The sequence below is a fragment of the Flavobacterium salilacus subsp. salilacus genome (assembly GCF_004634195.1).
GTDB classification, from domain to species: domain Bacteria; phylum Bacteroidota; class Bacteroidia; order Flavobacteriales; family Flavobacteriaceae; genus Flavobacterium; species Flavobacterium salilacus.
The window spans coordinates 1-49,405 of sequence record NZ_SKBP01000015.1; the positions used below are offsets into that span (position 1 = coordinate 1).

General features: G+C 39.7%; 33 protein-coding genes. 16 read left to right on the forward strand and 17 right to left on the reverse strand.

Annotated elements, in window-relative coordinates; genetic code table 11:
* On the reverse strand, window positions 1-6,653 hold a 6,653-nt coding region (locus E0W68_RS13305; RefSeq protein WP_135219935.1), incomplete at its 3' end, for a choice-of-anchor L domain-containing protein.
* Window positions 6,654-6,899: 246 nt separating this feature from the next.
* Here E0W68_RS13305 and E0W68_RS13310 point away from each other — a divergent pair.
* On the forward strand, window positions 6,900-7,799 hold the full coding sequence (locus tag E0W68_RS13310; RefSeq protein WP_135219936.1) for a NifU family protein: 900 nt from the start codon (window positions 6,900-6,902) through the stop codon (window positions 7,797-7,799).
* Between the two features lie 150 nt (window positions 7,800-7,949).
* Here E0W68_RS13310 and E0W68_RS13315 read toward each other — a convergent pair whose 3' ends face one another.
* From E0W68_RS13315 to E0W68_RS13335, 5 genes are all read right to left on the reverse strand, one after another.
* The gene (locus E0W68_RS13315; protein ID WP_135219937.1) at window positions 7,950-8,849 is read right to left on the reverse strand and encodes a pseudouridine synthase; all 900 of its coding nucleotides are present in this window, start codon (window positions 8,847-8,849) and stop codon (window positions 7,950-7,952) included.
* Window positions 8,850-8,878: 29 nt separating this feature from the next.
* On the reverse strand, window positions 8,879-9,799 hold the full coding sequence (locus E0W68_RS13320; protein ID WP_135219938.1) for a geranylgeranylglycerol-phosphate geranylgeranyltransferase: 921 nt from the start codon (window positions 9,797-9,799) through the stop codon (window positions 8,879-8,881).
* 4 nt (window positions 9,800-9,803) lie between these two features.
* The gene (locus E0W68_RS13325; protein WP_135219939.1) at window positions 9,804-10,229 is read right to left on the reverse strand and encodes a hypothetical protein; all 426 of its coding nucleotides are present in this window, start codon (window positions 10,227-10,229) and stop codon (window positions 9,804-9,806) included.
* A 135-nt stretch (window positions 10,230-10,364) separates the two neighbouring features.
* The gene (locus E0W68_RS13330) at window positions 10,365-11,303 is read right to left on the reverse strand and encodes a mevalonate kinase family protein (protein ID WP_135219940.1); all 939 of its coding nucleotides are present in this window, start codon (window positions 11,301-11,303) and stop codon (window positions 10,365-10,367) included.
* Window positions 11,304-11,352: 49 nt separating this feature from the next.
* Window positions 11,353-12,435 (reverse strand): diphosphomevalonate/mevalonate 3,5-bisphosphate decarboxylase family protein, encoded by a 1,083-nt coding sequence (locus tag E0W68_RS13335; protein WP_135219941.1) that lies wholly within the window; start codon window positions 12,433-12,435, stop codon window positions 11,353-11,355.
* 77 nt (window positions 12,436-12,512) lie between these two features.
* On the opposite strand from E0W68_RS13335, the gene E0W68_RS13340 reads away from it, so the two are divergent.
* Window positions 12,513-12,989, forward strand: a complete 477-nt coding sequence (locus E0W68_RS13340; protein ID WP_135219942.1) for a TspO/MBR family protein — start codon at window positions 12,513-12,515, stop codon at window positions 12,987-12,989.
* A 333-nt stretch (window positions 12,990-13,322) separates the two neighbouring features.
* Here E0W68_RS13340 and E0W68_RS13345 read toward each other — a convergent pair whose 3' ends face one another.
* From E0W68_RS13345 to E0W68_RS13355, 3 genes are all read right to left on the reverse strand, one after another.
* A complete protein-coding gene (locus tag E0W68_RS13345) occupies window positions 13,323-13,901 on the reverse strand; it encodes a hypothetical protein (RefSeq protein WP_135219943.1) in 579 nt (192 codons plus the stop codon).
* 70 nt (window positions 13,902-13,971) lie between these two features.
* Complete coding sequence (locus tag E0W68_RS13350) at window positions 13,972-15,192, reverse strand: BaiN/RdsA family NAD(P)/FAD-dependent oxidoreductase (protein WP_135219944.1); 1,221 nt, start codon at window positions 15,190-15,192, stop codon at window positions 13,972-13,974.
* Window positions 15,189-15,905 carry a glycerophosphodiester phosphodiesterase gene (locus tag E0W68_RS13355; RefSeq protein ID WP_225990366.1) on the reverse strand — a complete coding sequence of 239 codons (717 nt, stop codon included), beginning with the start codon at window positions 15,903-15,905 and terminating at the stop codon, window positions 15,189-15,191. The genes E0W68_RS13350 and E0W68_RS13355 overlap by 4 nt, the downstream gene beginning before the upstream one ends.
* A 532-nt stretch (window positions 15,906-16,437) precedes the next feature.
* Here E0W68_RS13355 and E0W68_RS13360 point away from each other — a divergent pair.
* Both E0W68_RS13360 and E0W68_RS13365 read left to right on the forward strand, forming a co-directional pair.
* The gene (locus E0W68_RS13360; RefSeq protein WP_135219945.1) at window positions 16,438-17,586 is read left to right on the forward strand and encodes a hypothetical protein; all 1,149 of its coding nucleotides are present in this window, start codon (window positions 16,438-16,440) and stop codon (window positions 17,584-17,586) included.
* The gene (locus tag E0W68_RS13365) at window positions 17,586-19,757 is read left to right on the forward strand and encodes a S8 family serine peptidase (RefSeq protein ID WP_135219946.1); all 2,172 of its coding nucleotides are present in this window, start codon (window positions 17,586-17,588) and stop codon (window positions 19,755-19,757) included. Before E0W68_RS13360 ends, E0W68_RS13365 begins: the two co-directional genes overlap by 1 nt.
* A gap of 81 nt (window positions 19,758-19,838) precedes the next feature.
* Here E0W68_RS13365 and E0W68_RS13370 read toward each other — a convergent pair whose 3' ends face one another.
* From E0W68_RS13370 to E0W68_RS13405, 8 genes are all read right to left on the reverse strand, one after another.
* Window positions 19,839-20,990: a T9SS type A sorting domain-containing protein gene (locus E0W68_RS13370; RefSeq protein WP_135219947.1), complete on the reverse strand. Its 1,152-nt coding sequence runs from the start codon at window positions 20,988-20,990 to the stop codon at window positions 19,839-19,841.
* Between the two features lie 82 nt (window positions 20,991-21,072).
* Window positions 21,073-22,509 carry an alpha-amylase family glycosyl hydrolase gene (locus E0W68_RS13375; protein ID WP_135219948.1) on the reverse strand — a complete coding sequence of 479 codons (1,437 nt, stop codon included), beginning with the start codon at window positions 22,507-22,509 and terminating at the stop codon, window positions 21,073-21,075.
* Window positions 22,510-22,533: 24 nt separating this feature from the next.
* Complete coding sequence (locus E0W68_RS13380; RefSeq protein ID WP_135219949.1) at window positions 22,534-24,855, reverse strand: glycoside hydrolase family 31 protein; 2,322 nt, start codon at window positions 24,853-24,855, stop codon at window positions 22,534-22,536.
* A gap of 3 nt (window positions 24,856-24,858) precedes the next feature.
* Window positions 24,859-26,694, reverse strand: coding sequence for a glycoside hydrolase family 13 protein (locus E0W68_RS13385; RefSeq protein ID WP_135219950.1), 1,836 nt, complete (start codon window positions 26,692-26,694; stop codon window positions 24,859-24,861).
* 99 nt (window positions 26,695-26,793) lie between these two features.
* Window positions 26,794-29,103: a glycoside hydrolase family 65 protein gene (locus E0W68_RS13390; RefSeq protein WP_135219951.1), complete on the reverse strand. Its 2,310-nt coding sequence runs from the start codon at window positions 29,101-29,103 to the stop codon at window positions 26,794-26,796.
* A gap of 2 nt (window positions 29,104-29,105) precedes the next feature.
* Window positions 29,106-29,762: a beta-phosphoglucomutase gene (gene pgmB / locus E0W68_RS13395; RefSeq protein ID WP_135219952.1), complete on the reverse strand. Its 657-nt coding sequence runs from the start codon at window positions 29,760-29,762 to the stop codon at window positions 29,106-29,108.
* Window positions 29,763-29,771: 9 nt separating this feature from the next.
* Window positions 29,772-31,130, reverse strand: coding sequence for an MFS transporter (locus tag E0W68_RS13400; RefSeq protein WP_135219953.1), 1,359 nt, complete (start codon window positions 31,128-31,130; stop codon window positions 29,772-29,774).
* A gap of 203 nt (window positions 31,131-31,333) precedes the next feature.
* The gene (locus E0W68_RS13405; protein WP_135219954.1) at window positions 31,334-32,356 is read right to left on the reverse strand and encodes a LacI family DNA-binding transcriptional regulator; all 1,023 of its coding nucleotides are present in this window, start codon (window positions 32,354-32,356) and stop codon (window positions 31,334-31,336) included.
* 226 nt (window positions 32,357-32,582) lie between these two features.
* Here E0W68_RS13405 and E0W68_RS13410 point away from each other — a divergent pair, with 226 nt between their 5' ends.
* The 12 genes from E0W68_RS13410 to E0W68_RS13465 all read left to right on the forward strand — a co-directional run bounded on the left by E0W68_RS13410 (window position 32,583) and on the right by E0W68_RS13465 (window position 48,806).
* Entirely contained in the window at window positions 32,583-35,654 is a 3,072-nt protein-coding gene (locus E0W68_RS13410; protein ID WP_225990365.1) for a SusC/RagA family TonB-linked outer membrane protein, read from the forward strand.
* A gap of 17 nt (window positions 35,655-35,671) precedes the next feature.
* Entirely contained in the window at window positions 35,672-37,222 is a 1,551-nt protein-coding gene (locus tag E0W68_RS13415; RefSeq protein WP_135219955.1) for a RagB/SusD family nutrient uptake outer membrane protein, read from the forward strand.
* Between the two features lie 16 nt (window positions 37,223-37,238).
* Complete coding sequence (locus E0W68_RS13420) at window positions 37,239-38,381, forward strand: SusE domain-containing protein (RefSeq protein ID WP_135219956.1); 1,143 nt, start codon at window positions 37,239-37,241, stop codon at window positions 38,379-38,381.
* Between the two features lie 53 nt (window positions 38,382-38,434).
* Entirely contained in the window at window positions 38,435-41,245 is a 2,811-nt protein-coding gene (locus E0W68_RS13425; RefSeq protein ID WP_135219957.1) for an alpha-amylase family glycosyl hydrolase, read from the forward strand.
* Window positions 41,246-41,336: 91 nt separating this feature from the next.
* Complete coding sequence (locus E0W68_RS13430; protein ID WP_135219958.1) at window positions 41,337-43,763, forward strand: alpha-amylase family glycosyl hydrolase; 2,427 nt, start codon at window positions 41,337-41,339, stop codon at window positions 43,761-43,763.
* Window positions 43,764-43,993: 230 nt separating this feature from the next.
* Window positions 43,994-44,476, forward strand: coding sequence for a hypothetical protein (locus E0W68_RS13435; RefSeq protein ID WP_135219959.1), 483 nt, complete (start codon window positions 43,994-43,996; stop codon window positions 44,474-44,476).
* A 181-nt stretch (window positions 44,477-44,657) separates the two neighbouring features.
* The gene (rplM, locus tag E0W68_RS13440) at window positions 44,658-45,113 is read left to right on the forward strand and encodes a 50S ribosomal protein L13 (RefSeq protein WP_135219960.1); all 456 of its coding nucleotides are present in this window, start codon (window positions 44,658-44,660) and stop codon (window positions 45,111-45,113) included.
* Complete coding sequence (gene rpsI, locus E0W68_RS13445; protein WP_135219961.1) at window positions 45,113-45,499, forward strand: 30S ribosomal protein S9; 387 nt, start codon at window positions 45,113-45,115, stop codon at window positions 45,497-45,499. Before rplM ends, rpsI begins: the two co-directional genes overlap by 1 nt.
* Before the next feature lie 175 nt (window positions 45,500-45,674).
* Entirely contained in the window at window positions 45,675-46,496 is an 822-nt protein-coding gene (gene rpsB / locus E0W68_RS13450; protein WP_135219962.1) for a 30S ribosomal protein S2, read from the forward strand.
* Between the two features lie 102 nt (window positions 46,497-46,598).
* Window positions 46,599-47,423 (forward strand): translation elongation factor Ts, encoded by an 825-nt coding sequence (gene tsf, locus E0W68_RS13455; protein WP_135219963.1) that lies wholly within the window; start codon window positions 46,599-46,601, stop codon window positions 47,421-47,423.
* Between the two features lie 168 nt (window positions 47,424-47,591).
* Window positions 47,592-48,245 carry a queuosine precursor transporter gene (locus E0W68_RS13460; RefSeq protein ID WP_135219967.1) on the forward strand — a complete coding sequence of 218 codons (654 nt, stop codon included), beginning with the start codon at window positions 47,592-47,594 and terminating at the stop codon, window positions 48,243-48,245.
* A gap of 3 nt (window positions 48,246-48,248) precedes the next feature.
* The gene (locus E0W68_RS13465; protein WP_135219964.1) at window positions 48,249-48,806 is read left to right on the forward strand and encodes a DNA-3-methyladenine glycosylase I; all 558 of its coding nucleotides are present in this window, start codon (window positions 48,249-48,251) and stop codon (window positions 48,804-48,806) included.
* Window positions 48,807-49,405: the final 599 nt, after the last annotated feature.

Below are 49,405 nucleotides of genomic sequence, written 5' to 3' on the forward strand. Positions count from 1 at the left end.
TCTTGTTCATCGCCCGGGTTGTTGATGTCGCACAGGGTGTAGGGTGCGGGGTTGTTGACTACGGGCAGCGGGTTGACAATGAGTTCCAGCGGCACGATGTCGTAACAGCCGGTGGCGTTGTTGGTTACGCGTACGTAGATAGTGGCGCTGGGGCTGCTGTAGTTGGCCGGGGTGTTTATCGGGGTGAGTCCCAGTTGGGCACTTGCCATGGTTTGGTAGTAGCTTACGCTGTATTGTGCGGGATTCATGCCATTGAGTACTTCTTCGTCTTTTGTTGTAAGGTCGAAGGTGGCGATGCCGTCGGTATCGTTGGTGCCGTTATCGCACAGGGCGTAGTCCTGGGGTATGGCGGCTACGGGTACGGGGTGTACGATGAGTTGCAGGGTAACGATATCGAAACACTGGGTTTGGGTGGATTGTACGCGGATGTACAGGGTTTGGATGCCGTTACTGCTCAGGGCTTCTACGTTGGTGTAGTTGCCGGTGTTGGGTATGGGGTTGGCCGAGTAGGTGGCGTCGTCCTGGGTTTCGTGGATGGTGACATTGACATTGCCCAGGGTATTGCTGATGTTTTGCAGTACGGGGTCAAGGTTGAAGGTGGCTACGTTGTCGTTGTTGAAGTCGCATTCTTCCAGCGGGGCTTGCTCGGGGGCTATGGGTGCCGGGATGACTTGGAGTTCTACGGGTACGATGGTGTAGCATCCGGTTAGTTCATCGGCTACACGGGCATAGATGGTGCTTGTGGGCGCGGTGAACGGGGTGGTGATATAGTCGTCTGAGCCGGCTTGGGCTGAGGTTGGGTTGTCGTAGTAGCTGATGGTGTATCCGGAGGCGCCAAGGGTGATCTGGGCGTCTATCTCAATGGTGTCGAACTGACCTTCGCCGGGGATTTCTTCACAGGCGTAGAAGGGCTCCAGGGCGGGGTTGGTTTCGGGTAGTGGGTGAACGATGAGATTGAAGCTGCTCACGCTGCGGCATCCGAAGGTGTTGATGGCGGCGGCCCAAATGGTTTGGGGGGTGCCGCTGTTGGTGTAGGTGCCCGGATTGGTGATGGGGTTGGTGTCTGCCTGGGCGTCTTCCTGGGTTGGGTAGTACTGGGCTATTACATCGGGATCGCCTTGGGTGACTTCCTGGTCTTTGGTGGTCAGATCGAATTCTTCTTCTCCCGTATTACCGGTGTAGTCGCATTGCTCGTAGTCCGAAATAGAAGGGACTGCGGGTTCTTGGAATATTGTTACTGTAAAACTGCCTTCATCAGTACAGTTATTTGGTATAGTACCTGATTCGGCATATACATATATTACTTGAGTACTTGTTATAACGCTTCCTTCGGACAACATTGTTCCGGTACCGCCAGAACCTGTATAGTAGTTACCCACAGGTAATAACGGAAGTATGTAATCGTCTGCTGCACAGGCAGATGCGTCCGCGGGAACTTCAACTACAGGTGTCGGGGTTATGGTAATATCAAAAGAGGTAATACCGTAACATTCAGGGTTAAGGGCATTGGTTAAACGCACATATAGTGTTGTTGTTCCTGTAGCAGCAATGTAGGTTTCCGGATTGGTGATTTCGTTTGCATCATCTTCCGCGTTTTCAAGTGTTAAATAATAATCTACTATATAATCATTAGGGTCTGATCCGTCAAGAACAGCACCGTCTAAAGATGTTAAGTCAAATAGTTGATCGCCACTATTATCGGTATCACATAATTGTATATTGCCGGGATTAACAGGCGTTGGAGCGGGATTTACTATAAGCTCTAACGGGATGTATGTAATACAGGTTTGATCCGGAGCGTTATCTTGTATTACCCTGAAATAAACTGTTTGGTTTTGAGTTTCATCTGTATCGTATATAGGATAAGTGAGCGGGTTAACATTTGCTTCCGCATCCGCTTGTGTTGGGTGCATTGTAATTAACAAATCAAGATTTGGCGATGCATTTGTTATTTCGGTTACCTGATCTGTTAGGTCGAAAGTAGCTATATCATCAGGATCTTCTAATTCACAAATAGAAACTGGTTCCAAATCTACCATAGTAGGCATGAACGACACTATAATATCGAATGGTGTTATGGCAAATGCATCAGGATCATTGTTATCCTGAACCCTTACATATAGTGTTTGTGTGTTATTTACAAAATTTATCGGAGTTGTAGTATAGTTTGAAGGATCGGCAATAAACTCGCTTCCGTCTTGTGCTCCTATAAGGGTTTCGTGATAAGTAACTGTATATTCGGCAGGGTCTAATAATGTACTTAGTATGTTACTGTTTTCCGCTACAAGGTTAAATGTTTCCTGTGAGTCGTGCGGTGCTGCTTTACACAAAAATATGTCCTGTGGTTGTGTAAGTACATAAAGCTCGAAAGAGGTTATAGTAACACAGTAACTTGCATCATTGTTTATTGTGGCATATATGGTTTGACCATCTGTACCCGGATATTCATACGGAGGAAATATGGCTATGGCTTCGTCTGTACCTAATCCTTCAGGAGAGTCAAAATATTGCATGTAGTAGAATTCTGAGTTTGGCACTCCACTAAGTACCAGTTCGTCATTTTCTGTAAGGTCAAACAAGACAGGGTCTATACCGTTAGAAAAGAATAATAGGTCTGCCGGTTCATTGTATTCCACTTCAGGTATTACTTCTACTAATATTTCGTCTGTAAGCTGGCAATCAGGATCTGAAACGAAAGATGCCAACACTGTATATCTTCCGGCTTCTGTAACTGTAATAGAAGTTGCATCTACAGGGTTATTCTCATCATCAAGGATGGTTTCTCCTTCGTACTGCCATTGGTATATAAAGTTTGGATTTTCTGAAGCTACACTTAGTTCATATTCATCGCCTTCGCAAAGTGCTGTTCCGCTAACGAGTGTTAAATCTTCAGGTAACTCCGGCTGACCGATATCAAAACTACCTGCTGCAATAAATACGGCAGAGTCAAAAGCAGTATCGTTATAATCGCCTATTGCCAGTTTTATTTTATAGGTATGTCCTGCAACAACATCTGATGATGCTGTCATTACTACTGTTTGTCCCAACATATTAATAGCTGAGTTTGCAGGGTTTGCAGGGTTGTACTGACCAAAGTAAGTAACATTTGCCGAAGGGCAACCGGCATTATATAATGAGTTCCTAATGTTGGTTACTGATACCGGTATAGTAGTACCCGGTATAACGGCAAGGTTAACGTTGGTAACACTACCATCAGTTAAATCGGTCAGCAGGAATGCAAATACATCACTAAATCCACACTGGTATGTACCGTACTCATTAGAAGCAAAAAGGAAATCAAAACTCATGGTGTCCGTAAGCGGCACGAAGTTAAACTGTAGGTAAGTTACGTCATTAATTGTACCAAAATTACCGTTTGCCTGGCTTACTGCTAACAGCTCTGCGTCCCCTATACCTGATGCTACAGATGATGTAACGGGTGCATTATATTTTCCTTCACTAAGCTCGGCATTACCACAACGTAAGATGATACCGTCTTGTATTGGGAAATTGGAGTTATTTCCTTCAAAATAGCCTATACCAAAGTTTCCACCAATATTTCCTGCCGACCATGTGATGTTAGAAACATCCACACATTCTGCTTCTATAAGGATATCTTCTACCAGTTCTTCTACAGTATAAGCATATTTATCTACAGTAACAAAATCTTCTGCCAGCTCATTAGTATCGGTACACGTTGTGCATCCTGGCACAGGATCCGGCGTATCACTTTCTACTGTTACTGTGTTTACTAAATCAACAGTGTCATCATAATCCTCAGGCACAACAATGGTAACTATATATTCTAATGTTTCTCCTGCAGGAAGTACCGGTACTGAGGTAAGTAGTTCTCCCTCGCCACTGGTACCTTCTCCTTGCCAAAACAATATTTCAATATCATACGGGATAGGGTCATATACAACTACGTTGTAGGCATCACTCGGACCCGGATTTGTAACTGTTATAGTATATACTACATTTTGTCCTAAAATGAATGTATCCTGACCATCTGTTTTTAATGTAACAAGATTTGCCTGTGGATTTGGTGTAGCAGTATGGGTACAATCAGGGCAATCAGGTGTAGGGTCTGTTGTATCACTTGTTACTGTTACTTCATTAACTATATCAGTAGTCTGGTCAAAGTTGCTTGGCACAGGTATAGTAAACTGATAGGTTACTGTGGTATTAGGCAGCATTGTAGCTATCACATCGTTAAGGTCGCCGGTGCCGGTTGTACCATTACCATACCAGGTTGCATCGGCAGCCGTAAGTCCGGCAGGAACTATATCCTGAACCGTAACATTGGTTGCTGCGCCCGGTCCTTGGTTTGTAACTGTTATGGTATATACAGCATCTGCTCCTGCAGTGTAGGTATCGCCTGATGCCAGTGTTTTTGTTATTAAAAGATCGGCATCTGCTGTTGCACTGTAATCCGTATCAATACATTCGTCACAAGTAGTATCAGGATCGGTAGTGTCTGATGTAACTGTTGTTTCACTTGTCAGTACATCTGTATATCCTACAGGAACATCAAGGCTGATGGTATAGGTAACTGTTTCGCCAACGGCAAGTGTAGGGATGGTATCATCCAAAGCAACATCTGTGCCTGATGAACCGTTGCTTCCTGTCCAAGAAAAAGATGTTATGTCGGTAGGGATAGCATTTTGTACCACCACGTTTTGAGCTTCTGTAGGACCGTTATTAGTAACAGTAACGGTATATGTTGCTGTTGTTCCTTCGGTATAAACCTCCTGATTATTGGTATTAACCACAACAATATCAGCCGAAAGTTCTTGGGTATCAATATCTGTACAATCTGTACATGAAGTATCAGGGTCGTTATCGCTTGTTACTACAGCCTCGGTTACAAGATTGCCACTAAAGCTATCAGGAACAACAAGGGTAACTGAATAAATAATACTCTCCCCTGAGTTAAGGGTAGGCGTTATCACGTCAAGCGGCACATTGTCTCCGTCAACACCATTACTTGCTGTCCATGAATATTCTGATATTCCATTCGGTATATCATATACCACATGAACATTTTGTGCTGTTGCGGGACCATTATTAGTTACTGTTACCAGATATATCACTTCAGTCGCTGCTGTATAGGTAGCCTGGCTATCTGTATTTGTAACAACCAAGTCCGCTTCGGTTCCCGGGCTGTAATCGGTGTCACTACACTGTACGCAGGCAGTATCAGGATCATCCGTATTACTGGTTACAACAGCTTGTACTGTTAACGAAGGGTCGTTATAAGCAACAGGCACATCAAGTGTAATGGTATAAACCACACTTTCTCCTGCTGCCATAGTAGCTATAACATCCTGCAAAGCTACATCTGTACCTGATGAACCATTATCACCCGTCCATGAAAAGGATGTTATACCCGCAGGGATGGCAACATCTACTGTAACGTTGTCTGCCGTAGCAGGACCATTATTTGTAACTGTAACTGTATATACAGGCGTTGAACCTGCGGTATAAGTTCCTTGTCCGTTAGTAACTATTGTTTCAATATCCGCTACAACCGAAGAAGTATCAACATCCGTACATTGCGGACAAGAAACGTCAGGATCTGTACTGCCTGTTGTTACAGAGGCTTCGCTAACAAGATTGCCTGTATAAGCTACAGGTACATCAAGCGTAATAGTATAAGTTACTATTTCACCGACAGCGAGTGTACTGATAACATCAGATAAATCGCCTGTACCTGATGAACCATTATCGCCCGTCCATGAAAAAGATGTTATACCTGCCGGCATAACATTACTTACTATTATATTATTAGCTGTTTGAGGCCCAACGTTACTTACTGTAAGGGTATAAACAGATTGTGTACCCGGAGTGTAATATTGTTGGTTGTTAGTATTTACCACTACCACATTTGCCACCGGCGGTAAGTCTGTATCGGTACATGTTGTACATGCCGGATTAGGATCTGTATAAGAACCTGTGGCACTTACTGTGCTGGTAAGTGACCCTGTATAAAAGGCAGGTACATCCAGCGTTACGGTATAGGTTACTACCTGACCTATGGGCAGGTTTTCTAAACTATTCGAAAGATTGACGTTTGTACCTGAACTACCGTTACTTCCTGTCCATGAAAAAGATGTTATTCCGGATGGAATAGCATTCAATACATTTATTTCAGATGCTACTTCAGGTCCGTTGTTTACTACAGTTATGGCATAAACAGACTGACCTCCCAGTATATAATTATCCTGATTATCAGAAATCATTATTTCAATATCTGATTGGGTATTGTAAGTAACTTCTATTTCAGGAAGGGTATTGTTATTACCAAAACTTCCCGGTATTTTTATATTTATGGTATAAGTAACCGTTTCATTTACTCCTAATACAGGAATAGTATTGTTTAAGGCTACATTTGTACCTGTAGAGCCGTTAGTACCTTCCCACCAAAAGCGTGTAATGCCGGCGGTAATCACTATACCTGGGGGTATAGGATAAAAGACATTTACATTTTGCGCAGGGTCAGGACCATTATTGGTTACCATTACGGAGAATGTAAGGGTTTGACCCGCAGTATATTCATAATCCGGATTAGTATTGAAAACAACAATTTCAGACTGCGCTCGCAGTCCTATTGCTCCCAAAACCAATAGTAGTGTTAGTAGTAATTTTTTCATATAGCGAATTTTTAATGTACAAATGTTTAATACAAAAATAAAATTTTATTAAATAAAAGTTATATATACAGAACCTCAAATATAAATATTCGGCAACACTTTAGATGTTAATTTCAGAAAAATCACAAATTCTTTCGTAATTTTTAAAAATAATAACTTTTTTATCTATAATAACAACTGAATATACAATATCCCTACCTTCGATTTAGATTTTTTTTAGCTTAATTTTGTGGAAAAATAATATCCATGGAAAAAATCAACATACGCCCTACGCAAAACCCTGCAATAGTGAAATTTGAGTTTAGTAACTTTATTGCTAAGGGAAATAATTATGAATATAAAAACATTGACGATACGGCAAACTCGCCTTTGGCAAAGCAATTATTCTATTTACCATTCGTAAAATCGGTATATATATCGGGTAATTTTATAGGTATCGAAAAGTACTCCATTGTAGAATGGGAGGATGTACAGGAAGATGTTGCCGAACAAATAGAGGAGTTTGTAAACAACGGAGGGATTATAATTACCGAAGACACCGAAGTAAAGAAAAAACTGCCTGTAACTATATATGTAGAAAGCACGCCTAACCCTGCGGTAATGAAATTTGTTTATAACAAGCTGCTTACCAAAGTTCCTGCCGAGTTTAAAAACATTGATGAAACAGCCGCTTCGCCACTGGCACGCGAGCTGTTTAAACTACCTTTTGTAAAAGAAGTTTTTATAGACGAAAATTACATTTCGGTTTCTAAGTACAGCGTTGCGGAATGGAATGATATAACTTCCGAAATACGAGCATTTATAAAGAAGTTTATTGAAGAAGGCAATACCGTAATAGACGAATCGCTTATACAGCAAACACCTGAAGCTGAAAAGCAGAAAGAGGCTTATTTTGATACTCTTGATGTAACGTCACAACGTATTATAAATATACTGGAAGAATATGTAAAACCCGCAGTAGCCGGCGATGGAGGCAACATTGCCTTTGATTCGTATGACGAAAAAGAAAAACGTGTAAAGGTAATATTGCAAGGAGCTTGCAGTGGATGCCCCTCCTCTACCTTTACCTTAAAAAGCGGTATAGAAAATATGCTGAAAGATATGCTTAATGATAATGACATTCAGGTAGAGGCTTTGAATGCTTAAACCAAAAAAAAGGAGTTGTCTCAAAAGTGTCATTCTGAGCGCAATGCAATGGAGTGAAGAATCTCAATTGTTTGATAAACAAGAGATTCTTCCTTCGTCAGAATGACAAAAATGCTTGTTTAAGCACTTTTGATACAGCCCCTTTTTGTGTTATATATTTTTTAGGTTGATAACCTCTTGTTCGGTTAAAAAGCGCCAGTTGCCACGTGGCAGATTTTTCTTGGTAAGCCCCGCATAGGAAACGCGATCTACCTTTATCACATCATATTTAAAGCTTTCAAAAATAGCGCGCACTACTCTTACATTTTGTGTGCGGAGTTTTATGCCTATTTCTGTTTTAGGTTCGTTCTCAATATAACTTACCTCATCTATAAACAGTCGGTGTCCGTCAAGGGTTACACCCTGACTCATTTTTTCCAAGTCTTCAAACTTCAGGTTTCTGTCTAATGACACCTGATATATTTTGAACGACTTTTGGTTTGGTAACGAAAACTTACGAATCATATCGGCATCGTTAGTAAATATCAAAAGCCCGGTTGTGTTTTTATCCATCCTGCCTATGGGTTGCAGCTTTGCTTTGGTAGCACTTCGCACAAGCTCCATAACATTTCGCAAATCTCTTTCTTCATCCCCTGCCGTACTAAAATTCTTTGGCTTGTTCAGTAACAGGTATTCTTTCTTTTCGGGCATTATGGTAGCCCCGTCAAACTCCACCTTATCGGTAAGCTTTACTTTATGACCCATTTCGGTTATTACCTCTCCGTTTACCTTTACATTTCCTGATTGTATATAGATATCGGCATCTCTGCGCGAACACATGCCTGAGTTGGCAATATATTTATTAAGTCGCAACTCATCAGGATTAGAAGGCGCTTTAGGTTTAGGTGCGGGTGCAGCCTCTTTTTTTACAAAAGGTTTCTTGCCTTGCAGCGGTTTACTTGCCGCCGGTCTGCGTGTGCTGTTACTTCCAGTTCCTTTAGGTCTTCCCGGTTTCTTTCTGTCATTACCTCCTCTGCCTGAGGTATTTCCTCTGCTGCTATTGTTACTCATCTGCTATTATAATTTTTGCAAAGATAGTATTAAATAACCGATAATAGTTTCCTGCCATGTACTAATACTGAAGGCTCTATGAGCACTATGGAAAATACACCTGTTACAATAAGCAATTTCAGTATATTGTGCAATTGCAAATATTGCCGTTGGGTTTCGGCTTTCCATAGCTGTATCAGGAAATATATTATAACAATCATACCGGTATAAAAGTAAATATCCATGTAGCCCACATCATACACATCAATAAGCAGATAAACAGGTATGAGCGTAAAAAACGTAAGCAGGGTAATAATCTGTTTAGAAACTTTTTCGCCAAACATTACAGGTATTGTGCGATAATTGTTGGCAAGGTCGCCGGTAAGGTTCTCAAGATCCTTAATCAGTTCACGGGTTAGGATAAGCAGGTATAAAAAGGTAGCATGGGCAAAAATAACTTCATAAAAATTCTTGAAATACATGAGTATCCCAAAAAAGGGAAGTACGGCAAGGAATGCAGCAGTAAGATTGCCTACAACCGGATACTTCTTGAGCTTGTGCGAATAAAACCATATCAGGAAAATATAAGCTGAAAAGAACAACACCGCCCGCCATGAAATTAAAAAAGCGAGTAGTGTTACTATCAGGTTGAGCGAAAAATAAACCTGTAGTTTTGTTTTCTGGCTTACCAGCCTGTCGAGCATCGATTTTTTAGGGCGATTGATAAGGTCTTTCTGGGCATCATAAAAGTTATTAATAATATAACCCGAAGCAATGGTTAGCGATGAGGCAAGCACTATGATAAACAGATTAATATCCAATATAACATCCAAAGCCCTGCTCTCTTTATCTAATATAAATATAGCCGAGAGGTATTGTGCTAAGGCAATAACGGGAATATTATAGCCACGCACTACAGAAAACAGGCTTAGCACCTTCATAAAGGTTAATCGTGTTTTCCTTGATGCCATAGTTTTAGTTTGTTTTATGCTTTAACTCCCCCTTTGTCATCATTATTGTAATATTTATAAAAATAAATACTACAATATTTAAAGCCACCTGTAAAACAGTAGTGAGAATACTTTCAGATACAGATCCGGGAAAGTAATCCTTATGAAAAGCAGTAACCATACTGAACAACCATTGCGAAGGCACAATGAGCAGTAATACGGAAAAAGTTATAAGAGCAGCCTTATTAGTACGCAACTTTTTTATCCAGAATACCTGAGATAACAATAAGTAGATGAATGGCTGAAAAAGCAGGTAAAACAGGTAGTCTTTATACTGCACATTAAAATGCTCATACGATGTCCCGTTAAAGTACAAAAAATAAGCGTCTTTTGCAGCAAGTATAAAATAGATTATACCCGAAAACAACAATAGTTTTATAGCTGTTACCATAAAAGTTTCTTTTAGCAAAACCCACTGTTCTCTTTTTGTTTTTATTAAAACAAGTACGGGTATAACAAAACCGAAGCCCACAAAAATGGACTTCAGTAAAATATTTAATATTTCGGTAATACTATTCACAGGCTCTTAAAACTGATAAACCACTTCCAGTTTATGCCCTTTTAATGCCTCTTTTGCCTTTTGGATATCTTGGGTAAAGCCCAGTATGTAACCGCCACCGCCGGAACCGCAAAGTTTCAGGTAGTAATCGTTCGTTTCGATACCTTTTTGCCACAGCTCATGGAACTGTTCCGGTATCATTGGCTTAAAGTTGTTCAACACAACTTTAGATAATTTTTTGGTATTCGCAAATAATGATTTGAAATCGCCATGCAAAAAGTTATCTACACAAGCATCGGTATATTTTACAAATTGTTTTTTAAGCATATCCCGGAAACCTTGCTCTTTCAGGTTTTCCATAAATATAGATACCATAGGGGCAGTTTCGCCCACAATACCACTATCCAGCAAAAACACCGCGCCCTTACCATCGGCTATCTGGCTTGGTATGCCCGTAGCCTCTATATTATCCTGCGAGTTGATAAGAATAGGAATACTCAGGTAACTGTTAAGCGGGTCGAGCCCTGAACTTTTACCATGGAAAAACGATTCCATTTGAGCAAATATCTTTTTAAGCTCCAACAGTTTTTCGCGGGTAAGGTTTTCAAGAACTGTTATTTTGTTATTGGCATAGCGGTCGTATATAGCGGCCACAAGCGCACCGCTACTGCCTACCCCATATCCTTGCGGAATGGTAGAATCGAAGTACATACCCTCTTCTATATGCTGATTTAGAGCGTTAAGATCAAAAGTTACCAGTTCAGGTTGTTCGTTTTGCAATGTTTCAAGATAACTTACAAAACGTTTTAAATTGGCATTTGATTTTATTGCTTCTTCAGATGTGTTAACATCTCTCTTAAGCGCACCGTTATAAAAGTTATACGGAATAGATAATCCTTTGGAATCCTTAATAATTCCGTACTCTCCGAAGAGTAGTATTTTTGAGTAAAACAAGGGTCCTTTCATTGAGGATAATTTTTATTAAAGATAATCAAAAAACAGGATATACTAAAATTTAATATTTTGTTGCTCCTGTTCCGATTATATCGCAAATGTACTGACTGTTTTGACAGAATGCAACTAATTCATTCTTAATAAATTCCAAAACTTTATCTTTTGCATTTTCGGGATACAGCACATGCACATTAGCACCCGCATCGAGCGTAAAACAAACCGGTATCCCCGTAGCTGCCCTGTATGTCCATATCTTGTTTATAATTTCGAGCGTGTTGGGTTTCATCAATATAAAATAGGGCATAGATGTCATCATCATGGCATGCAGCGTTAGCGCCTCACTCTCTACTACCGCTATAAATGTTGTCGTATCGCCATTGATTAAGGCTTCTTTTATTTTAGACAAATTATCATGTGCCTGTGCAAAACGTTGCTGTGCAAACGGATGCCCGTGCATAAGATCGTGCCCCACAGTGCTGGAAACCTGTTTTTCGCCCTTATCTACCAGTAAAATAGTATCTTGATAATTGGTAAAGTTTTCATGTATCATATATGGAAAAGTAATCCCGTACAGATTGGAACTTTCGGAAAAATCATTATGCTCTCCCCAAACCACAATATTACCTTTCACACTCCTGCACGCGCTGCCACTACCCAGCCTTGCCAGGAAAGATGCTTTTTTATAAAAATAATCATCGGTCATTTCAGGGTTAAGCAGCCTTTCGAGGCTCATAAAGTTCATAGCCAACGCTGCCATGCCCGAAGCGGATGACGCTATACCGGAACTGTGCGGAAAGGTGTTTTGGGTATCTATCGTAAAATGATACTCTTTCAAAAAAGGCAAGTAAATAACTATTCGCTCTAAAAACTTTTCGATTTTAGGGCGGAAACTTTCTTTAGGCTGCCCTTCAAAAAACAAATCGAAAGAAAAGTTTTGGCTGTTATCCTTTTTTTCAAAAGCAAGTTTTGTAATGGTCTTACAGTTATTCAGTGTAAAGCTAACAGATGGGTTTGCAGGGATTTGGTTTTCCTTTTTACCCCAGTATTTTACCAATGCAATGTTACTGGGTGCGCTCCATTCAAAACTTCCTTTATCAGCGGTATGAGTATAACCTGTAGGGATAAAAACCTTTTCGGAAAGCATATCTTAAAATTTATGCAAATATAGTTTTTTGTGAATACATGAGTATTTAGTTTAGTAATTTTGGTAAAAAGTAAATAATGCATCGTATTCTGAAAATCGTTATCATGGTAGTTACCTGCGTTGCGGTAGGCTACCTGTCGGGCGAAGTAACCCGCGAAAGCGTAACAACGTGGTATCCTACTCTAGAAAAACCGTCATTCAATCCACCCAACTGGTTGTTTGCCCCTGTGTGGGGCTTATTGTATGTAATGATAGGTGTTGCGGCAGGACTGGTATGGGCAAAAATTGACGACCAAAAAGAGGTGGTTAAAAAAGGGCTTTCTTTCTTTGCCATACAGCTTGGGCTAAACGCATTGTGGTCGTACTTGTTTTTCGGGTTGCACAACCCGCTCTTGGCACTTATCGAAATAGCCCTGCTTTGGCTGATGATATACGAAACCTTTATACAGTTTAATAAAGTAAGTAAAACAGCAGGCTACCTGTTTATCCCCTACTTGCTTTGGGTGTCATTTGCAATGGTGCTCAATACGTGTATATGGTGGTTAAACAGGTAGCGTGTGTTTTTATAAACAAGTCCGTTTTAAGCAATAGTACTTTGCTCGCGTTTCCATTTTTTATAATACATTTTTTTTATTGTGGCGGCAAGGTCTTTAAAGTCAAGGTAAATCCAGTAACTCAATAATAAAATTAAATTTTTCATAAGCAATCTTTTTAATTCGTCATTCCATATATAATAGATACTATATATGTAAAACAGTTGCGTCAGGGATTTTATTTTAACACAAAGTAATTTTTACATTTAAAATTGAATTGTAAAAAAGGCAGCCCCAATATTGGGGCTGACTCAAACATATAACACTATCCTAAACGTATCAATTAGTAAATAACTAATTTTTTAATATTACATACCAGTCCCATTCTGCAGGATTACCTATTCCTACACTCGGAGTGTATAAAAATAAATTCACTTTTGCATCAGGGTTTTCCTTGCGGTATTCTTTTACAAGTTGCAGGTTATCAATAGCGTCCCAAATAGCATCGTAGTCTATTTCTTCAGGATAATAACTATACTCATCATACTCTACCAACTCAAAATCTTCGGCTGTCGGCATAACAGCAGGTTCTGCCACTGTTGCAAAAGCATCAGTACCATTAAGCGCTTCGGGGTAGGTCATTTGTCCCGTTCCGTTCCAAACAATAGTACCGGCAAAAATGGTATCATTAACCTGTTCGTATTTTAACGTTATATCCCCAAAATCGCCTGGCGAATTGTAGTCAGTAGTCAGGGTAAAACCATCGGCATCCGGAAAAACCAGTTCTTTACCGCCTTCAAATACATTGGTTTCCAAATCTACCTTGAGTAGTAATACTTTGTTCTGTGTTTCGTTTTGCAGAGGGCTTCCTGAGTCGTCAGAACATGCCATGAAAGACAATGCCAGACCGAGTAATAAAATAATTTTTTTCATAATGCACTTTTTTTGATTTGTTAGTTTATGATATAGATGCTAAAAATTCAAAAAAGTTGCGTTAAAATTTTTATTTTTTGCTAATTACAGACTCAGCCACTATAAAACCTCCCGTCCAGGCATTTTGAAAGTTAAAACCTCCGGTAATAGCATCTATATTGAGTATTTCGCCCGCAAAGTATAAATCTTCGACGATTTTGCTTTCCATAGTTTTAAAATTCACTTCTTTAAGCTCAATACCGCCTGCGGTAACAAACTCTTCTTTAAATGTGCTTTTTCCGTTTACCTGAAATTCTCCGCATACTAACTGATTGGCAAGCTCATTAAGCTGCTTCCCCGAAAGGTCTGCCCATCGTATGGTATCATTAATTCCGGAAGCAGCAACAAGATTTTCCCATAATCGGTTAGGAAAATCAAAAGGCGATTTTTTAGCCACAAGCTTTTTAGCCTGTTCCTGTTTTAAGTCTTTCAAAGTATCAATACACTCGTCAACAGTAACATCATTAAGCCAGTTAACCTGTAAAGTAAACTGATAATTTTTTTCGGCAAGCTCCCGCGCTCCCCAAGCCGAAAGGCGCAGTATGCCGGGACCGCTCATCCCCCAATGAGTTATTAATAAGGGATCCGAAGCTTCCAGCTTACTGCCTTTTACTTTAACAGATGTATGTGCCGAAACTCCCATCAGGTCTTTTATCCTGCTGTCTTTTATATTAAAAGTGAATAACGAAGGTACAGGCGGCACTATAGTATGCCCTAATTCCTCCATCATTTGCCACATTTTTGGGTTACTGCCCGTAGCCATTACAAGCGTTTCGCACACATAATTTTCGTTTTGGGTTTCTATTTTCCAGTGCTCTTTCGCCTTATAAACAGTTTGTATACTCTGCCCTGTTACAACTTGTATTCGTAACTTTTTTACGGCCTCCTGAAAACAATCTATAATGGTTTGCGAGCTATCTGTAACAGGAAACATCCGCCCGTCTTCTTCTATTTTCAATTCCACACCATGTCGCTCAAACCACTCGATAGTATCGCCACTGCAAAAGCGGTTAAAAGGTCCTCGCAGTTCTTTTTCGCCTCGCGGATAAAACTTTACTAAATCATTCGGAATAAAACAGGCATGAGTAACATTACAACGCCCTCCACCGGATATGCGGACTTTGCTAAGCACCTCTTTACCGCGCTCTAATATGGCAATTTTTATATCGGGGTTAGCCTCGGCAATATTAATAGCGGTAAAAAAACCTGCTGCCCCGCCTCCTGCTATTATTACATCAAAACTCTTGCTCATAACCGTTCGGGATAATCAGATATAATGCCATCAACGCCATAACTTTTCACGCGGGCTATATCTTCAGGTTCGTTTACCGTCCAGGTATAAATTTTAAATCCTGCCTCGCGGGCATGCTCTACATTGGTTTCGGTAAGCAGGGAATAATGCGGGTGTATGGCTTTTGCCGAAAACTCCACAGCCCATTCCCATGCCTGTGCCACACTGGCCTGGGTAAGTATGCCAAGAGGCACATCGGGGTTTAGTTGGCTCATCTGTTTCAACTCTTCATACTGAAAGCTGGAAACTATAATATCGTTATATGCAAAACGTTTATCTTCTGTATATTTTTCTAATAACTCGGCAAGAGGCTTTGCTGTATGCCTGCCTTTCATTTCTATATTAATAAAACATCTGCCCTGCAAAAATGCTAACACTTCCTCCAGTGTAGCTATGGTATATTGGTCTTCCACTTGTAAGGCTTTCAGCTCTGCAAGCGATAGTTGATGTACTTCTCCACTGCCATTGGTAGTCCTGTCCACCGTAAAATCGTGGAATACGACAAGTTCGCCTGTAGCGCATACATGCACATCCAGCTCCACTGCCTTAGCACCCAAATCAAGTGCTTTTTCAAATGATGCCAATGTGTTTTCGGCTATATGCCCTTTTGCACCGCGATGGCCTATTTTAAGCATTTCTGACATTCTTTGGTTTTTCACAAAGATAAACTTCATTATGTAATTATTTTTTTAATTGTTTAACATTCATATTTAAAAAAAGTTTAATTTTATAAAACCAATATAACCAACTAATTACAATGAAACTACACCTTTTATGGTCGGAAATATTATTTTCCGGAATCATCTGTTTATCGCAAACAGTTGCAGAAAAAGCAAAAATTGCCTAAACCTACAACCGGGAGTATTTAAAACGCCTTGCAGACCGACTAAAGAAACAAGCCGATAAAGAAAAATCCGAATCACTTAGACTAATGCTTATTATCGAAAATAAATATAGCATTAGCGAATTAATTAGGGCTAAAAACTTCTATTCTATCTATTATTAAACTGCCAATGGAACATATTGAAAGGATATACTCACAAAAAAAGACGCAAGCAAAAAGTGTACTGTAGATGTAAGCTGCTGGCAAAAGGCGTATATATTGTAATTACAGAAACTAAAAACGAAAATATTTTTTATAAAAAATTAATTATCGAATAATAATCTTTCTTTACATTTTAACAACCAATCTAATAATCAATTATTATGAAAACAAAACATTTTTTTACTATGTTACTTACAGCAGGAATTTTCACTGTTGCATATTCTCAAACCCACATTTTAGGATCTAATGCTACCAGCGTTGGTTTAAATGCAGGGGTAATGGGAAATACCGGGAGTACCTTCTTTGGATACTATGCTGGAAAAAGCACTATATCTACCAATAATACCTTTATAGGCGCTAATTCAGGATACTCTAATACTAGTGGCACGAGAAACACCTTTATAGGTGAGAATGCAGGGTATAACAGCAATGGAAGTCTTAATGTTTTTGTAGGAGGTAGTGCCGGACTTGCCAATACAAGTGGATATCAAAATGTATTTGTTGGTGGTTACGGCGTTGGACTTAGCAATACTTCAGGATATCAAAACGTATTTATAGGAACAAGTGCAGGTGGAGGAAATACTACCGGATCTTACAACACATATATCGGACAGGCTACTGCTACGGGATATGCCTCAACTGGTTCATATAATGTTGCTTTAGGCTATGGGGCAGGAAGTAATAATAATGGTTCCAATAATGTCTTTATCGGAAAAAATGCAGGTAGTATATATGGCGGCGGACCCGGCTTTTCAGGAACTACCTATAGCGACCAGCTTTTTATTGATAACTCCAGCACACAAACTCCGCTTATCAGAGGCGACTTTGCTGCAAACACCTTAGTCTTTAACGGAAGGGTAGGTATTACTAATGAAGCCCTTGCTGACCAAGCTAATCTTTTCCCTACTACTGCCGGCGGGGTAAATGTAAACAGTTATCAACTATTTGTAAAAGGAGGTATCTTAACAGAAGAAATAAGAGTTAATTTAAAATCTCCCTCTAACTGGGCAGACTATGTATTTGAAGAAAATTATACGCTGCTCTCTCTTGAAGAAGTTGAATGTTTTATTCAGGAAAACGGTCATCTGCCTAATGTACCTTCTGCCGTGACATTAAGTCGTGACGGACTTAACCTTGGCGAAATAGCAAAAATACAGCAGGAAAAAATTGAAGAGCTTACCCTGTATATTATAGAGCAAAACAAAAGACTTAAAGTACAGGAAGAAAAACTGAACCAGTTAGCACAGCAACAAAAAGAAATAGATGAGTTAAAAGCATTTGTTTCCGAATTAAAAAATAAAGAGAAGTAATGAAACATCTAACTTTTTACATCTGTTTACTTTTTTCCCTGTCAGGATACACTCAAACATCTCAGGAGATTACAAGAATACTGAGCCATTACGACATTCCAAGTTTAGAAACTTTACGAGACTCATTAAAAACCGAAAACGTAACGAAAAGAGAGTATGCATTGGAACAGGCTACCCTAAACGGCTGGCCCGTAAAATATCAAAACCCTGATGGAACGTGGAGTCAATTAGCGGAAGTTCAGGATAGCATCCCAATATATTTTATACTGGATAATGCTAATGCGGTTATTGCCACGAGAACTAATCATCTTAATTCGGGAGGCAGCCTGCAACTGCAGCTTGACGGCTTTGAAATGCGGGCTTATGTATGGGACGGCGGAGCTGTGCGCACTACACATCAGGAACTTACAAACAGGGTTTCCTATGGCGATACGCCCGACGCAGGTATTGTGACTAATAATGACCATGCAACCCATGTGACAGGAACTATAGCCGCCCAAGGGGTTGTAGCAAGTGCCAAAGGAATGGCATCAGAAGCAGAGGTAATAACTTATGACTGGCATGACGACGACTCAGAAGTAACGGATGCAATTATAAATGGAGGGATGCTCATATCGAATCACTCTTATGGATTAGGTAATCCGCTTAATATTGATGATGCAATATTTGGAGCTTATACTATGGAGTCCCGCGTATGGGACGTAATTATGTATCAGGCTCCCTATTATTTAATGGTTACTTCTGCAGGCAACAATGGCGCTAATTCTACTGCAAATGGTAACCCTATGTATGGCGAAAGTGGTTATGATAAACTAATAAATTTTAAAACGACTAAGAACAATTTGGTTGTTGCCAACGCTCATGAACCTGTTCTTGATGATGAAGGAAATTTTATAAGTGCTACTATAGCTTCATCGAGCAGCCAAGGCCCAACAAATGATTTAAGAATTAAGCCGGATATAACTGCAAACGGATGGACTTTATATTCTTCAATTTCTACGGGAGACAGTAACTATGGCACAAAAACAGGGACATCAATGGCATCTCCAAACACAACAGGTTCATTACTGTTGCTACAGGAGTACAACCGCGATCTTCATGACGAATTTATGCGTGCCGCTACTCTAAAAGGGTTAGTACTACATACAGCTGATGATTTTCTGGAAGACGGTCCCGACCCTGTTTCAGGATGGGGATATCTTAATACCAAAAGAGCCGCCGAAACCATGAGATATAACAGTACCCATACAATTATCGAAGAAAATACGCTTAATGAATATGATACTTATTCTTTTATCGTAGCTGCTGATGGCATTAACGATTTGCAAGCTTCTATATCATGGACAGACAAATGGGGTTCTCCGCAAACAGCAGCCAATGCCAATACTACATCGGCAAGACTTATTAACGACCTGGATATAAGGATAACTCAAGGTATAAACACATACTATCCTTATAAACTTACTTATAATACCGGTACATCCTCATTCGAAGCTATACAGGCTGATAATACAAAAGATCCTTATGAGCGTATTGACGTTCCTGGTGCCCAAGGGCTTTATACTATAACCGTAAGCCACAAAAACTCGCTGTATAGCAATGTGCAACAGTATAGCCTTATTGTAACAGGTATTATTTTGTGTACTGCCACTGCTAATGATATTCTTATTACAACTCCGCTTACCGCTTCTATAGAGCCTGTTCACGAACATGCATATTTAAGCTTAAAAGCTTCAAATGTAATAAACAACGGTGCCGATGCGGAATACATGGCTGGGCAGTATGTAGTTATGACCGATGGTTTTCATGCAGATTCAGGTTCATTATACCATGCCCTTATCGGGCGTTGCGAAGGTACTTTTGAACCTTCTTTCGGAGCAAGACCCGCCCTGTTAGAGGATGAAAGTACTGTTACAGAAGCAATTATTAAAGAAAAAAAGCTGCTTATTTATCCTAACCCTGCATCAGAAACAGTGACTGTTGAGCTTACTAAAGGTTTTATTAAAAACATTACAATATATAGTATTGACGGAAGAATGGTAGCAGATAAAAAAGATGGTATAAGTAATATTGCTGAACTATCAATAAGCCATTTGGAAAAAGGGATTTATATTATATCTGCTCAAACTGATGAGAGAGATACTTTAACCCAAAAACTTATTGTTGAATAGGTAAATTTTATCAGAAAACATCATTAAAATCAAAAAGCCCAAGCATTAAACTTGGGCTTTTACAGGATATAACTATGTTTTTTATTTTTTAACTACTTTAATAGTTTGTACAGAAGCTCCTGAGTAAATTCTTGTAAAGTAAATACCCGCCGCCAAAGCATCAGCATTAACAGTAACCTGAGATGCTGCAAATGTGTTTGCATATACCACTTTACCGGTAACATCTATAACTTCAACATTATTTATAATAACGCTGCCTGCATCAAAATTCCATACGGTGTTTGATGGGTTAGGATATACTTTTATACTGCTATTTGAAAAATCTGCTACACTGGCAGTAACCTCGTCAAAGTTATATGCACCTGTAACCCTGTTAAAAGTTACATCATACGTTCCTGCAGCAATAGGAATATTTGGCGCACCGCCGGCTGTAGAACCAATACCTGATGGAAAATCTGTACTGCCCCAACCCGGATTCCAGTCGTAATTCAACCTGAATTTACCCTCGCCTCCTGCAGAAGTAAGCGTATAGGTATAATTCTCTCCATCTGTTGTAGCCATTTCGATATCTGTAGTCCAATCAACAACCCCGTCACCTATCATGCTTATAACGACAAAATCAAAACTGTATGCTTTGGTATCAAGGTTGAACGAAATGTTATAACTGTTAGCCAAAACAGGTATTTGCTGACCTTCTACTGCTGTACCTGTAGGAAAACCTGAACTTCCCCAACTTGTAGTACCATCTACAGAAAAAGCAACGTTACCTGCCTCAAGTGCTACATTATTGGCAGTATAAGTAACTCCATCGGTAGTAAACATTTCGACATCCATAGCATCTATTACAAGAGCAACCTCACTAAATCCGGGAGCAGTAAAACTATAAACCCCTGTATCTTTATTAAAAGTTACATTATACGTCCCATTAACGGCAGGAATATTCGGACCTTCAAGGGATGCTGTACCTGAAGGAAACCCACTGCCACCCCAGTTTATTGCCCAGGCATCATCTTTCCTGAATTTAACTCCCGGAGTTACTTCCTCAGGATTTTCTGGATATGTAATTACCACATCATTTAATGTGTAAATAATACCATCGGTAGTCACCATGTCTGTGTCTGAGTCCCAACCTGTAACGGTAGAACCACCCAATAATCCGATGTTGTCAAACTGCGCAAACGTTATAGTTGTGCAGGCAAGCATCGCTACTAAAAAAAGTAATCTTTTCATCATGTAAAAAAGTTTTGGTTAATAAATAAAGTTTAAAAAAAGTAAAAAATAACCCCTATGCCTAAGCACAGGGGGTTAACTGTTATTATTCTGTCAGTATATAATATTGCCAAGCTGCAAATTGATGTTTTTGCTCTTTATTTAGGGTTACTTTCTCTCCCGTCATGTAATTGGTAAAAGTACCGTTTACAGGCAGTGTAAACGTTTTTGGCGATTTAGAAAGGTTGGCTATATACCAAGCCTTTTTGCCGTCTTTCGCTCTTTCAAAAGCAATGATATTTACATCATCCGATGTTTTAATACGATTGTAAGCCGCAGGGTTTTCACCTCCGTTAAGGGCTGCATTTTCATTTTTAAGTTTACCCAACTTTTCATATACCGCATACATTTTTTTCTTCTCTTTCGGGATACTGTCTTTTTCAAAGAATTTAAGGCGACGATCAACATCATACTCCTGCCCTGTATAGATTAACGGCATACCCTGAACCATATAACTAAATGCTGCGAAAGTCTCTGCGCTCTCCCTAAGTCTTTGTATTGCGCTGTCATTCCATGCATTTTCATCATGATTACTGGTAAAGTTCATCATTATATCGCCCTTGTCATACATACTGTCTTTTTTTACCATATAAGCATCAATATCCTTAACCGTTTTATGTCCTTTGGCAACATCATTCATAATGTGGTGTAAATCCCAACCGTAGCCCATATCAAATATTCCTTTAAAAAGGTAAGGCTTGTTCGATTCCATTAACATGAACAGGGGCTTTACTTCTTCCAACTTTGGTATGGTATATTCCCAAAACTCAGTAGGTACATTATCCGCCACATCACAACGGAAACCATCAAGATTATGCTCCTTTATCCAAAAAAGCATTTCGTTTTTCATAGGCTCATAAAGCGCTTTGCTCTCATAGCTTAAGTGTGCCACATCTGTCCAGCCCCAGCTTTCGCCCGTTGCAGGGTTAATTGGGTCGGTCACTTCACCTTTATTATTCTTGTAATAATATTCAGGATGCTCGGTAATCCATTTATGATCCCACCCTGTGTGGTTAGGCACCCAATCCAGTATTACATACATACCGTTATCATGGGCTGTTTTTACCAGATTATCCAAATCTTCCATCGAGCCCATATCCGGGTTCACGGCAGTATAATCAGTAATGGCATAGTAGCTGCCCAAATACTTTTCTTTCTCTTTCGGGTCTTTAATATCCTCTATAGAAAGGTCGCCTGTTGCCTTTCTGTTTTTCATGGAAATAGGGTAAATCGGCATCAGCCATATTACTTTTACGCCCAACTCTTTCAGTTGCGGAATATCTTTGGTAAAAGCATTAAAAGTACCTTCGGGCGAGTAGTGACGGATATTGGCTTCATAAATAACGCTGTTTTCCATCATTGCCGGGCTTACGGGCGCAAGCTCCTCCGCCTGAGCCACCTCGGCGGTTTCCTGTTCTTTTTTGTCGTCTTTACAGCTAATGAAGGCTGTTAACAATATTCCTAATAAAATTGTTTTTTTCATTTTATGCTACTTTGGTTTCTATTTCTATTTTAAATCAAATTCTATTTTTGCTGATTCGCCACTTTTAATGCGAACTGACTTTACATTGTCATCACCGTTGCTGATGAACGAGAATAAAATTTCTCTTTCTGTTTTTGGATAATTATCTCCTACTTCGGACTCTATGGTAATGAATACTTTATTTCTTTTGGCCTCACTCTTAAAATGTAATATTTCATACTCTCCTTTTTCATAAGCATCGGGGGTTTTGCCATCATCTTCATACAGCGTCCCGGCACTTTCCTTACTATCAGCATCATAATAATAGGCAACTCCTATTTTGGAAGAAGAATACTCTTCGGTAGATTGGATTTTATCACTAATCACAGGTAGAAATGCACCACCCCTGAAAAAGAAAGGAATAAAGTCTTCTACCGTTTTAATGGTTACAGTAGTACCTCCTTCATATTTTTTATTATTGTAAAACCAATTACTCCCTTTCGGGAAATATACCTTTCGCTCGTTTGCTCCCTGCTGTACTATAGGTGCTACCAGTACATCATTTCCCCATAAGTATTCATCAGTAACGGTAAACAGTTCTTTGTTTTGCGGTTCTTCAAAAAACACCGGACGCATTAACGGGTATCCTTTTTGGCTGTTTTCAAAAGCCAGTGTATAATTATACGGCAGCATATGGTAGCGTAATTCTATCGCCTTTTTAGCCAACGCCTTTACCTCCGGTTTTCTGAATATTGGTTCGGCAGGAACAGACTCTTGTGCGTGTGGTCGGAATATGGGTTGAAACACTCCATATTGCAGCCAGCGCACATACAGTTCATCATCTATATTATCGCCTGCAAAACCTCCTAAATCACTGTGCATATAGCTAATGCCCTGCATGCCCATTTGTAATGCTATTTCGGGTTGCGACTGCAATCCGCCCCAGCTTCTGCCTACATCGCCACTCCAGGGTATCATACCGTAGCGTTGTGCTCCGGAATAACCCGCACGCATGAGTATAAATGGTCGTTGATTCGGAAAGTCTTTTTTATAACCTTCAAATACCAGCTTTGCCCATTCGTTACCATATATGTTGTGCACCTCATCAGCAGATAGTCCTCCGGCGTGTTGCACATATGACGGATGCACTTCCGGCTCGCCCAAATCGCCCCACCAGCCCGATACACCTCTGTCTATTAAGTCTTTGTATATATTCCAGAACCAAGCGCGTGCATTGGGTTTCCATAAGTCTATAATTCCTGTATTACCAAAATAAAACTCGTAGGTATAGGGTTTACCGGCAGCATCGGTAGCCAGTGCATTATTAGCCACAGCTTCTTGCCAACGCTTACTGGTGGTAAGTATAAAGGGCTCGGTTATTACTACTGTTTTTACATTCTGTCTTTTCAAACCTGCCATCATGCCTTCGGGAGTAGGAAAACTATCCCGCAAAAACATGAGGTTACCCATTGTACCTTTCATTTCTTTACCAAACCAATACAGGTCGAGCACTATGGCATCCAACGGAATTTTTTCTTCGCGGAATTTCTGCACCACATCCCGTACTTCCTTCTCAGAATGATACCCGAAACGGCTGGCAAAGTTGCCCAGTGTCCAGCGTGCCGGCATGGGTTGCCTGCCTGTAAGCTGGGTGTAACTTTCCATTAGTTTATACCAATCATCGGCAGCAACCACCTGATAGGTTTTGCGTCCGCTAATGGTTTCATACTCCAGCGTGTTATCTTTTTTGCTGTCAAGGTCGAGCCAGCCTATAGGAGCGTTATCAAAATGCACCGCATATATTTTTGATGACATAACCAACGGCATGGTAAAATTTAATAGTTCCGACCTGTCGCCATAGCCATAATGTGCCCTGTTATACAGTTGCAGCCTGTTCCCCCTACGGTTCATGCCCAAAGCGCGTGCACCACCGCCATATAAGGCTTCATCAGTATTGAGGTTGAATTGCAATACTTCGGTACTGTCTTTTTTAATATATCCTTCTTTTTCCGAAAGCAGCAATTTATCACCATAGTAATAATTTATTTTGAAAGGCGATTTTTCAATAACCACTTCAACGCCTTTTGTGGTATATGTTATTTTATCTTCGCTGTTTTTAAAATTTACTTTTACTTTTTCGGGCTGCATAACCACAGCATGCGACTGCGGGTTGTACTCCTCTCCTTTCGGGATGAACGATGTTTCAACAATATTTTCAGAATAGGGTTTAATTACATAACGTCCGTCATTCATTACCAATTCAAGGCGGTCGCCAAAATATTGTGTGCTTTCTATATGCCTGTTGGCATTTTGTGCCGAAACAACGGCAGCAAGAAAAAGAAACGCTATGTATGCTATATACCTCATAAATTATTGCAGTTCCAGTATTAAAACCGATTTGGGTTGCATTGTAATATCTTTTGTTACTTCCACCGTTTTCCCTTCCAGTATGTCTTTACCTTTTTTATAGGTTGTAAGGCTTTCGGCAAAACGGTTTGTTTTTACGGTTTGCGCTTCATCGCTGTTGTTTATCAGTACCATAACCGACTCTTTATCGTTATGACGGAAATATACATACACATTATCCCAAGGCAGGTAGTGTGTGGTTTTGCCTGTATGGATTACTTCTTTGCCTTTTCTCCAGTTGAATAGTTTTGATGAAAAGTCGAACCATTTTTGCTGCTCGGCAGTACGTCCGCTTTGTGTGAAAGCATTGTTTTTATCGCCTTTCCATCCACCGGGGAAATCCCTGCGGATATCGCCATCGCCTTTACCTTTGTCGCCTGCCATGCCTATTTCTGTACCGTAGTATATTTGGGGTGTTCCGCGAACGGTAGCCAGCAATGTCATTGCCATTTTATATTTGTTGAAATCATTTTTATAGATTTCATTAAATCTGCCTGTATCGTGGTTTTCGGCAAAAATCAACAGGTTATTAATGTCGGGGTATAAAAAGTCGTTAGTAAAATTGTCATATACTTTTTGCATACCGCTATCCCAACCCGGTTTGTTTTCATTAAACACGCTTCCGAAAGCATCGTGCAGGGTAAAGTCCATTACGCTTGGCAGGTAGGAGTTGTAGCTTTGTATCGCGGCTATCTTGCTGTCTTTTTGCCAATATGCCATTTGTGCCTGGTCGTGCATCCATACTTCGCCCACTATATTAAAATGCGGATATTCGTCCATAATGGCTTTTGTCCATTTGGCAATGCCTTCCTTATCGTTATAGGAATAGGTATCTACACGGAAACCATCCAAATCAGCATATTCTATCCACCAAATTGCATTTTGCGTGAGGTAGTTTAATACTAACGGATTACTTTGGTTTAAATCGGGCATATCGCTTACAAACCAACCGTTCATACAGTATTTTGTATCTATATCAGAAGCATTTGGGTCAAACTGCGTAGTCATACGGTAGTTGCTTTGTGCATAGCCCGGAAACTGATGTACCCAGTCATACGTTGGTAAATCTTTATACATCCAGTGTTCGCTGCCCCAGTGGTTGGTTACATAATCTAAAATGAGTTTCATATCTCTTTCTTTCAACTCCTGAGATAGTTGTAAATAATCTTCATTAGTACCATAACGGGGATCTATTTTATACACATCGGTTTGGGCATACCCATGATAGGATCCTCTTGAATGGTTATCCTCACAAAGCGGGGTACTCCATATTGCGGTTGCCCCCAATTGGTTTATATAGTCGAGATTATTAATGATACCCTGAATGTCGCCGCCATGCCTGCCAAAAGGTTCGTTTCGGTTGGCTTTGTCCTCCATTCCTTTTACATTGTCGTTATCCGGGTTACCGTTAGCAAAACGGTCGGGCATAATGAGGTATATAAGGTCTGACGAGTTAAAACCTTCTCTTAAAGCGGAACCTTCTCTGCGTTGTTTCAGCGAATATTTGTGTGTAAAAACTGTCTTGTTTTTGTTTTTAAACGAGAAAACAAAATCAGAGGCAGGAACGTTTTTAGTGTCTATGGTAACGAAAACATAGTTGGGGTTTTCGGTTTTTACCACGTTGTTTATAATGATATTATCTGATACTGTTGGGGTATATTGCGCTATGTCCTTACCGTAGAACATTATTTGCAATTCGCTGTGGTTCATTCCGCTCCACCAGAAAGGCGGTTCTACACGGTCAATCTGCGCGAAAGCAGTACCGCTGATAAGGAGAAATAGGTATAGTAGTTTTTTCATTTCTTATTTATTTTCTGTAAGGCTTTTTATCGTTTTTAGGTGTTATTGGTTTAATCAAAAAAACCTACAAGGTCTTACCGACCCTGCAGGTTAAAAAAATTAAACGGTTACCAATGCGTCGGGTTCTACCCGTACTTCTTTTCCGTTTACAAAAACAATAAGATGTTTATCGCCTTCGAGTGTAAACTTGGTTTCTGTTGCTTGTACAGATACTTTTAATATCTGATTTCTAAAGTTTATTTTAAAAGAGTATCCTTCCCATTGCTGTGGTATTCTTGGCTCGAAATGTAAGGTGTCGTTTTTAACACGCATTCCGCCAAAGCCTTCTACAATACTCATCCATGTTCCTGCCATACTGGTTATGTGTAACCCTTCTTCTACCTCTTTGTTATAATCATCAAGGTCAAGGCGCGATGTTCTCAGGTAAAAAGTATATGCCTGCTCCATCCTGCCCAGTACTGCTGCCTGTATGGAGTGTACGCATGGCGATAGTGATGACTCATGCACTGTAAGTGGTTCGTAGAAATCAAAATGCTTTTCCAGTTGTTCTTTGCTAAAATGGTCTTCAAAGAAATAGAAGCCCTGCAATACATCTGCCTGCTTAATGTAGGGCGAACGCAATATCCTGTCCCAACTCCATTTTTGGTTGATTGGGCGTTGGCTGCGGTCAAGGTCGCTTACCGGTATAAGCTCTTTATCTAAAAAACCGTCTTGCTGTAAGTACACGTCATGTTCTTCCGAATAGGGGAAGTACATAGTATCGGCTACATTTTTCCATTGCTGCAATTCGGCATCATTCAGGTTTACTTTAGCCATTACACGGGCATAATCGGCAGTATAGTCGCTTTTTACCTTGGCTATCTGCTTCATAGTATAATCTATACACCATTTTGCAATATAGTTGGTATAAAAGTTATTGTTTACGTTATTCTCATACTCATTAGGCCCTGTTACCCCAAGTATCATATATTTGTTTTTGTGGGATGAGAATGTGGCTCTTTGCTGCCAAAAACGAGCGATACCGATAAGTACCTCAAGCCCTTTTTCGGGTATATAGCTGTAATCGCCTGTAAAGCGGTAATAGTTATATACAGCAAAGGCTATTGCCCCGTTACGGTGGATTTCCTCAAAAGTAATTTCCCACTCGTTGTGACACTCTTCTCCATTCATGGTTACCATTGGGTATAGTGCCGCGCCGTTGGTAAAGCCTAATTTAGCTGCATTTTCAATGGCTTTCTCCAAATGTTCGTAACGGTAGGTTAACAGGTTACGTGCCACTTGCTGGTCTTTGGTAGCCATGTAGAATGGTATGCAATATGCCTCGGTATCCCAATAGGTACTACCGCCATATTTTTCGCCTGTAAATCCTTTTGGTCCTATGTTCAGCCTTGGATCTTTACCCAGATAGGTTTGGTTTAGCTGGAAAATATTAAAACGGATACCCTGCTGCGCTTTTACATCGCCATCAATGGTAATATCTGCCATTTCCCATATTTTGCCCCAAGCTTGTTTTTGTTCTTTCAGTAATGTATCATAGCCTTTTGCCAACGCGATGTTAATCACATTTTGCGCGGCATCAACCAGTTTATCCGAAGCATGGTTTAATGATACTGTATAACCGCCCAGCTTAACTATAGTGGTTGTTTGCCCCTGAGTAGCCTCTACATTATAGGTAAATTGTACTTTATCAGTAGTTGTCTTTACCTCTGTAGGGTTTAGGTTTAAATCCTTACCTGCCAGTTGTATGGTATTGTGCATGTAGGTTGCTACATCAAAATGTGTTTTATATGTTCTGGCTGTTACAAAAGCAGCATTGCCGGTGTGTTTTACAGCTACAGGTTCCCAAAATTTTTCTTCCCAGTTGGCATCTTCATTGGTAACACCGGCATCTATATATGGGCTGAAGGTAATTTGGGCGGTACCGTTTAGCGGTGTTATATCATATTTTATTGCACCCAGTTCGTCATCTTCAAGCGACAGGAATCGTGTAACATTTACGGCTATGGCTGTACCGTTTTGCAATACTGCTTCAAAAGAACGGTTGTACCAACCTTCTTTCATATTAAGCTCGCGCCTAAAGTAGTTTACCTGCTCGCAAGTATTCAGGTCAAGTACTTCGCCGTTTACGGTAATATCTATACCTATCCAATTGGGGGCATTTAATACTTTTGCAAAATATTGCGGATAACCGTTTTTCCACCACCCTACTTTAGTTTTGTCAGGGTAGTAAATACCTGCAATGTAGCTCCCTTGAAAGGTATGCCCTGAATAGCTTTCTTCAAAATTGGCACGTTGCCCCATGGCTCCGTTACCTATGCTGAACAAACTTTCAGATGATTTTACTCTCTCCGCATCAAATCCTTCTTCTATTATGGACCAATTATCCGGTACTATATAATCCTGGTTCATTTTTATTTATTTACTAAGTTTTGTAAAAATGTAGTATCTATTTCTGTAAAATTGTTAAAGTTGTAATGGGCTTCGTGCAGCACTGTTTTTTCGCCTATGCCTACGCTTATCATTTGGGCTATGTTGGCTGCCTGTACTCCTGCTACCGAGTCTTCAAAAACAATAGCGCCCTCCGACGGCATATTGAGTTTTTTTGCCGCCTGTACAAAAACTTCGGGGTCGGGTTTGGCATTGGTAACATCGTTACCATCTACTATGGCATCAAAATAATGGAGTATCTTCACTTTTTCGAGTATCGGTCGGGCATTTTTACTTGCCGAGCCTAATGCTATGGGTTGGTTATTTTGTTTTAAGTATTCTAATACCGGTAGTACCCCATCCAATATTTCACTTTCATCCATTTTATCGATATAGGTTAGATAATCTTGATTTTTTTTCAGCAACAAGTTGTCTTTTTCCTGTTGTTCAATGTGTACATTTCCTATTGCCAATATTATATCGAGCGAGCGCACACGGCTCACTCCTTTAAGTTGTTCGTTATGTTCGTGCGTAAAATCAATTCCCAATTGTGCTGCGATTTTTTGCCATGCCAAAAAATGATATTTGGCTGTATCTACTATCACACCATCAAGATCGAATATGAATGCTTTCTTTTTCATTAATTTTTATTATAGAATTTCTGATTTTGATTTAAGGTCGTCAACATCTTTAACTTTTACCACCAATATGGCGGCAATAATGAAGCTAACGCCACTTGTTATAATAGCATAAATAGCATCGCCGTTGTAAAAATATTTTACAATAGGACCTCCAATAAGTGCATTAATAATTTGCGGGATTACGATAAAGAAATTAAATATGCCCATATATACCCCCATTTTTCGGGGAGCAATAGAGCCTGCAAGGATAGCATAGGGCATAGCCAATATACTTGCCCATGCAATACCCACGCCTATCATGGGTAATATTGCCCAGTTTTGGTCGGGCATAAAATAAATGGAAATAAGGCTTACGCCTCCTATTACAAGTGAAATGGAGTGCGTTAACTTTCTGCCAATTTTAAAAGCTATGTAGGGCAGGCAGAAAGCAAACAGGGCTGAAACCAAATTATAAACCCCAAAGAGTACGCCCACCCAGTCGCCTGCATCCTGATAGGTCTGGCTTTTGGTATCGTCTATGGGCAAACCATACAGGTGGTGTGCTATTGCCGGAGTGGTAAATACCCACATACCGAACAGCCCGAACCAAGAAAAGAATTGTACCCAGCTAAGCTGACGCATGGTTTCGGGCATTTTACGGAAATCAGTAAAAATATCCGAAAGTTTGGCTTCTTTCATCGGTATAATTCCGGATTCGCCTTCCGCTTCAAAACCATCCAGTTCTTGGGGCGAATATTCTTTTGTGGTAAAAATGGTTACCAGGATAGTGGCAACAAGTACACCCGCGCCTATTATAAAAGACCAAATAAGGTTTGGGGGAACAACACCATCGGGTGCGGTATTGGGTATATCCAGCCAGTTGGTAAGTACATAGGGCAGCCAAGAACCAATAACGGCTCCGAAACCAATTAATGCTGTTTGTACACTAAAACCAAGTGTACGCTGGTCAGTACGCAGGTTATCGGCTACCAATGCCCTAAAGGGTTCCATAGCGATATTAAACGATGCATCCATAATCATGAGCATCCCTGCCCCCACCCAAAGTGCTGGAAGAAAAGCGATAAAAATATCGGCTTGCGGCATTAATATTAAACCTACTGATGCTAATAATGCTCCTACAAGAAAGTAGGGTTTTCTTCTGCCAAACCTGCTCCAGGTGTTATCGCTGTAATGTCCTATTATGGGCTGTACGATTAACCCCATGAGAGGGGCAATAATCCAAAACCATGAAAGCTCATGTACATCGGCACCAAAAATTTGGAGTATGCGACTGGCATTGGCATTTTGCAGCGCAAAACCCATTTGTATCCCCAAGAAACCGAAACTCATGTTCCAAATTTCCCAGAAACCTAATTTACGCTTTTCCATTATCGTAATTTAATGATTTATAATACGATAAGCGCGCTATGGCTTATCAAAGACTTATTGTTTGAAGTGAAGTTATAAGCTTTGATAATATTGACAAATATATAGTTTTTTTGTTCTCGCAAACTTTTTATTGCAAAAAAAATTCCGACGTATCCGTCGGAATTAACATTTTATACTGTTGAAAATGAGTTTTTTACACCAAACTACAACGTTGCCGTAGATTCTCTGAGTACCAACTCTGTTTCTATCAATTCAGTAGTATATTGTTCATTTTCTTCGTCCATTTCCAGTCTTTCTATGAGCATTTTTGCTGCTCTGCCACCCATTTTTATACCGTTTTGGCTTATGGTAGAGATACTTGGCGTAGAGAACTGGGATATAATACCATCGGTAAAACCAATTACAGATATATCATCTGGCACTTTCATTCCCATTTTATTGGCAAGTTTAATGGTAGTAACGGCAAACAGCTCATTTACAGCAAAAATAGCATCGGGTTTTTTATCGTTCAGCAGCTTCTCAATTTTAGAGGCACAGTTTTCTATATCTTCTATTTTTACTATCATATTTTCACTTACAGACATATCATGGTCTATAAGCGCATTGATATAGCCATCTGTCCTTAACTTACCTACACTAACATAGTCAACTGTGGTAACAAGGGCAATTTTTTTAAAACCGCTTTTTATAAAAAACTCAACGGCTCTGTAGGCTGCAAGCTGGTCATCTATTATTACTTTATCGCAAAGCACCTCATTAGTAACACGGTCAAACATTACTACGGGCATGCCCTGATTGATAACTTCCTCTATGTGGTGAAAGTCTTTTTTTAGCTGTGTTTCTTTGGATAACGACATAATAAACCCGTCGATACTCCCATTGGCAAGCATGTCCATATTGATTACTTCTTTATCAAAAGATTCGTCAGAAAGGCATACGATAACATTGTACCCGTTTTCGTTAGCCACCTGCTCTATACCGCTAATAACGGTTGCAAAAAAGTGGTGTACAATTTCGGGAATTATAATGCCTATGGTTTTGGTTTTTTTATTTTTAAGACTCAGCGCAATGTTGTTAGGGCGATAGTTATAAAGTTTAGCAAAAGCCTGCACTTTTTGGCGGGTGTCTTCGCTTATTTCGGGACTGTTTCTAAGGGATTTCGAAACAGTGGATATAGATACATCAAGCTCTTTAGCAATTTGTTTAAGCGTTACTTTTCTTCTCATTATGAAACTGTAAACTATTATATTTTTAATAAAGATACTTTTAATTTTTATTTATAGCAATAATGTTACTGAAAATGCATAAAATAAGAAAAGTTTTCAACACGCAAACGTTTTCGATAGAGGTGTAGCACGAAAACGTTTTTTTGCTAACATAATTTACATAATTTTAACATTCGAAGTGAACTTATAAGCAAAACAAAAAGCAAAATTAACTTAAACAACTTGTATGAAAACAATGTATCAAAAGTTCTTACTTTTATTACTTATGTTGCCTTTAAGTGTACTCGCCCAGAGCACATTAAGCGGTAATGTGAGTGATAGTACTACCGGGCAGCCCATTCCGGGAGTAAATGTAATAATAGAGGGCACTACTAACGGTACCACTACTGATATGGATGGTAGCTATACTCTTACCAACGTAAATATGGGTAACCGTATAGTATTCAGCTTTATAGGCTTTGCGGAACAAACAGTAGAATATACAGGGCAAAGTACTATAGACATAGTGTTGCAGGAAGATGCCACACAGCTTCAGGAAGTAGTAGTTATAGGTTATGGTACTACAACCAAAAGAGATGCTACGGGATCGCTTACAACGGTGAATACCGACGAATTTAATAAAGGAGCTATTACTACTGCCGACCAGTTGCTTACAGGTAGAGCTCCGGGTGTAAGGATTACCAGTGCGGGCGGGCAGCCCGATGCTGCACCAAACATCAGGATTCGTGGAGGAAGCTCGTTAGGCGCGCAAAATAGCCCGCTTATTATAATAGATGGTGTACCCTTAGATTTTGTAAACCCTGCGGGTGTAAATAACCCATTATCATTAGTTAACCCTAACGATATTGAGTCGTTTACAGTTCTAAAAGATGCTTCTGCAACGGCTATTTACGGTTCGAGAGCATCTAATGGTGTAATTATTATCACTACTAAAAAAGGGACATCGGGAGCACCGCAATTTAACTATAACGCAAGCGTAGGTTTTGGTAAAGCTACCGATCTTATTGATGTAATGGACGGACCAACTTTTTCAAGGTTTATAAGAGAATATCATCCTGAATTTACAAATTATTTAGGTATAGACGATCCTACTACGGATGCAGTAGATAACCCAGCCACAGAAGAAATTGAAGGCAGGATATTATCTAACACCAAGTGGCAGGATGAAATATTAAGAGATATTTTCTTTACAGACCATAATTTTAGCGCACGTGCTAACCTGTTTGGCAAAGTTCCTGCTCGTGCCTCTGTAGGATATACTAAAAATGAAGGAGCTGTAAAAACAAACGACTATGAGCGCTATACTGCTTCGGTTAAACTAACTCCTACATTTTTAGACGATCATTTAAAAGTAGATGTTAATGCCAAAGGGCTTTGGGTAGAGAAAAATACAGTTGATGAGGGTGGCGCTATTGCAGGTTCTTTAAATATGGATCCTACAAAACCGGTATATACTACTGCTGATACTAACAATTTTGGAGGATATTATCAAAACACCAACGTGTCTGACCCTTTAGATCCGGACGGACAGTATAACCCTGTTAACCTTTTGAATGAAAGAAGAAGACCGGAACAGGTTAATAAATTGATAGGTAACGTACAGTTTGATTATAAAATGCATTTCCTTCCGGAACTGAAAGCTATATTAAACTTAGGTGTAGAAGCTTCGCGTGCTAACATATTGGAAGAGTTTGGTGAATTTGCACTTGCTTCTTACCAAAGAGATAACGATAACAACAGTTGGGTCTTTAATCCGGGAGTAAATTACAGAGAAACACAGCACATTACTAACAAATTGATGGATGCTTATTTATCTTACACTAAAAACTTTACTACGGGTGCTGTTACAAGAGTTGATGCTCAGGCGGGTCACTCCTACCAAAGTTTTGTAAACGACGGATATAAAACTATTTACCAGTACAATATAGACTCCGGTTTAAGAGAAGTAAGGGTAAACGACCAAAACCCAAATAACAGATATTATAACAAAACTGTACTGGAATCATTCTTCGGTCGTGCCAATGTAGATTTGTTTGATAAATACTTATTCACTTTCACATTAAGGGCAGATGGTTCTTCATTATTTAAAGAAGGTGAACGCTGGGGTTACTTCCCTGCGGCGGCTGTAGCCTGGAGAATAACTGATGAAGCGTTTTTAAAAGACAGTAAAGTAGTTAATAATTTAAAACTGCGGTTAGGTGTGGGGCAAACAGGGCAACAGGATATTACTAGTATTCAAGGCTATTACCCAACATCGGCAATTTTTAGCCCGGGTGACCCTAACAGCCAGTACCTGCCGGGTGCTAACACATACAGTGCTAACCCTTTTAATGATAAACTGAAATGGGAAGTTACCACTACTTATAATGCCGGTATCGACTTCTCTTTCTTTAAAGACGAGTTCCTTTCGGGTAGTGTAGATGTGTATAAAAAAGTTACCGACGAACTACTTGTAAGAACGTTTGTACCACCCGGGCAGTACCTTACTAATGATATCACACAGAACATAGGTTCTATGGAAAATTCAGGTATAGAAGTAGATCTTAAATTAAATCTTATCAATACTGATGATATACATTGGGATGTTTTAGGTAACTTTGCCTATAACTTTGGCGAAGTAACTGATCTTAAAAATGTTACTACTATAGATGCTGGCGGAACACTACCTGTAAGTACAGGTTCAAACCTTGCTCGCCACAACGTAGGATCTCAACCCTACTCTGCATACGTTTTTGAGCAGCTTTACGATGTCGAAGGCAATGTTATACCCGGCGCATTTAGAGACCGTAACCAGGATGGTGTAATTACTAATGATGACAGGTACTTTAAAACTCTCAACCCTAACTGGACGTTCGGTTTTGCTACGAATTTCAATTATAAAAAATTCGACCTTTCTGCCAACTTCCATGGGCAGTTCGACGGACAGGTTTATAACGCTGTTAAACTTCAGGGCGGATGGGTAAACAGAGCTTTACCAAACAACACCAACAGCCTTAGTAACGTTCTTGATTTTTATAGTGGTGCTGCCGACCCGCGTTTTGAAACAATTAACGGAAACATACCATTTTCTGACTACTACCTGGAAAGTGCAGCATTCTTGAGATGTGATAACATTACACTTGGATACAGATTTGATAAAATCATGGAATCGGCTTCTTTACGTGTATATGCTACTGTAAACAATGCTTTCCTTATTACTGAGTATTCAGGTCAGGATCCGGAAAACTTTGGAGCTATTGATAACAACTTTTATCCACGTCCCAGGATTTACAGCTTTGGTGTAAACCTTGACTTTTAATAAAAAATAAATTGAATATGAAAAGTTTTAATAAAAAGATAATTTTAGGAATAAGCGCTTTAGTTCTGCTATTCTTTGCTTCCTGTACGGATGATTTGAATACTGAACCTAAAGTTGAATTATCGCTCGAAAACCTTTTGGCAAAAGACCCTAACGCCATACAGGGCTTACTGTCTAAAATGTATGGAACTTTTGCCCTTTCAGGTCCTAACGGACCGGGAAGTTCTGACATTAGCGGGCCTGACCCGGGAGAAACGGCTTTCCTGAGGAGTATTATAAACCTACAGGATTTTACTGCTGACGGTATGAAGAACCGTTGGGGCGATGACGGACTTGACCAGCTTACCACTACGTCTAACTGGGACTCTAACAACAAATTCTTCAGATATTTGTATGACAGGGTATATTATATAGTACCGCAAACTACCAATATTATTCTTGCATTAGAATCTGTTGAGGTTGAAGATGAAGAGCAAATTGTAAGCGAACTTCGTTTTATAAGAGCACTTGCTTACTACTACATGATAGACTGTTTTGGTAAAGGCGTTATTGTAAACGAAACCAACTATGGTAATACTACTCCGCTACCTGAAGCGTCAAGACAGGAACTTTTTGAATATGTAGAAAGCGAACTGCTTGCTATAGAGCCTGATATGCCGGCTTCTAACTCATACGGCAGAGCAAATAAAGCTGTAGTGCGCATGCTGTTAGCCAAACTCTATCTGAATGCAGAAGTATATACAGGGGCAGCACGCTACAATGATGCATTAAATTATTCAGGTTTAGTAATTAACGAAGGTGGTTACACGCTGGTAAATGACTTTGTAAGCCTGTTTTCGGCAGATAATGATAACTCAACAGAAATTATTTTCCCGCTTATTGCTGACCCGGTTGTGAGCCAAAGTTTTGGTAACACTACTTATATAGTAAACGGTTCGTTAAGTACAGAGACAATGCCGTTAGCACAGTTTGGCGCTACGGAAGGATGGACAGGACACAGAGCAACCAAAGCATGGTATTCGCTGTTTGGCGACCTGGAAACCTCTACTGACGAGAGAGCGGAGCTTTTCTGGACAGAAGGACATAATTATGAAATGGAAGACTATAAAGCATGGGCAGACGGTTATCCTTCTACAAAATTCAGAAACAGTAGTTATAGCGGTACAACCATTGCTACCTCTTTCTCTCCTACCGATTTCCCGCTATACAGGCTTGCCGATGCATACCTTATGTATGCCGAGTGTGTATTGCGAGGTGGCGGAGGCAACCAGGCAGAGGCTTTAAATTATGTAAACTTAGTAAGAAGCAGATCGAATGCTACTGAAATTTCAGCCTCTGAACTTACTCTTGATTTTATTCTTGATGAAAGAGCAAGAGAACTTAACCTTGAAGGTCACAGAAGATCAGACCTTATCCGTTTCGGTAAATTCTCAGGCGGAACTTATTTATGGCCTTGGAAAGGTAATGATGTAAATGGCACATCTATCTCGGCTGACTATAGGTTATTCCCAATTCCTGCTAATGCATTACAGTCAAATCCAAACTTAACTCAAAACCCAGGTTACTAATTTTAAAACTCAAAAAATGAAAAAAATATTTAATTTATCAATCCTTACATTATTGTTTTTATCAATAATGTCGTGTTCTACAGACGATAATCAGATTGTTGTAGAGCAATCAACAGATCCGGTTCTTGTAGCCCCGGCAGAAGGTGCTAACATTACTATTAACCCTAACGCCCTTGAAGCACAAACCCTTACCCTTGTTTGGGATCATGCTGCATATAGCGTGGAAACAGAAATAGATTATGCAATAGAAATGGCTGTTGCCGGTACTGATTTTGCCACTCCGTTGGCTTTACCGTCAACTACAAACCGTTTTTACAACTTTACGGGTGACGAACTGAAAAAAAGGCTTACCAACGCTACTGATGATACAAATCTACCCGGACTGGGGCTTAGCGACGAAGAAAATGCTATGATAGAAGTAAGAATTACTGCAACTATAGGCGATAATAGCGATCTTCCTATGGTTTCCAACATACTTCCGCTTACAATAGTGTTCGGCACAGGTGAAGTTATAGTAGAACCTACAGAACCTGTACTGTTTTTAGTTGGTGCGCCACAGGCATATTACGGTCTTAATGCATGGGATAATACTACTGCAATACCAATGCGATATATTGGCGATGGTACTACAATGGTATTTGAAGCCTATGTAAAAGTAGCTGCTGCTGACGGATTTAAATTCATTGGCGAGCAAGGTACTTGGGATAACGGAAACTATGGTACTATAGATGGCGCTCAGGATGGTAACCTACATAATGACGGCGGTAGCGGCGATATTAAAGTTGCTGAAACTGACGGCGACGGACAATATTATGTATGGGTTGACATCGATAACCTTGAGTATAAATTTGTAAAAATGGAATGGGGCATTATTGGAGCAGCAACACCGGGAGGCTGGGATAATGAAACACCCATGACATACGATTTTGCTTCTAACACATGGTCTATAAGTGCAACATTAACCGCAGATGAAATGAAATTTAGGTCTGCTAATACGGGTAACTTCATAGCAAGTGATCCTTGGAAATTTAACATCGGAAATAGTGATCCAATGGTAACTTACGATCCTAGTGCACCAAACTTCTCAGTAAGCGCAGGTCCTCATGACATTGAACTTATTGTGAACTTTGACGGTACTGCTACAGCTAGCGGACTTTAATAAACAATACCCTAAAGGCTGGCGTAAAGCCAGCCTTTTTATATTTAATTACTATGAAAAAATTTACTATTCTATTTTTACTACTAAGCTTTGCAGGCTTTGCACAGGTAACCACTACCCCCACGCCTGCTATAGCAACTGCGCCCGTAACATTAAACTTTAATAAAGCAGGTACCGGGCTTGCCGGTTACAATGGTACTGTTTATGCCCACATAGGTTTAACCGTTGATGGCACTCAGTGGCAATATGTTATAGGCAACTGGGGTGCAAATACGGTACAGCCGGCACTCACAAATATTTCGGGCAATAACTATACATTACAATTAAGCCCCGATTTATATACTTATTTCGGCGTACCTACTACAAGCACTATAACACAAATATGTGTAGTTTTCAGGAGTGCTGCTGAACCTTATCAGCAAACACAGGATTATTTTATAAACGTTGGTTCTTTTCAGGTAAACCTTACTGCTCCACAAGATGGCAGCACAACGTTACTAAGCTCCGGCGGTTCATTAAACATCACCGCTACTAATACAGGCGGTAATGCTAACTACACACTAATGTCAAACGGCGCAACCGTTAACAGCAGTAATGGTGTATCAAGCTATTCTTTTAATCATACCAATATCACATCAAACCAAAACTACGAGTTAGTAGTTACACAGGGCGGTAATACTATAACAAAAAACTTCTCGGCAGTAGTTAACCCTAATACCGTTACACAGGCTATGCCTGCAGGAGTGAGAGACGGTATAAACTATAACAATGCCGATGCTACAAAAGCAACATTAGTGCTAAACGCTCCGTATAAAGACTATGTGTATGTTGCCGGAAGTTTTAATAACTGGCAGCCCACATCGGCCTATGCCATGAAAAAAGACGGTGCTACAGGTAAGTATTGGTTAGAAATTACAGGACTTACACCCGGCGAAATAAATACTTTCCAGTACTGGGTGGTAGATGAAACACCTTTTACCAACTCGCCTGCAATGGTTAAAACAGCAGACCCTTTCTCTACCTTGGTATTATCTCCGTATGATGACCCATATATTGATGCTGCTACCTACCCTAACCTGCCTGCCTACCCTGCAGGACAGTCTTTTGAAGTATCAGTACTGCAAACAGCACAACCCGCCTATAACTGGCAGGTTACCAATTTTGAAAAACCGGAGAAAGAAGATCTTATTATATACGAACTTGTAATAAGAGATTTTAACCAACAAAAAACATGGGAATCGCTTACAAACCAACTTGAATATTTAAGAGACCTCAATATAAACGCCATAGAGATTATGCCTGTAATGGAGTTTGAGGGCAATATTTCCTGGGGCTATAATACAGCTTACCACTTGGCTTTAGACAAAGCCTATGGCACACAAGAATCTATGAAACAATTTATAGATGCCTGTCACCAAAATGGTATTGCTGTAATACTGGACGTAGCGCTGAACCACGTTTACGGTCGGTCACCACTGGCACGCATGTGGGTAGATGACCCTGATGGTGATGGCTTTGGTAACACTACAACCGAAAACCCATACTGCAATGTTGTGCCTACACACTCTTATAGTGTGGGTACTGACTTGAATCATCAGTCGGAACTAACACAATATTACACGGAAAGAACTATTGAGTACTGGATGACCGAATTTAAAATTGACGGTTTCCGATGGGATCTTACCAAAGGATTTACACAAAACTGTACGGCAAACGACCAAAACTGTACTAATGCTTACCAAGCGGACAGGGTAGCTATACTAAAACAATATGCCGACTACCAGTGGGCTATAGACCCTGATTTTTATGTAATTTTTGAACACTTAGGTGGTATTACGGAAGAAAAAGAATGGGCTGATTACCGCATTGACGAAGGTAAAGGTATTATGCTATGGGGTAAGTTTACCGATGCTTATAACCAAAACAGTATGGGATATGCCGAAAACAGCAACTTTAACAGTATGGATTTTGAGAACAAAACTTTCCAGCAACCAAGACTGGTAGGCTATGCCGAAAGTCATGATGAGGAAAGACTTATGTTTAAAAATCTTGCCTATGGTAATAGCTCAGGCAACTATGATGTAACCGAAATGGCTACCGCTCTTGACAGAATGAAAGCCGTAGGGGCAATACTATTTACCATACCCGGTCCTAAAATGTTATGGCAGTTTGGCGAACTTGGATATGAGTACAGCATTAACTACTGTGAAGATGGAACAATTAATGACGGATGTCGTACTAACCCTAAGCCAATACCTTTTGAACTTGGCTATACGGGCGATGCTGACAGGATGGGAGTTTACAACACGTGGGCAGATATTATAAAACTGCGTTTGAGCAACCCTGTATTCCACACCAATACATTTACTATAGACTCCGGCGACCTTACGCCAAGAATAGACATTTGGAATGACGACCTTGCGGATGGCGAGCTTAGCAGTATTATAGTACTTGCCAATTTTAATGTTACTGCGCAAACGGTAGATACCTTCTTCCCTACTACGGATGATTGGTATGATTTGTTAAACCTGGATGCACCTATAAGCGGTACAGTAGCAAGCATTACTTTACAACCGGGTGAATTCAAAATTTTTGGTAACCAAGAAGCATTCCTGCATTCCGAAAATGTTACGGCACAAACAGTAGCCGCACTTTATCCTAACCCTGCAACAAGCAGTTTCAGTATAAATATACCTACGGAAAAAGTAGAAGTATATGCGCTGACAGGTCAGCTTATTAAAAAGTTCAGCGGGGCACCCGCAAATACTTCATTTGATATTGAAACACTGAACGATGGCATATATTTTGTAAAAATTACAGATGATGCCAACCGTGTAAGCACTATCAAAATGATTAAAAAATAAAGTTAGTTGAGTTAGTTTTTTTTTATGTTAATTTCCAAAAGACCTTCTATGGAAGGTCTTTTGTTCTTTTACACTCAAATCAATAATAATTATGAAGCATCTGTTCAAAATAAAATCACATCTTTTTACAATAGCACTCATCACTGCTGCCTGGTGCGGCAAGCTATCTGCCCAAGACGTCAATGTACAGTTTATCGTAAACATGAACTATCAGGTTGAACTTGGTAATTTTAACCCCGGAACGCAAAGTATAGATATTGCAGGTACATTTAACGATTGGGGAGCCAATCCTACAGTACTTGCCGATGCTGATACCGATGGTATATATACCACCACGGTAAGCCTGCCTGTGGGTAGTAACATACAGTTTAAAACAAGAATAGACGGACAGTGGAATGGGACGGAGGAGTTTTCCGGAGGCGGTCCTAACCGAAACTATACCGTTACCCCAAACGGAGTGGTGGAATATTGGTATAATGATGAATTGCCTCCTAACCTTTTAAATGTAATTATTGCAACATCAGCCCCTGTGGTACAGCCGGGCGAAGTGATACAGCTTACAGACCAATCGTCAGGAAACCCTGTAGCATGGAGCTGGAGTTTTCCGGGAGGAAGCCCCGAAACTTCTGACGCGCAAAACCCGATAGTAACCTATACCGAACCGGGCAATCATGATGTTACCTTAACCATTACCAATGGCGATGGCGAAACCGCTACCACTACTTTTGAAAACTTTATTCGGGTAGATGCTATGGCAACACACTGGTGGAACGACTGCGTTTTCTATGAAGTATTTGTACGCAGCTTTAAAGACAGTAATGGTGATGGTAAAGGCGACTTGCAAGGACTGATAGACCAACTGGATTACCTTAACGACGGAAACCCCGAAACAACAACCGACCTGGGTATAACAGGTATATGGCTAATGCCCATACAACAATCACCATCCTATCATGGGTATGACGTTACCGACTATATGGCTGTAGAAAGTGATTATGGTAATAATGCCCTGTTTACCGAATTTATGGAAGCAGCACATGCAAGAGGCATAAAGGTAATTATCGACTTGGTAATGAATCATACCTCCAGCCAGCATCCTTGGTTTATCGAATCGAAAACAGTAGGTTCGGACAAACGCGATTGGTACATTTGGGAAGATAGTCCGGGCGCTCCGGGACCATTCAGCAACAATGCATGGCACTCTTTTAACGGTTACTATTATTATGGCGCATTTTGGGATGGTATGCCCGACCTGAATTTTTATAACCCTGATGTACATGAGGCTTTTGAAGATATTGCCGAGTTTTGGCTTACTGATATGCAGGTAGATGGGTTTAGGCTGGATGCTGTAAAGTTTTTGCATGAAAATGGTACTGCCGTACAAAACACCCCCGAAACAATAGCCTACTGGCAGGAATTCAGGTCATTCTACAAGTCAGTAAACCCTGAGGCGTTTGCTGTGGGCGAAGCTTGGGATTTAACCGAAATAGCCAGCCAATATGTAAACAATAACGGACTGGATTATTGTTTTGAGTTTGAAACAGCCGATGCTATACTTAATGCCCTGAACAACGGTAATGCTGCCGACCTTGATCATCAACTGATTGACAACATGCAGTCGTACCCCTTTCTACAGTTTGGTACTATGCTGAGTAACCATGATACCAATCGTGTAATGAGTACACTTGGCAGCGATATGCCTAAGGCAAAAGCGGCTGCAACGTTATTACTTACGCTACCCGGCATACCGTACATTTATTATGGTGAAGAGATAGGTATGACAGGTGTAAAACCCGACCCTAATATAAGGACTCCTATGCAGTGGAACAGTAACACAGGCGCAGGCTTTACTACAGGCTCGGCATGGCAATCCATTAACGGCGACTATACAACCAAAAACGTTGCTGCACAGCAGGCAGATAACAATTCGCTGTGGCATCACTATAAAAGCCTTATAAGCATCAGGAATAATGAAAACGCGTTAAGAAGAGGTAATTACCGACCTGTTACCAGCACATCAACATCAGTAGTATCTTTCATGCGCCAGTATGAAGACGAAAACATTATTGTAGTGGCAAATGTGGGCAGCACACAACAGCAGGTAACATTGTCATTACCCTACGCAGGGCTTATACCCGGAAATCATATACTTAACGAAATGCTTGGCGGTACGCCACAACTGATAACTATAGGATCAACAGGGGGCTTTTCGGCGTTTACTATAACTGTTCCTGCAAGAGGTGTTTATGTCTATAAAATGGACAATGCCTTGATTACCGATAATGGTGACTTAGCTAAAACTGTACTATACCCAAACCCTGCTACAAATCAGTTTACTATTACTACGGCTACGGGCAAAGTAGCATTATACACCCTTACAGGGCAGCTTGTAAAAACCTATTCGGGACACGAAGCTAATTATAACTACGATGTTAACGGACTGAACAGCGGTATATATCTAGTAAAAGTAACGGATACTAACAATAATGAAGGCACTGTAAAACTCATTATACAATAATCTATAAGTATAACCTACTTGCAAAAAGGCTTCCCGAAAGGAAGTCTTTTTTGTTATTCTGATGAAAGAAGAATTTATTGTTTATTGAATAATTGAGCTTCTTCACTCCATTACATTTCGTTCAGAATAATACTTTGAGGCATCTGCTTTTTGTTATATAAATCTTAAACTTATTTATGGAATAGGCTACAACATTTATATTTGGAGGCTTAACATGAAATAATGATGCTATGAAGCGAATGACAATGATATTGGTTACAGCTTTTTTAATGACGATGTGCAGCAACCTGAGAACAGGCAGCAACAGTACTGACAAACCTAAAAAACAACCTGATGTACAATATCGTGATGATTTTAAATCGGCAAGCGATACTGAACTAAAAGCGTTGCTGAAAAATTTGAAAGCGGAAGCTGCTAACTATTCGGTGCTGATATTAACCCAAAATTATAAGGGTGAGAAAATAATTATCAGTAACAGTAAGAGGGAACTTTATAGCGATTATCCTATATCTAACCTTAAAACAGGCATAGCGCAAAAACTGCGTATAGACAATACCCTCGATACCAAAGTATATGATAACTTTACCAAAAGCGAAACGGTTATAGAAGCCGAAGAAGCCAAAAAGCACAAATACATATATGTAATGAAAAACCCGGGTAACAAAAACCCCTTTACCATTACCTATAGCAATACATTGAGACCGTTGGAGTAGAAATTTAACATGGCACAGGTATAATAAACCCGCATTACATTTGGGGCTTACCTAAACTATATGACCCTCATAAAATTACCTTGAAAATAATATTTTTTCTACACATTTGAATTTCTGATAAATAATTGTACTTTTGCACTCCCTTTATTGGGGACGGAATGTTTAATTAAAATTATTTATTGTGAACACATTAAGCTACAAGACAATTTCAGCCAATAAGGCAACCGCTGATAAACAGTGGATTGTTGTTGATGCTGAAGGTCATAATTTAGGTCGTTTTGCTTCAAAAGTTGCGATGCTTTTGAGAGGTAAATACAAGCCGAATTATACCCCGCACGTGGACTGTGGCGATAACGTAATTGTTATCAACGCAGAGAAAATCAACCTTACCGGTAACAAAATGGAGGATAAAACTTACATCCGCCACACAGGTTATCCCGGAGGACAAAGAAGTTTAACCGCTAAAGTTTTACAGGCAAAAAACCCTGCAATTTTAGTAGAGAAAGCTGTAAAAGGAATGCTGCCTAAAAACAAACTTGGCGCAGAACTATTCCGCAATTTAAATGTATATGTAGGAACTGAGCACAAACATGATGCACAGAAGCCTAAAACCGTTAACTTAAACGACTTGAAGTAATGGCAACTATCCACAAAATTGGAAGAAGAAAAACCGCTGTTGCCCGTATTTACCTTTCTGAAGGTACAGGTAAAATCACGGTAAACAAAAAAGAATTTGAAACCTATTTCCCAACACCTACTTTACAATACAAAGTAAAACAGCCGTTAGCAATGACTAACAATGCTGAAAACTTTGATGTAAAAATCAATGTGTACGGAGGAGGTTCTACAGGTCAGGCAGAAGCTGTAAGAATGGCTATTGCAAGAGCTATGTGTGAAATTGATGCTGAAAACAGAAGCATCCTGAAACCGGAAGGTTTATTGACAAGAGACCCAAGAATGGTAGAGCGTAAGAAATTCGGACAGAAGAAAGCGCGTAAGAAATTCCAGTTCTCTAAACGTTAATATCCTATCATCAGGCTACGGCTTGAGAAAACGTTTATTTTTATTATTGAAATTAAAAAAACAAGTTGTTGTTGCCCCGCTGAGGCGAGGGGTTAGTTTAGCATCTAAATGGGCAGGGCCGAAAAAATCGCCACCTGAACATTGCTTACTCAACAGAACGTAAACTATTACAAAAATGGCAAATAAAGTAGAAGTTAAAGACTTACTGGAAGCAGGTGTACACTTTGGACACATGACCAGAAAATGGGACCCGAACATGGCTCCTTACATTTATATGGAACGTAATGGCATCCATATTATCAACCTATATAAAACTGCAGCAAAGATAGAAGAGGCTAACGAGGCTCTTAAAAAAATAGCTGCATCAGGCAGAAAAGTATTGTTTGTTGCTACTAAAAAACAAGCAAAAGACATCGTTGCTGAAAAAGCAGCGGCTGCCAACATGCCGTACATCACTGAAAGATGGCCCGGCGGTATGCTTACCAACTTTGTTACTATCCGTAAAGCTGTTAAAAAAATGGCTTCTATTGATAAAATGAAGAAAGACGGTACATTTAACACGCTTTCTAAAAAAGAACGTCTTCAGGTAGATCGTCTTCGTGCAAAGCTTGAAAAAAACCTTGGTTCTATTGCTGATATGACAAGGCTTCCTGCCGCGTTATTTGTAGTAGATATTAAGGCTGAACACATCGCAGTAAAAGAAGCTCAGAAATTAAACATTCCGGTTTTCGCTATGGTAGATACAAACTCAGACCCACGTGAGGTTGATTATGTTATACCAGCAAATGATGATGCTTCTAAATCAATCGACAAAATTTTATCTTTAGTAACCGGCGCTGTTATCGAAGGACTTTCTGACAGAAAATCTGAAAAAGATGACCTTCCTGCTGAAGGAAGTGAAGAAGCTAAAGCTGCTCCTGTAGCTGCCGCTCCTGAACAAACAGAGGCTCCGGCTGCTGAAAAATCAGAAGCTTCAACTCCTGCTACTGAAGAATAAATAATAACATTACAATAAAGTCGTTGTGCTGGTATATGTTTACTTTTGTAGCCATTATTAGCATAACGACTTTAATTATTTAACAAATAAACTATTTTCAAAATGGCAAATATTACTGCTGCAGACGTAAATAAATTAAGACAAGTTACAGGTGCCGGTATGATGGACTGTAAAAAAGCTTTAGTAGAAGCTGATGGTGATTTTGATAAAGCTATCGAATACCTTCGTAAAAAAGGACAAAAAGTAGCTGCTAACAGAGCAGACAGAGAATCAACCGAAGGTGCGGTTATTGCTGCTGTAAACAGCGATAATACATCAGGTATTGTTGTGTCTTTAAACTGTGAGACTGACTTTGTTGCTAAAAACGAGTCTTTTGTAAAGCTGGCTACAGATCTTACAAACCTTGCATTAAACTATGCTACTAAAGAAGATTTTCTTGCTGCTGACTTTAACGGTATTACTGTAAGCGACAAACTTATTGAGCAAACAGGTGTTATTGGTGAGAAAATAGAAATTGGTGCTTTTGAAAAACTTGACGGTGCTTTTGTAAACTCATACATACACGCAGGTAACAGGATTGCTACGCTTGTAGCGCTTTCTGCAAATGTAGAAGGTGCTGATGAGGCTGCTAGAAACGTAGCTATGCAGGCTGCCGCAATGGCTCCTATAGCACTTAACGAAGATGGCGTTGATGCTGCTGTTATAGAAAAAGAAATAGAAATTGCTAAAGAACAACTTCGTCAGGAAGGTAAGCCGGAGGCAATGCTTGATAATATTGCAAAAGGTAAATTGGGTCGTTTCTTTAAAGACAACACCCTTGTTAACCAAGACTATATTAAAGACAGCAAAATGAGTGTTACGGATTACGTAAAATCTGTAAATGCTGATTTAACTGTTACAGGCTTTAAAAGAGTTGCTCTTGCTTAATTAGCATACATAATATACTTTTTAAAACCCCGCTTTTTTATAAAAAGCGGGGTTTTTTGTATCTATAAAAAAGTATTGCAAACAGCAATATTTTAAATATTGTTGAACTTTTTCTACGTAAAAAAAGGTTTACTTTTGGAGATAACACCTCTTAGAGCGACTGCAATTATGTTTAACAACAAAAAAGACATTATTTACATCATCCTTGCCGGAGTTTTTATTACCAATGCCATAGTAGCCGAGCTTATTGGCGGTAAACTCATTAACATAGGCTCTTATGTAGTAAGTATAGGCATACTGCCCTGGCCGGTGGTTTTTATTACTACCGATCTTATTAATGAATATTTCGGGCAATCGGGAGTAAAAAAATTATCCTTTATTACCGCAGGGCTTATAATTTATTGTTTTATAGTGCTATGGGCAGCTATGGGCATACCGGCTGCTGCATTAGAGAATAATGTAACCGATAGCCAGTTTAACGGTGTGTTTGGGCAAAGCCTCTGGATTATAGTGGGCAGTATAACTGCCTTTTTAGTTTCGCAGTTAATAGATATTACCATCTTCCATTTTTTTAAAAAAAGAACAGGTAATAAAATGATTTGGTTACGCACTACAGGATCAACTGTTATATCACAATTTTTTGATAGCTTTATCGTGCTGGGAATTGCCTTTTGGCTTACCGGCAAAATGGACACGCCAACGTTTATTGCATCGGGAATTACAGGCTATGTTATAAAACTGATTATAGCCGTATTACTAACCCCTGTAATATACTTGGGGCACTCTGTAATTGATAATTATATTGACGAAAAAAAGCATTAAAAAATGGATAAAAAAAGATGCGCATGGTGCAGTGGCGATGCACTTTATGAAAAATACCATGATGAAGAATGGGGAAAACCTGTTTATGACGATGATAAATTATTTGAGTTCCTGCTGCTGGAAACCTTTCAGGCGGGGCTAAGCTGGATAACCATACTCCGAAAAAGAGAAAATTTCAGGAAGGCTTTTGATGATTTTGACTACAAGAAAATAGCCGAATATCCCGATGAAAAAATAGCGGAGCTATTGCAGGATGCTGGCATCATTCGCAATAAACTGAAAGTATATGCAGCGGTAACCAATGCGCAGGCATTTATGAAAGTACAGGACGAATTTGGCAGTTTTTCCAACTACTTTTGGGGTTTTACGGATGGCAAACCAATAGATAATCAATTTGAAACACTCAAACACGTGCCTGCCACTACTCCACTGTCAGATGCTATTAGTAAGGATATGAAAAAGCGCGGGTTTAAGTTTGTAGGCTCTACGGTTATTTATGCCCACATGCAGGCTACAGGCATGGTAAACGACCATATATTAGATTGCTGGACTAGAAATTAGATTTTTAGATTATTGGATTAAGTTATATATAGAAAATAAAAAATTTTAGTATTGTCCTAAAATGGCGTAGAAAGAAATAATCTAAAGCATAAAAAAGCCTCTCAGTAATTAGAGGCTTTTTTATCAACACTGATTAACAGGTATTTATATCAAATATTAAAATAAATCTCTAATCAACTTGTCAGCAAAGCAAATCTTTGGTATATTTGCATCATATTGACTTAATCAGATAGTCCAGCTGATTAGATAATGAGTTTGAGTAGGAGAACACAGTTCTTACATACTGAAGATTATGTGTAATTCTACACCACCCGAACCTAAACCTTCAAGGAAGGCATGGTTCAATAAGCCTTGGATAGAGTATGTGGTTGGACACCTCGTTTGGCACTTTATCCAGTTGATGATTGAAAAATACATCTAACAAGTTAAGTCTTTATAGCTCCAAACTATAAAGGCTTTTCTTTTATATCCTAATCACATTGCAAATATATATACTTTATACATATCTACCAAACATTCTATTACTTTAATATACTTTAATATACTTTAATATACTTTAATATACTTTAATATACTTTAATATACTTTAATATACTTTA

Excerpts from the sequence above, each read along its gene's own strand:
- E0W68_RS13400 (WP_135219953.1), bottom strand. The coding sequence starts at position 31,130 with ATGGAAAAGCGTAAATTAGGTTTCTGGGAAATTTGGAACATGAGTTTC.
- E0W68_RS13375 (WP_135219948.1), bottom strand. The coding sequence starts at position 22,509 with ATGAAAAAAACAATTTTATTAGGAATATTGTTAACAGCCTTCATTAGC.
- rpsB (WP_135219962.1), top strand. The coding sequence starts at position 45,675 with ATGGCAAATAAAGTAGAAGTTAAAGACTTACTGGAAGCAGGTGTACAC.
- E0W68_RS13385 (WP_135219950.1), bottom strand. The coding sequence starts at position 26,694 with ATGAAAAAACTACTATACCTATTTCTCCTTATCAGCGGTACTGCTTTC.
- E0W68_RS13410 (WP_225990365.1), top strand. The coding sequence starts at position 32,583 with ATGAAAACAATGTATCAAAAGTTCTTACTTTTATTACTTATGTTGCCT.
- E0W68_RS13350 (WP_135219944.1), bottom strand. The coding sequence starts at position 15,192 with ATGAGCAAGAGTTTTGATGTAATAATAGCAGGAGGCGGGGCAGCAGGT.
- E0W68_RS13415 (WP_135219955.1), top strand. The coding sequence starts at position 35,672 with ATGAAAAGTTTTAATAAAAAGATAATTTTAGGAATAAGCGCTTTAGTT.
- E0W68_RS13405 (WP_135219954.1), bottom strand. The coding sequence starts at position 32,356 with ATGAGAAGAAAAGTAACGCTTAAACAAATTGCTAAAGAGCTTGATGTA.
- E0W68_RS13425 (WP_135219957.1), top strand. The coding sequence starts at position 38,435 with ATGAAAAAATTTACTATTCTATTTTTACTACTAAGCTTTGCAGGCTTT.
- E0W68_RS13355 (WP_225990366.1), bottom strand. The coding sequence starts at position 15,905 with ATGAAGTTTATCTTTGTGAAAAACCAAAGAATGTCAGAAATGCTTAAA.
- E0W68_RS13330 (WP_135219940.1), bottom strand. The coding sequence starts at position 11,303 with ATGAAAGGACCCTTGTTTTACTCAAAAATACTACTCTTCGGAGAGTAC.
- E0W68_RS13430 (WP_135219958.1), top strand. The coding sequence starts at position 41,337 with ATGAAGCATCTGTTCAAAATAAAATCACATCTTTTTACAATAGCACTC.
- E0W68_RS13335 (WP_135219941.1), bottom strand. The coding sequence starts at position 12,435 with ATGCTTTCCGAAAAGGTTTTTATCCCTACAGGTTATACTCATACCGCT.
- E0W68_RS13390 (WP_135219951.1), bottom strand. The coding sequence starts at position 29,103 with ATGAACCAGGATTATATAGTACCGGATAATTGGTCCATAATAGAAGAA.
- E0W68_RS13380 (WP_135219949.1), bottom strand. The coding sequence starts at position 24,855 with ATGAGGTATATAGCATACATAGCGTTTCTTTTTCTTGCTGCCGTTGTT.
- E0W68_RS13370 (WP_135219947.1), bottom strand. The coding sequence starts at position 20,990 with ATGATGAAAAGATTACTTTTTTTAGTAGCGATGCTTGCCTGCACAACT.
- E0W68_RS13465 (WP_135219964.1), top strand. The coding sequence starts at position 48,249 with ATGGATAAAAAAAGATGCGCATGGTGCAGTGGCGATGCACTTTATGAA.
- E0W68_RS13365 (WP_135219946.1), top strand. The coding sequence starts at position 17,586 with ATGAAACATCTAACTTTTTACATCTGTTTACTTTTTTCCCTGTCAGGA.
- E0W68_RS13460 (WP_135219967.1), top strand. The coding sequence starts at position 47,592 with ATGTTTAACAACAAAAAAGACATTATTTACATCATCCTTGCCGGAGTT.
- E0W68_RS13420 (WP_135219956.1), top strand. The coding sequence starts at position 37,239 with ATGAAAAAAATATTTAATTTATCAATCCTTACATTATTGTTTTTATCA.
- E0W68_RS13360 (WP_135219945.1), top strand. The coding sequence starts at position 16,438 with ATGAAAACAAAACATTTTTTTACTATGTTACTTACAGCAGGAATTTTC.
- E0W68_RS13435 (WP_135219959.1), top strand. The coding sequence starts at position 43,994 with ATGAAGCGAATGACAATGATATTGGTTACAGCTTTTTTAATGACGATG.
- rpsI (WP_135219961.1), top strand. The coding sequence starts at position 45,113 with ATGGCAACTATCCACAAAATTGGAAGAAGAAAAACCGCTGTTGCCCGT.
- E0W68_RS13340 (WP_135219942.1), top strand. The coding sequence starts at position 12,513 with ATGCATCGTATTCTGAAAATCGTTATCATGGTAGTTACCTGCGTTGCG.
- E0W68_RS13310 (WP_135219936.1), top strand. The coding sequence starts at position 6,900 with ATGGAAAAAATCAACATACGCCCTACGCAAAACCCTGCAATAGTGAAA.
- E0W68_RS13320 (WP_135219938.1), bottom strand. The coding sequence starts at position 9,799 with ATGGCATCAAGGAAAACACGATTAACCTTTATGAAGGTGCTAAGCCTG.
- tsf (WP_135219963.1), top strand. The coding sequence starts at position 46,599 with ATGGCAAATATTACTGCTGCAGACGTAAATAAATTAAGACAAGTTACA.
- E0W68_RS13345 (WP_135219943.1), bottom strand. The coding sequence starts at position 13,901 with ATGAAAAAAATTATTTTATTACTCGGTCTGGCATTGTCTTTCATGGCA.
- E0W68_RS13315 (WP_135219937.1), bottom strand. The coding sequence starts at position 8,849 with ATGAGTAACAATAGCAGCAGAGGAAATACCTCAGGCAGAGGAGGTAAT.
- E0W68_RS13325 (WP_135219939.1), bottom strand. The coding sequence starts at position 10,229 with ATGGTAACAGCTATAAAACTATTGTTGTTTTCGGGTATAATCTATTTT.
- pgmB (WP_135219952.1), bottom strand. The coding sequence starts at position 29,762 with ATGAAAAAGAAAGCATTCATATTCGATCTTGATGGTGTGATAGTAGAT.